Origin of the sequence: Streptomyces sp. col6 (genome assembly GCF_008042035.1) — a bacterium.
Classification (GTDB): domain Bacteria; phylum Actinomycetota; class Actinomycetes; order Streptomycetales; family Streptomycetaceae; genus Streptomyces.
In genome coordinates, this window is record NZ_RDBL01000014.1 from 114,300 (window position 1) to 164,931 (window position 50,632).

Annotated in this window: 48 protein-coding genes and 1 pseudogene; 25 read left to right on the plus strand and 24 right to left on the minus strand. The window is 72.4% G+C overall.

Annotation, left to right across the window (positions count from 1 at the left end):
* Positions 1-200: 200 nt before the first annotated feature.
* The 4 genes from EAO73_RS24310 to EAO73_RS36075 form a co-directional block, all read right to left on the minus strand.
* Positions 201-635, minus strand: a complete 435-nt coding sequence (locus EAO73_RS24310; protein WP_147973705.1) for a hypothetical protein — start codon at positions 633-635, stop codon at positions 201-203.
* Positions 636-637: 2 nt separating this feature from the next.
* Positions 638-1,108 carry a MarR family winged helix-turn-helix transcriptional regulator gene (locus tag EAO73_RS24315; protein WP_147973706.1) on the minus strand — a complete coding sequence of 157 codons (471 nt, stop codon included), beginning with the start codon at positions 1,106-1,108 and terminating at the stop codon, positions 638-640.
* A gap of 77 nt (positions 1,109-1,185) precedes the next feature.
* The gene (locus EAO73_RS24320) at positions 1,186-2,562 is read right to left on the minus strand and encodes a diaminopimelate decarboxylase (protein ID WP_147973707.1); all 1,377 of its coding nucleotides are present in this window, start codon (positions 2,560-2,562) and stop codon (positions 1,186-1,188) included.
* Between the two features lie 123 nt (positions 2,563-2,685).
* Positions 2,686-3,882, minus strand: a complete 1,197-nt coding sequence (locus tag EAO73_RS36075) for a helix-turn-helix domain-containing protein (RefSeq protein WP_191134205.1) — start codon at positions 3,880-3,882, stop codon at positions 2,686-2,688.
* Between the two features lie 62 nt (positions 3,883-3,944).
* Between EAO73_RS36075 and EAO73_RS24335 the strand changes: the two genes are divergently transcribed.
* Both EAO73_RS24335 and EAO73_RS24340 read left to right on the plus strand, forming a co-directional pair.
* Positions 3,945-5,228 carry an epoxide hydrolase family protein gene (locus EAO73_RS24335; protein WP_147973708.1) on the plus strand — a complete coding sequence of 428 codons (1,284 nt, stop codon included), beginning with the start codon at positions 3,945-3,947 and terminating at the stop codon, positions 5,226-5,228.
* Positions 5,229-5,498: 270 nt separating this feature from the next.
* Positions 5,499-6,884: an MFS transporter gene (locus EAO73_RS24340; RefSeq protein ID WP_147973709.1), complete on the plus strand. Its 1,386-nt coding sequence runs from the start codon at positions 5,499-5,501 to the stop codon at positions 6,882-6,884.
* A gap of 56 nt (positions 6,885-6,940) precedes the next feature.
* On the opposite strand, the gene EAO73_RS24345 is transcribed toward EAO73_RS24340, so the two are convergent.
* Positions 6,941-7,423 carry an NUDIX hydrolase gene (locus EAO73_RS24345; protein ID WP_147973710.1) on the minus strand — a complete coding sequence of 161 codons (483 nt, stop codon included), beginning with the start codon at positions 7,421-7,423 and terminating at the stop codon, positions 6,941-6,943.
* A 29-nt stretch (positions 7,424-7,452) separates the two neighbouring features.
* Positions 7,453-9,048, minus strand: a complete 1,596-nt coding sequence (gene lnt, locus EAO73_RS24350) for an apolipoprotein N-acyltransferase (RefSeq protein WP_147973711.1) — start codon at positions 9,046-9,048, stop codon at positions 7,453-7,455.
* A 194-nt stretch (positions 9,049-9,242) separates the two neighbouring features.
* Between lnt and EAO73_RS24355 the strand changes: the two genes are divergently transcribed.
* Positions 9,243-10,379 (plus strand): O-antigen ligase family protein, encoded by a 1,137-nt coding sequence (locus tag EAO73_RS24355; RefSeq protein WP_147973712.1) that lies wholly within the window; start codon positions 9,243-9,245, stop codon positions 10,377-10,379.
* On the opposite strand, the gene EAO73_RS24360 is transcribed toward EAO73_RS24355, so the two are convergent.
* Both EAO73_RS24360 and EAO73_RS24365 read right to left on the minus strand, forming a co-directional pair.
* The gene (locus EAO73_RS24360) at positions 10,327-10,890 is read right to left on the minus strand and encodes a hypothetical protein (RefSeq protein WP_147973713.1); all 564 of its coding nucleotides are present in this window, start codon (positions 10,888-10,890) and stop codon (positions 10,327-10,329) included. The two genes, EAO73_RS24355 and EAO73_RS24360, sit on opposite strands and share 53 nt — an antisense overlap.
* A 68-nt stretch (positions 10,891-10,958) precedes the next feature.
* Positions 10,959-11,741: a glutamate racemase gene (locus EAO73_RS24365; RefSeq protein ID WP_147973714.1), complete on the minus strand. Its 783-nt coding sequence runs from the start codon at positions 11,739-11,741 to the stop codon at positions 10,959-10,961.
* Between the two features lie 58 nt (positions 11,742-11,799).
* Here EAO73_RS24365 and EAO73_RS24370 point away from each other — a divergent pair, with 58 nt between their 5' ends.
* Entirely contained in the window at positions 11,800-12,972 is a 1,173-nt protein-coding gene (locus EAO73_RS24370; RefSeq protein ID WP_147973715.1) for a glycosyltransferase, read from the plus strand.
* 21 nt (positions 12,973-12,993) lie between these two features.
* Here the strand turns inward: EAO73_RS24370 and EAO73_RS24375 are convergent, their stop codons facing one another.
* Together EAO73_RS24375 and EAO73_RS24380 are read right to left on the minus strand one after the other, a co-directional pair.
* Complete coding sequence (locus EAO73_RS24375) at positions 12,994-14,319, minus strand: TerD family protein (RefSeq protein WP_147973716.1); 1,326 nt, start codon at positions 14,317-14,319, stop codon at positions 12,994-12,996.
* A gap of 49 nt (positions 14,320-14,368) precedes the next feature.
* Positions 14,369-15,115, minus strand: coding sequence for a hypothetical protein (locus tag EAO73_RS24380; protein WP_224756430.1), 747 nt, complete (start codon positions 15,113-15,115; stop codon positions 14,369-14,371).
* Positions 15,116-15,250: 135 nt separating this feature from the next.
* Here EAO73_RS24380 and EAO73_RS24385 point away from each other — a divergent pair, with 135 nt between their 5' ends.
* The 3 genes from EAO73_RS24385 to EAO73_RS24395 all read left to right on the plus strand — a co-directional run bounded on the left by EAO73_RS24385 (position 15,251) and on the right by EAO73_RS24395 (position 19,338).
* Positions 15,251-15,727 (plus strand): DUF6643 family protein, encoded by a 477-nt coding sequence (locus EAO73_RS24385; RefSeq protein ID WP_147973717.1) that lies wholly within the window; start codon positions 15,251-15,253, stop codon positions 15,725-15,727.
* A 391-nt stretch (positions 15,728-16,118) separates the two neighbouring features.
* Entirely contained in the window at positions 16,119-16,715 is a 597-nt protein-coding gene (locus EAO73_RS24390; protein WP_147973718.1) for a hypothetical protein, read from the plus strand.
* Between the two features lie 193 nt (positions 16,716-16,908).
* Entirely contained in the window at positions 16,909-19,338 is a 2,430-nt protein-coding gene (locus EAO73_RS24395) for a right-handed parallel beta-helix repeat-containing protein (RefSeq protein WP_147973719.1), read from the plus strand.
* On the opposite strand, the pseudogene EAO73_RS24400 reads toward EAO73_RS24395, so the two are convergent.
* Positions 19,311-21,595 (minus strand): annotated as a pseudogene (locus EAO73_RS24400) (hypothetical protein); the annotation flags it as partial. The gene EAO73_RS24395 and the pseudogene EAO73_RS24400 overlap by 28 nt on opposite strands.
* A gap of 269 nt (positions 21,596-21,864) precedes the next feature.
* Between EAO73_RS24400 and EAO73_RS24405 the strand changes: the two are divergent.
* Positions 21,865-22,701 (plus strand): DeoR/GlpR family DNA-binding transcription regulator, encoded by an 837-nt coding sequence (locus EAO73_RS24405; protein WP_147973721.1) that lies wholly within the window; start codon positions 21,865-21,867, stop codon positions 22,699-22,701.
* Positions 22,702-22,749: 48 nt separating this feature from the next.
* Complete coding sequence (locus EAO73_RS24410) at positions 22,750-23,211, plus strand: SRPBCC family protein (RefSeq protein ID WP_147973722.1); 462 nt, start codon at positions 22,750-22,752, stop codon at positions 23,209-23,211.
* 32 nt (positions 23,212-23,243) lie between these two features.
* Here the strand turns inward: EAO73_RS24410 and EAO73_RS24415 are convergent, their stop codons facing one another.
* Positions 23,244-24,380 carry a PLP-dependent cysteine synthase family protein gene (locus EAO73_RS24415; RefSeq protein WP_147973723.1) on the minus strand — a complete coding sequence of 379 codons (1,137 nt, stop codon included), beginning with the start codon at positions 24,378-24,380 and terminating at the stop codon, positions 23,244-23,246.
* A gap of 228 nt (positions 24,381-24,608) precedes the next feature.
* On the opposite strand from EAO73_RS24415, the gene EAO73_RS24420 reads away from it, so the two are divergent.
* The 6 genes from EAO73_RS24420 (at position 24,609) to EAO73_RS24445 (ending at position 28,226) form a co-directional block, all read left to right on the plus strand.
* Positions 24,609-24,950 (plus strand): hypothetical protein, encoded by a 342-nt coding sequence (locus EAO73_RS24420; protein WP_147973724.1) that lies wholly within the window; start codon positions 24,609-24,611, stop codon positions 24,948-24,950.
* Positions 24,951-25,136: 186 nt separating this feature from the next.
* Positions 25,137-25,655 carry an ATP-binding protein gene (locus tag EAO73_RS24425; RefSeq protein WP_191134206.1) on the plus strand — a complete coding sequence of 173 codons (519 nt, stop codon included), beginning with the start codon at positions 25,137-25,139 and terminating at the stop codon, positions 25,653-25,655.
* Positions 25,656-25,747: 92 nt separating this feature from the next.
* Positions 25,748-26,308 carry a TetR/AcrR family transcriptional regulator gene (locus tag EAO73_RS24430; RefSeq protein WP_224756431.1) on the plus strand — a complete coding sequence of 187 codons (561 nt, stop codon included), beginning with the start codon at positions 25,748-25,750 and terminating at the stop codon, positions 26,306-26,308.
* Positions 26,309-26,338: 30 nt separating this feature from the next.
* Entirely contained in the window at positions 26,339-26,737 is a 399-nt protein-coding gene (locus tag EAO73_RS24435; RefSeq protein WP_147973726.1) for a cupin domain-containing protein, read from the plus strand.
* An 11-nt stretch (positions 26,738-26,748) separates the two neighbouring features.
* The gene (locus EAO73_RS24440; RefSeq protein ID WP_147973727.1) at positions 26,749-27,330 is read left to right on the plus strand and encodes a DUF4865 family protein; all 582 of its coding nucleotides are present in this window, start codon (positions 26,749-26,751) and stop codon (positions 27,328-27,330) included.
* On the plus strand, positions 27,324-28,226 hold the full coding sequence (locus tag EAO73_RS24445) for a phosphotriesterase (RefSeq protein WP_147973728.1): 903 nt from the start codon (positions 27,324-27,326) through the stop codon (positions 28,224-28,226). The genes EAO73_RS24440 and EAO73_RS24445 overlap by 7 nt, the downstream gene beginning before the upstream one ends.
* Positions 28,227-28,257: 31 nt before the next feature.
* On the opposite strand, the gene EAO73_RS24450 is transcribed toward EAO73_RS24445, so the two are convergent.
* The gene (locus EAO73_RS24450; RefSeq protein WP_147973729.1) at positions 28,258-29,472 is read right to left on the minus strand and encodes an ROK family protein; all 1,215 of its coding nucleotides are present in this window, start codon (positions 29,470-29,472) and stop codon (positions 28,258-28,260) included.
* A gap of 155 nt (positions 29,473-29,627) precedes the next feature.
* Between EAO73_RS24450 and EAO73_RS24455 the strand changes: the two genes are divergently transcribed.
* From EAO73_RS24455 to EAO73_RS24465, 3 genes are all read left to right on the plus strand, one after another.
* Positions 29,628-30,854 carry an MFS transporter gene (locus EAO73_RS24455; RefSeq protein WP_191134207.1) on the plus strand — a complete coding sequence of 409 codons (1,227 nt, stop codon included), beginning with the start codon at positions 29,628-29,630 and terminating at the stop codon, positions 30,852-30,854.
* A 78-nt stretch (positions 30,855-30,932) separates the two neighbouring features.
* Positions 30,933-31,307 carry an SCO4225 family membrane protein gene (locus EAO73_RS24460; RefSeq protein WP_147973730.1) on the plus strand — a complete coding sequence of 125 codons (375 nt, stop codon included), beginning with the start codon at positions 30,933-30,935 and terminating at the stop codon, positions 31,305-31,307.
* A 20-nt stretch (positions 31,308-31,327) separates the two neighbouring features.
* On the plus strand, positions 31,328-32,083 hold the full coding sequence (locus EAO73_RS24465) for a maleylpyruvate isomerase family mycothiol-dependent enzyme (protein WP_147973731.1): 756 nt from the start codon (positions 31,328-31,330) through the stop codon (positions 32,081-32,083).
* Between the two features lie 62 nt (positions 32,084-32,145).
* Here EAO73_RS24465 and EAO73_RS24470 read toward each other — a convergent pair whose 3' ends face one another.
* Positions 32,146-32,859 carry a TetR/AcrR family transcriptional regulator gene (locus EAO73_RS24470; protein WP_147973732.1) on the minus strand — a complete coding sequence of 238 codons (714 nt, stop codon included), beginning with the start codon at positions 32,857-32,859 and terminating at the stop codon, positions 32,146-32,148.
* 160 nt (positions 32,860-33,019) lie between these two features.
* Here EAO73_RS24470 and EAO73_RS24475 point away from each other — a divergent pair, with 160 nt between their 5' ends.
* Positions 33,020-33,478: a nitroreductase family deazaflavin-dependent oxidoreductase gene (locus tag EAO73_RS24475; protein WP_147973733.1), complete on the plus strand. Its 459-nt coding sequence runs from the start codon at positions 33,020-33,022 to the stop codon at positions 33,476-33,478.
* Positions 33,479-33,516: 38 nt separating this feature from the next.
* On the opposite strand, the gene EAO73_RS24480 is transcribed toward EAO73_RS24475, so the two are convergent.
* Positions 33,517-34,731 carry a geranylgeranyl reductase family protein gene (locus EAO73_RS24480; RefSeq protein WP_147973734.1) on the minus strand — a complete coding sequence of 405 codons (1,215 nt, stop codon included), beginning with the start codon at positions 34,729-34,731 and terminating at the stop codon, positions 33,517-33,519.
* 184 nt (positions 34,732-34,915) lie between these two features.
* Here EAO73_RS24480 and EAO73_RS24485 point away from each other — a divergent pair, with 184 nt between their 5' ends.
* Positions 34,916-36,280 (plus strand): dipeptidase, encoded by a 1,365-nt coding sequence (locus EAO73_RS24485; protein WP_147973735.1) that lies wholly within the window; start codon positions 34,916-34,918, stop codon positions 36,278-36,280.
* Between the two features lie 91 nt (positions 36,281-36,371).
* Entirely contained in the window at positions 36,372-37,082 is a 711-nt protein-coding gene (locus tag EAO73_RS24490; protein ID WP_147973736.1) for an MBL fold metallo-hydrolase, read from the plus strand.
* Here the strand turns inward: EAO73_RS24490 and EAO73_RS24495 are convergent.
* Complete coding sequence (locus tag EAO73_RS24495; protein WP_147973737.1) at positions 37,041-38,078, minus strand: NUDIX hydrolase; 1,038 nt, start codon at positions 38,076-38,078, stop codon at positions 37,041-37,043. The genes EAO73_RS24490 and EAO73_RS24495 overlap by 42 nt on opposite strands.
* 111 nt (positions 38,079-38,189) lie before the next feature.
* Positions 38,190-38,456 (minus strand): hypothetical protein, encoded by a 267-nt coding sequence (locus EAO73_RS24500; protein ID WP_147973738.1) that lies wholly within the window; start codon positions 38,454-38,456, stop codon positions 38,190-38,192.
* A 165-nt stretch (positions 38,457-38,621) separates the two neighbouring features.
* Between EAO73_RS24500 and EAO73_RS24505 the strand changes: the two genes are divergently transcribed.
* Entirely contained in the window at positions 38,622-39,185 is a 564-nt protein-coding gene (locus EAO73_RS24505) for an excalibur calcium-binding domain-containing protein (protein ID WP_147973739.1), read from the plus strand.
* Positions 39,186-39,228: 43 nt separating this feature from the next.
* Here EAO73_RS24505 and EAO73_RS24510 read toward each other — a convergent pair whose 3' ends face one another.
* Genes EAO73_RS24510 through EAO73_RS24520 form a run of 3 tightly spaced genes read right to left on the minus strand, consistent with a single transcriptional unit; the run spans position 39,229 to position 42,363 of the window.
* On the minus strand, positions 39,229-40,146 hold the full coding sequence (locus EAO73_RS24510) for a carbohydrate ABC transporter permease (RefSeq protein WP_147973740.1): 918 nt from the start codon (positions 40,144-40,146) through the stop codon (positions 39,229-39,231).
* Positions 40,143-41,057, minus strand: a complete 915-nt coding sequence (locus EAO73_RS24515; protein WP_147973741.1) for a carbohydrate ABC transporter permease — start codon at positions 41,055-41,057, stop codon at positions 40,143-40,145. Before EAO73_RS24515 ends, EAO73_RS24510 begins: the two co-directional genes overlap by 4 nt.
* A gap of 16 nt (positions 41,058-41,073) precedes the next feature.
* The gene (locus EAO73_RS24520; protein ID WP_147973742.1) at positions 41,074-42,363 is read right to left on the minus strand and encodes an ABC transporter substrate-binding protein; all 1,290 of its coding nucleotides are present in this window, start codon (positions 42,361-42,363) and stop codon (positions 41,074-41,076) included.
* 263 nt (positions 42,364-42,626) lie between these two features.
* On the opposite strand from EAO73_RS24520, the gene EAO73_RS24525 reads away from it, so the two are divergent.
* Entirely contained in the window at positions 42,627-44,651 is a 2,025-nt protein-coding gene (locus tag EAO73_RS24525) for an NPCBM/NEW2 domain-containing protein (protein ID WP_147973743.1), read from the plus strand.
* A 52-nt stretch (positions 44,652-44,703) separates the two neighbouring features.
* Here the strand turns inward: EAO73_RS24525 and EAO73_RS24530 are convergent, their stop codons facing one another.
* Positions 44,704-45,669 (minus strand): ROK family protein, encoded by a 966-nt coding sequence (locus EAO73_RS24530; protein ID WP_147973744.1) that lies wholly within the window; start codon positions 45,667-45,669, stop codon positions 44,704-44,706.
* A 178-nt stretch (positions 45,670-45,847) separates the two neighbouring features.
* Between EAO73_RS24530 and EAO73_RS24535 the strand changes: the two genes are divergently transcribed.
* Positions 45,848-46,876, plus strand: a complete 1,029-nt coding sequence (locus EAO73_RS24535; RefSeq protein WP_147973745.1) for a LacI family DNA-binding transcriptional regulator — start codon at positions 45,848-45,850, stop codon at positions 46,874-46,876.
* A 58-nt stretch (positions 46,877-46,934) separates the two neighbouring features.
* Positions 46,935-47,834, plus strand: a complete 900-nt coding sequence (locus tag EAO73_RS24540) for a hypothetical protein (RefSeq protein ID WP_147973746.1) — start codon at positions 46,935-46,937, stop codon at positions 47,832-47,834.
* A 12-nt stretch (positions 47,835-47,846) separates the two neighbouring features.
* Here EAO73_RS24540 and EAO73_RS24545 read toward each other — a convergent pair whose 3' ends face one another.
* The 3 genes from EAO73_RS24545 to EAO73_RS24555 form a co-directional block, all read right to left on the minus strand.
* The gene (locus EAO73_RS24545) at positions 47,847-49,145 is read right to left on the minus strand and encodes a DUF6986 family protein (RefSeq protein ID WP_147973747.1); all 1,299 of its coding nucleotides are present in this window, start codon (positions 49,143-49,145) and stop codon (positions 47,847-47,849) included.
* 170 nt (positions 49,146-49,315) lie between these two features.
* Complete coding sequence (locus EAO73_RS24550) at positions 49,316-50,278, minus strand: electron transfer flavoprotein subunit alpha/FixB family protein (protein WP_147973748.1); 963 nt, start codon at positions 50,276-50,278, stop codon at positions 49,316-49,318.
* 58 nt (positions 50,279-50,336) lie between these two features.
* Positions 50,337-50,632 (minus strand): electron transfer flavoprotein subunit beta/FixA family protein (locus EAO73_RS24555; RefSeq protein WP_412075159.1); only part of this gene is annotated, 296 nt, incomplete at its 5' end.

Below are 50,632 nucleotides of genomic sequence, written 5' to 3' on the forward strand. Positions count from 1 at the left end.
CCGGGGCCGACCCCGGGTCCGCTGCCGGAGCCGACGCCGCCCGCGCCGACCCCGCCGGCGCCCACGCCCCCGGCGCCGAATCCGCCGGCACCGCCCGGCCCCGCGCCCGATCCGATCCCGCAGCCGCCCTCGCCGAACCCCGACCCGGTGCCGCCGCCCGAGCCGGAGCCGTCACCCGTGGGCTGACCGGGGGCGCGCGGTCAGCCGGCGGCCAGCATCGCGTCGGCCCGCGCCGTCACCTCGGTCAGGATCCGGCCCGCGGCGGCCAGGTCGTCGGCCGGCAGGTCCCCGTACAGGGCTGCCGCGATGTCGGCGACGCCGGCCTTGTACGACTGGACCAGCGCGTCGCCCGCGGGAGTGAGCGCCAGCAGGTCCGCGGGCCGCTCCTCCAGCAGCCCGGCGGACGTCAGCGCCGTGACGGTGGCCTCCGCCGCCGGGAGGCCGAGCTTCACCGCGCCGGTGAGACGCCCGGTCAGCGCGCCGCGTTCGATGGTGCCGCCCGCGGCTTCGGCGGCGTTGAGTGCCAGGGCCTCGTTGAAGGTGGTGCCCCGGGGCAGGAGCCGTTCGGCGAGGGCGCGGGTGGCGTAGTGGGCCATGCCGATGACCTGGCCGTTGACTGCGGGTGCGGTAGCCATGATTACTCCTCGCGGGAAACAGGGGGAACGGGCACATCGAGCAGGGCCGTCAGCGCCTCGGTGAACGCCTCGGTACCGGCGCCGCCGATACCGCCCAGAGGGGCGAGCAGCCCGTCGACGAGTTGCCGGACCACCGTGACCGCGCGGCCGGTCGTCTCGCGGCCCTTCTCGGTCAGGGACAGCAGGACCGCCCGGCTGTCCGCCGGGTCGGTGGTCCGTTCGACGAGCCCGGCGGATTCCAGGGCGCGGGCCAGCTTCGAGACGTAGAGCGCTTCGAGTCCGGTGTGGTCCGCCAGGGCGCGCTGACTCGGCCGCAGCCCCGCGTGTTCCATCCCCGACAGGGAAGCGACCAGCGAATACTGCGCGTGCGTCAGGCCGAGCGGGGCCAGGCCCCGGTCGATGGCCACCCGCCATTTCATGGACAGGCGCCAGACCAGGAAGCCCGGGGTCGCGCCCTCGATCGCGTTGCTCATGACGAATACCATACATGGCTACTATGTCCATGGCTACTAAATTCGGCGAGGTCATGGAGGCCCGAAGGCCCGCTGTCTCAGTCCCGCAGATCCAGCAGGGCGTCGACGTGCGCGAGACCGCTCTCGGCGGAGACGGAGTCCAGCGACTGGGCGTCCCGCACCGGCGCGAACCGCACCGCCGGCTCCTCGCGCCCGCTTGTGGCGGCGACGTCGAACCCGTACACCGCCGGGCGCGGCAGACTGTTGTACGACCACGGCGTGGAGAAGTAGTACGCCCCCGTGTCGTACAGCACCACGTAGTCGCCCGCCCGCAGCTCGGGCAGTTCCCGCGCGTGCGCGACGACGTCCCCGGCGAAGCAGCACGGCCCCGCGACGTCCTGGACCACCAGGGGCCGGTCCAGGGGCCGCCCATCGGCGTCGAAAGTGCCGACCCGCAGCGGCCAGGCGTCGGGCATGAACACCGTACGGGTGGCGGTCTGGGCGCCCGCGTGGGTCAGCGCGATACGGCGGCCGCCCGCGTCCTTCGTGTACTCGACCAGCGCGCCGATGAAGCCGTTCTTCGCGAGCAGGGACCGGCCGAACTCGGTGACCAGTTCGTACCGGCCGTCGAAGAGGCCGGGCACGGCGGCCCGCAGCGCCCCGGCGTAGGCGGCGAAGGTGGGACGCACCTCGTCGTCGTCGAAGTTGACCGGGAGGCCGCCGCCGATGTCGAGCCCGGTGATCTGCCGGCGGCCCAGCGTCTCGTTGATCTCCTCGGCCAGCCGGTACGTCTCGCCGATCCCGGCCGCGATCAGCTCCAATGAGCAGCCCTGCGAACCGACATGGGCGTGCAGCCGGGTCAGCCAGGGGTACGCGGCGAAGGTCTTCACCACCTGTTCGCGCGCGCCGGGGTCGCGCAGCGCCACGCCGAACTTCGACGTGGCCGTGGCCGTGCTCATCGCTCCGATGGAGCCGCCGCCGACCTGCGGGTTGACCCGGAGGCCGATGGCGGACACCGCGTCCGCCGGCCGCAGCGAGGCGATCCGGGCCACCTCGTCGAGGTTGTCGGCGTTGATCGCCACGCCCACGGCCAGGGCACGGCGGATCTCCTCACGCGTCTTGGCGGGGGAGTCCAGGACGATCTTCGACGGCGCGAACCCCGCGTCCAGCGCGAGCCGCAGCTCACCGGGGCTCGCGACCTCGCAGCCCATGCCGCACCTGGCCAGCAGCCGCAGCACGGGCACCAGCGAGGACGCCTTCGCGGCGAACGTGTGCAGCACGGCGGGCACCCCGGGGAACGCCTCGTGCAGGGCGGCGACCGACGCGCGTACGCCGTCCGTGTCGATGAAGCCGACGACCGGGCTCGACTCGCCGAGCAGGCCGGCGGCCACGGCGTGGCGGACGACCGCCGCGACACGCGCGGACGGGGCCGAGGCGGAGGGGATCGGGGCGGCGGAGGGCGAGGAGAGGCTCATGGAGCCAGAGTCGGTGATGGGTGCCCCCGAGGTCTCTGTCGGGACGGCCAAGAACGGTGAGCCTGTTTGTCGGTCCGGCCAAGAGCTGTGGATGGGCGCGCTGCCGTACGGTCAGACCGCAACCTACCCGCTGAGCCGGACGGCGAGCGTGACCAGCAGCCTGGTGTCGGGGTCCTCCAGGTCCACCCCGAACCGTTCCTTGGCGCGCCGCACCCGGTAGCGGAGCGTGTTGGGGTGGACGACCAGCCGGGCCGCCGCCCGCGCGACATCGCCGGATGCCTCCAGGTAGGCCGCCAGCGACCGGACCAGCTCGCCGCCCGCCGCCAGGTCCGTCCGTACGAGCTCGTGCACGGGCCCCTTCCCCGCCTCCCAGACCGGCCGGGCCGCGTCCAGGACCCGGGCGACGTCCAGCGAGGGGCCCACGCCCGCGGCGTCCGCCGACCTTTGCGCGCCGCCCGCCTCCGCCCGCTCGCGCAGCACCCGCACGATGAGCAGGGCCTCGTCGTACGAGCCCCGCACCCCCGCCCCCACGGCTGCGCCGTCGCCGCCGTGCGCGGCCGGGTCGGTCAGCGGGCCGATGACGTCGAGGAAGTCGGCGAAGGTGCCGGGCCAGCCGTGCAGGAGCAGCAGCGGGGTGGCCTCCGCATGCGGGGAACGCACGTGCAAGAAGTGCAGGTTCTGGCCGTCAAGGGTGGTGGTGAACTGCGGGTGGGCGTTCAGCCGCGCCTCCTGGGCGCGCCAGTCATCGCGGTCGGTGTCGTAGGCGATCAGGTACCAGTGCCGGTGGAAGCTGACCAGGTGGTGCGGCTCCGCGTCGCGGCGGCCGGCGCCGGTGTGCGGGCTGGTGTAGTCGAAGCGCAGGCGTTCGCGGCGGCGGCAGGCTTCGGCCAGGGTCATCAGGATGCCGGGGTCGACGGCGGGCCCGGTCGCCGCGACGTGGGCGGTGGCCGACTGGAGGGTGCTGACGCGGTGGCGCAGCCGGGCGGGCAGGATCTGTTCGAGTTTGGCCAGTGCGCGCAGCGCGGTCTCCTCGATGCCGGCGACCGAACTGCCCGCGGTGGTGCGCAGCCCCACCGCGACGGCGATGGCCTCGTCGTCGTCCAGGAGCAGGGGTGGCATCGCGGCGCCGGCGCCGAGGCGGTACCCGGCCGTTCCCTGCAGGGCCTGTACCGGGTAGCCGAGCTCGCGCAGCCGGTCGATGTCGCGGCGGACGGTGCGGGCGCTGACGCCGAGCCGGCCGGCGAGATCGCTGCCCGTACGGTCGTGGCCGGCTTGCAGCAGGGAGAGCAGCTTCAGCAGCCGCGCGGAGGCGTTCACCATGCGGCCCAGCCTCCCCGCTGCTTAGGACCGTAATCGTCCTAAGCGCATCCTACGGTCGACGCATGGACGCCACGAACCAAGACATCAAGCCCTTCCGTATCGACATTCCCCAGGCCGCCCTCGACGACCTGACCGACCGTCTGGCCCGCACCCGCTGGCCCGCCGAACTGCCCGGCGTCGGCTGGAGCCGCGGCGTACCCGCGCCGTACATGAAGGAACTCGCCGCCTACTGGGCGACCACCTTCGACTGGCGCGCCCAGGAGGCGCGGCTGAACGCCCACCCGCAGTTCACCACCACCCTTGACGGCCAGAACCTGCACTTCTTGCACGTGCGTTCCCCGCATGCGGAGGCCACCCCGCTGCTGCTCCTGCACGGCTGGCCCGGCACCTTCGCCGACTTCCTCGACGTCATCGGCCCGCTGACCGACCCGGCCGCGCACGGCGGCGACGGCGCAGCCGTGGGGGCCGACGCGTTCCACCTGGTCATCCCCTCGCTGCCCGGCTTCGGCTTCTCCACTCCGCTGGCCGGCCCCGGCATGGGCCCCGCCCGCATGGCCGGGCTGCTGGTCGAGCTGATGGAGCGACTCGGTTACGACCGCTACGGCGTTCAGGGCTACGACACCGGCTCCTGGGTCGCCCCGGAGATCGGCAAGCGGGCCCCGGACAAGGTGATCGGCATCCACCTCAACGCCATGGTCACCTTCCCGGTCGGCGCCGAGGGCGAAATGGACGGCCTCTCGGAGGGCGACCGGCGCCGCTGGCAGAAGATGCAGAACTTCAACGACGGTTACCTGCAGTGCAACTCCAAGCGCCCGCAGACCGTTGCCTACGCCCTGACCGACTCCCCTGCCGGGCAACTCGCCTGGATGGTGGAGAAGTTCAAGGAACTCACCGACCCCGAAGGCAGCCTGCCGGAGGCTGCCATCGACCGCGACCGCTTCCTCACCAGCATCTCGCTGTACTGGCTGACCGCCACCGCCGGCTCGGCCGCCCAGGTCTACTACGAGACCATCTCCGCCAACGACTGGAGCGATGGCGGCGACTGGGGCGGCGCGGAGAGCGACTCGGGCACCGACGACGCATCGGCCGGGGCAGCCGACTGGAGCGCCGGCGGGCAGGGCGACGGCCAGGAGTGGGGCGAGGGCGACTGGGCGGCCGGCCGGCGCAGCACCGTCCCCACCGGCGTCCTGCTCTCCGCCCACGACGTCACCGTGCGCCCCTGGGCCGAACGCGACCACAACATCGTGCGCTGGATCGAACTCGACACCGGCGGCCACTTCCTGTCCATGGAAGCCCCCGACCAACTCGTCGGCGATGTCCGCGGCTTCTTCCATCCGCTGCGCTGACCGCCCCGACCCCACCCCGGCGGGCTCGCAAACCCTTCGATGGGCCGTACCGGGTCGCCTTTGACGGCTTCCCTGACGGCGTGACCGTCGCGGACAGGGACAAGCGCGTCCTTCGTGGCCTCGTCGAAGACCCCGGCACCGGCTCCATGGTGCCCCCGCGCACACCCCCGCCAAGAACTGTGGTGTCCCGCCACATACGCCCCTGACCTGCTCCTTCCTACGGTGTGGCGACACGTCCCCGTCCCCGCCCACCGTCCGGAAGTGGTACCCATGGCCGACGCAGCATCCGCTCCCTCACCGCCCTCGCACCTGCGGCGCATCGTCGCCGCCAGCCTCATCGGCACGACCATCGAGTGGTACGACTTCTTCCTCTACGGGTCGGCCGCCGCGCTGGTGTTCAACAAGCTGTTCTTCCCGGACTCCGAACCGCTCGTCGGAACGCTGCTGTCCTTCCTCACCTACGCGGTGGGCTTCGCAGCCCGGCCCATCGGGGCGCTGGTCTTCGGGCACTACGGCGACCGGCTCGGGCGCAAGAAGCTGCTGGTGCTCAGCCTGCTGATGATGGGCGGGGCGACCTTCGCGATCGGGCTGCTGCCGACGCACGCGACCGTCGGGGTGGCCGCACCCGTACTGCTCACCCTGCTCCGGCTGGTGCAGGGGTTCGCGCTCGGCGGTGAATGGGGCGGAGCCGTGCTGCTCGTGTCCGAGCACGGGGACGCGGAGCGGCGCGGGTTCTGGGCGTCGTGGCCGCAGACCGGTGCGCCCGCCGGGCAGTTGCTGGCGACCGGGGTGCTCTCGGCGCTCACGGCACTGACCTCGGACGCGGCGTTCGAGTCCTGGGGCTGGCGCATCCCCTTCCTGCTGTCCGGGGTGCTCGTGATCATCGGTCTGTGGATTCGTCTCTCTGTCGACGAATCCCCTCTGTTCAAGGAGGCCCTGGCCCGCGCCGACGAGCGGAAGGCCGCTTCCGACACGGCGGAGAAGATGCCGGTCGTGGCGGTCCTGCGGCACCACTGGCGCGATGTGCTGGTCGCCATGGGGGCCAGGATGGCGGAGAACATCAGCTACTACGTGATCACCGCGTTCATCCTCGTCTACGCGACGACCGCCGCCGACCTCAGCAAGCAGACGGCCCTCAACGCCGTACTCATCGCCTCCGCCTTCCACTTCGCCGTGATCCCGCTGTGGGGCGCGCTCTCCGACCGCGTGGGGCGTAAGCCCGTCTATCTGGTGGGGGCCGTCGGCGTGGGGCTGTGGATGTTCCCGTTCTTCGCCCTGATCGACACCCGGAGTTTCGGGAACCTGCTGCTGGCCGTCACGGTCGGGCTGTTCTTCCACGGGGCGATGTACGCGCCGCAGGCGGCGTTCTTCTCGGAGTTGTTCGCGACCCGGATGCGGTACTCGGGCGCCTCGATCGGCGCGCAGTTCTCGTCCGTCGCGGCCGGTGCGCCCGCACCGCTCATCGCCACGGCCCTGCTCGCCGACTACGACAGCTCGACGCCCATCGCCCTGTACGTGATCGCCGCCGCGCTGCTCACGGTGCTGGCCCTCGTCTGCGCGAAGGAGACCCGGCACCGGGACCTCGCGGACGTCGGGCCCGGGTCCGGATCCGGGACGGTGGAGGAGGCGCCCCGGGACGCCGCGCACAGCGTCTGATCCCCGAGAACGAAGAAGCCGGGCGGGCCGCGTGCGGCCCGCCCGGCTTCTCGCGTCTACTGCGGGCCGGCGGTGGACTCGAACCAGGTGGGTCCGTCGGTCAGCGCGTGCTTGATCCGCAGCAGCGCGAACTCGGCCAGTTCCGGCAGCGCGTCGACGTGGAACCAGCCCACCTCCAGCGACTCGTCGTCGTTGACCCGGGCCGTGCCGCCGGTGGCGCGGCAGCGGAAGGTGATGTCGAGGAACTGGCAGCGGTCGCCGTTGTCGTACTGGATGGCGGGCAGCGCCTGGGTGAGGACGACCCGCTCCGCCACGCAGCGCACGGCGGTCTCCTCGTAGACCTCGCGCTCCGCGGTCGTCGCGGGCTGTTCGCCCGGCTCGGAGATTCCGCCGATCACGGACCACTCGCCGTTGTCGGCACGCCGGCCGAGCAGCACTCTGCCCTCGTCGTCGAAGACGACGGCGGTGACACCGGGCAGCAGGAGCAGCTGCTGCCCGGCGGTGGCACGGATCTCGCGGATGAAGTCAGGAATGGCCATGTGCCGACCCTACGCGGCGTGCCGCCCGTTCAGCCGACACGCCGTGCGCGCACCGCCCGCGCGCCCGCCCAGCCGAGCGCTCCGAGCGCGAGCAGGATCAGGATGCCCTCGGGCAGCGGCCCCATCCGGGTCGCCGGGGTCAGCGAGGAGCGCAGCGGCACCTCGTCCACCAGGGCGTCCGGGGTGAACATCTTCGTCTTCTGCACCACCGTGCCGTCCGGGCGGATCACCGCGCTGACCCCGCTGGTGACGGGGACGACGACGGACCGGCTGTGCTCGACCGCGCGCACCCGGGACATCGCGAGCTGCTGGTAGGTCATCTCGCTGCGGCCGAAGGTGGCGTTGTTGCTGGGGACGGCGATCAACTGGGCGCCGTGCTCGACCGTGTCGCGTACGGCGTCGTCGAACGCGGCCTCGTAGCAGGTCACGAGTCCGGTGTAGGTGCCCGCGAGGTCGAAGACGCCCACCTTCTTGCCGGGGCCGAAGTCGCGCTGCACGCGGTCGACGTCCGAGCTGAAGATGCGGACGAAGGAGCGCATTGGCATGTACTCGCCGAACGGCTGGATGTGACGCTTGTCGTACGTGGCGACCGGGCCCTTGTCCGGGTCCCACTGGATGAGGGTGTTGCGCAGGGGGCCCGTGTCGGGCTCGACGACCGCGCCGATGACGGTCGGGGCCTTGATCGCCTTGACGGCGTCGTCGATGACGATCCGCGCGTCCGGGTTGCGATAGGGGTCGAGGTCGGAGGAGTTCTCCGGCCACAGGACGAAGTCCGGCTGCGGGACCTTGCCGGCCTTCACGTCCCGGGCGAGCTGCTCCGTACGCTTGGCGTGGTTGTCCAGGACCGCCCGGCGCTGGGCGTTGAAGTCGAGCCCAAGGCGGGGCACGTTGCCCTGGATCGCGGCGACGGTGGCGGTGCCGTCCTCGGCGGAGTCGTCCACGAGGGGCAGAGACGCGAAGGCCGCCGCCACCGGTACGAGGACGGTGGCCGCCGCCACGGCGGTGGCCCCGAGACGCAGCTCGCCGGCGGTCCGGTAGTGGAGGAAGCGGCGTACCGCCTCGAAGAGGCCGAAGCCGCAGAGCACCACGGCGAAGGAGAGCAGGGGGGTGCCGCCGAGCGCGGCGAGCGGCAGGAAGACGCTGTCCGCCTGACCGAAGGCGATCTTGCCCCAGGGGAAGCCGCCGAACGGCACCCGGGCGCGGACCGCCTCGTCCAGCGTCCACACCGCGGCCGCCCACAGCGGTCCGCCGGGCAGCCGGGAAACGGCGGAGATGCCGATGCAGCCGACCGCGATGAACAGCGCCTCGGCCGCGGCGAGGGCCAGCCACGGCACCGGGCCGACCTCCTCGCCGGTCCAGTGCAGCAGGGGCAGCATGAAGCCGAGCCCCGCGAGCAGCCCGAGCCCGAAGGCGGCACGTGCCCGGCGCTCCAACAGCACCCAGCCGAGCAGGGCGAACCCGGGCAGAACCAGCCACCACAGGGGCCGGGGCGGGAAGCTGAGATACAGCATCACCCCGGAGAGGACGGCGGCCGCCGGCCGTACGAGGCGCTTCGGCAAGCCGCCCGTCCGGGAAGCGGGGGCGGGGCTCTGCGGTTCGCCGACCTGGGCGATGGTGGTGCTCACCCGGCGGAGTCTACGGTGGCAGGCTGTGGGCCGGGGAGCCCTGTCCCGATGGCGGAATCCCGACCACCGCATCATTTCTCCGCATCTTCTGCCCATATGCCCGGCGTGGCCGTTAGCCTGTGCGCCAGTCCCCCGCCGACGGGCCGGTTCCGGCCCTCGCGTACGGGACGGTCACAGGCCGGGGGACGGACGTGATGGCTGAAACAATGGGGCGGGACCGCGCCGGGACGCCCGAGGGCACAGCCGCTTCCGACGCCGCCGGGGCGCTGATCCTCGCCGCCTGTGCGATCTGGTCGCTGATCAGCGCGGCAGGGCGTGAGACCAGGCCGGAGGGGGTGCTGCTCGCGCTGCTCGCCGTCGCCGCCGGCTTCGCCTGCGGGCGCATCTGCGGCACGCTGCTGCCGGTGGCCACCGCCGCAAGCGCCGCTCTGGTGTCCCTTCTCCTGGCCCTCGTCTGGCGTCACGGCATGCCGGGAGCGACGGCTACCGGGGACCACACGCCCGGCCAGACCGGTGCCGCCGCCGCGCTGCTGGTCCTTGCCGCCGGTGCCGCCTGCTGTGCGGCGGCGGCCGCCGGGAGGGGGCCGCTGCGCATGGCTCTGCGGCTGCTCGCCCTCGGTACGGCCGCCGTCTCCCTGGTGCTGGGTTCGGTGGCCGGGTTCGCGGCGGCGCTCGGCGTGCTGATCTGCTCGCTGGCCGCCGCCAGGACGCGGCGCCGGCTGCCCGGTCTCGTCGGCCTCGCACTGGTGGCGGGGCTGTTCGTCGGTACCTCGTGGGCCGTGGCCGAGGAGGTGCTGCCCGACGGGCTCGCGGTCTCCCTGGAGGGCCCGCTCACCCGGAACCGGGTCGAGCTGTGGCAGGACGCCGCGCGGCTGGCGGAGGGGCATCCCGTGCTCGGTGTCGGTCCCGGCCGCTTCGACGAGCTGAGCCCGACCGCGCAGCAGAGCCTCGGTTCGGACGGGAAGCCGCACTCGGCTCCGTGGCAGCAGGCCGCCGAGCAGGGGGTGGTGGGGGTGGTGCTGCTGGGCGCCGCGTTCGGCTGGCTGCTGTACGCGCTGTGGCGCTCGCCGCGCTCCACGGCGGTGGTCCTGACGGCGGGGGCGGCGCTCACGGCGCTGGCCGCGCTGGCGAGTGTGGGCAACGCGCTGAGCTTCACACCGGTGACGGCGGGAGCGGGGCTGCTGGCCGGGCTGGCGTCGGCCAGGCGCCCGATCGGGGCGGGCCGGCCGTGCGGACCGGACGGGGACGAACCGTACGGCGCGGCGGAGGGGCCGGAGGTCAGGCCCCGGCCGGGAAGCCGGAGGACGGCAGATGCAGGCGGGCGCGGATGAACCGTACGCCCGCCTCGGCGTCGTCCACCGTGATGGTGAAGGTGCGGCCGTCGCCGAGCCGGAGCACCAGCCCCTCGCCCCGGCGCACGACCACGGCCGTGCCCTTCTCGGGACGCCAGCGGTAGCCCCAGCCGCCCCATTGCCGGGGGGTCACCTGGGGCGCGAAGTCGGCCGCCACCACATGGGTGAGCAGGATGCGGCGTCGCGGCAGGCCCATGTGCCCGCAGCGCACCTCCAGGGCGTCGCCATCCACACGGACGGCCACGTTCACGAAGGCGAGGGTACCGAAGAGCATGAGCAGTCCGGCGGCCATGCAGCCGATCACCGACATCAGCAGCGGGGCGATGCCGGAGGTCCAGGTGGAGCTGACCGCGAGCTGGATGCCCAGGGCCAGGCAGGCGGCGCCCAGCGCCGCGAGGACCCACTGGGTGCGGTTGGTGGCCCGGCCGACCCAGACCTGCGAGTGGGTTCCGGTTCCGGTGCGCTTCGGTTCTCCGGGGTGCTCCCTCATGCCCAGCAGCGTACTGAAGAACGGGCGCGCGGGAAGGTCACGGGCGCTGCGGCGGGGTCGCCGGAGCGTCAGCGGACGGAGCCGAGGGCGGCCAGCCCACGCCCTTCCGCATAGGCCAGGGCGGCCTGTGGCAGCTCTGCGGCGCGTCCGCTGAGGATGACCTCGATGGAGGAGGAGGGTTCGGCCGACGGGGCGGGTTCGGCACCGATCCGGCGCAGTACCTGGGCGGCGACGGCGCCGGCGGAACCGTGCAGGGCGACCGGGGGCCGGCCGGGCCTGCCGACGGCGGCGCGGATGCGCTCGGCCACAAGCTCGTAGTGGGTGCAGCCGAGGACGACGGCCCGCACGTCGGGCGGGGTGAGCGCGGCGGCGGCGGCCACCGCCCGCTCGATGCCGGCCTCGTCCGCGTACTGCACCGCGTCGGCGAGGCCGGGGCAGGGCACCTCGGTGACGGAGGCGGACCCGGCGAAGTCACGGATCAGCCCGCGCTGGTAGGGGCTGCCGGTGGTGGCCGGGGTGGCCCAGATCGCCACGGAGCCGCCGGCCGCGGCGGCGGGCTTGATCGCCGGGACGGTGCCGATGACGGGCAGGTCCGGTTCCAGCTCGGCGCGCAGGGTCTCCAGGGCGTGCACGGACGCGGTGTTGCAGGCGACGATCAGCGCGTCCGGCCGGTGCGCGGCGGCGGCCCGCGCCACTGCGAGGGCGTGGGTCTTCACGCCCTCGGGAGCCCGGCCCCAGGGCATGTTGGCGGGGTCGGAGGAGAGCACCAGATCGGCGTCCGGCCTCAGCCGGCGTACTGCGGCGGCGGCGGCGAGCAGCCCGATTCCGGAGTCCATGAGCGCGATCTTCACCCGGTCACCATAGTCGACCGCCCTTGCGGTCCCCGCTCAGTGGTGCAGACTTCCGCCAATGAGCGCCGTTGCCTGGATCGCCGTGGGTTCGCTTGTCGCATGGGTGTGGCTGCTGCTGGGCCAGGGGTTCTTCTGGCGCACCGACCAGCGCCTTCCGAGCCGCGCCGACCCGGAGCGCTGGCCCTCGGTCGCCGTCGTGGTGCCCGCGCGCGACGAGGCGGAGATGCTGCCGGTGAGCCTGCCGTCGCTGCTGGCGCAGGACTATCCGGGGGCCGCCGAGATCTTCCTGGTCGACGACTGCAGCAGGGACGGTACGGGGGACGTCGCCCGCACGCTGTCCGTGCGGTGCGGGGGTCTGCCGGTGACCGTGGTCTCGCCCGGGGAGCCCGAGCCCGGCTGGACGGGCAAGCTCTGGGCCGTACGTCACGGGATGGCGCTGGCGCGTACCCGGGAGCCGGATTACCTGCTGCTCACGGACGCCGACATCGCGCACGAGCCGGACAGTCTGCGGGAGCTGGTGGCTGCGGCGGAGTCGGGCGGCTTCGATCTGGTCTCGCAGATGGCGCGGCTGCGGGTGGCGAGCGTCTGGGAGCGGCTGGTCGTTCCGGCCTTCGTCTACTTCTTCGCGCAGCTCTATCCGTTCCGGTGGATCAACCGGAAGGGCGGCCGGACGGCCGCCGCGGCGGGGGGCTGTGTGCTGCTGCGGTCGGAGGCGGCGGTGCGGGCGGGGGTGCCCGGCTCGATCCGGCAGGCGGTGATCGACGATGTGTCGCTGGCGCGGGCGGTACGGCGCTCGGGGGGCCGGATCTGGCTGGGGCTCGCGGACCGGGTGGACAGTGTGCGCCCGTACCCGTGCCTGGCCGATCTGTGGCGGATGGTCTCGCGCAGCGCGTACGCCCAGCTGCGGCACAATCCGCTGGTGCTGCTCGGTACGGTGCTCGGGCTCGCGCTGGTCTACCTCGCCCCGCCGGTGACGCTGGTGGCCGGGCTGCTGGGCGGGGACGCGGTGGCGGCGTGGGCCGGGGGGCTCGCGTGGGCCGTCATGGCGGGGACGTACATGCCGATGCTCGGCTACTACCGGCAGTCGCTGTGGCTCGCCCCGCTGCTGCCGTTCACCGCACTGCTGTATCTGCTGATGACCGTCGATTCGGCGGTGCAGCACCACCGGGGACGCGGTGCGGCCTGGAAGGGGCGTACGTACGCCCGTCCCGAGGCCGCACCGGATCAGTGACTCAGTGACATCCGGGCGCGGTCACTTGCGGCCCGGGGTCCAGTTCATGCCCCAGCCGTAGGCGTGGTCGATGGTGCGCTGCGGGCTGACGCCGCGCTGCGGCACCAGATAGCGGGCCTCGCGCTGCACGGTGAGGTCGCTGCCGGTGTTGGTGATGAGCGCGAGCGCGCAGACGGTGGACGGGACCGTGCACTCGTCCAGCGAGAAGTCGATCGGCGCGCCGTGCTGGGGCTGGAGGGTGACCGTGGCGTGCAGATCGGCGAAGCTGCGGGCCCCCTCGTAGATGGTGACGAAGATCAGGACCCGGCGGAGTTGCGCCTTGTGGTCGAGGTTGATCGTCAGGTTCTCACCGGTGTCGACGGCACCGGTGCGGTCGTCGCCGTCGAGGTGGATGAACGGCGGCTGGTGGAGTGCGCCGAAGGCGTTTCCGAGTGCCTGGACGACTCCCTTGCGGCCGTCGGTCAGTTCGTACAGGGCGCAGAGGTCCAGGTCGAGGTCCGAGTGGTTCGCCACGGCCCGGCCGAGCTTGCTGCCCCATCCCTTGAACTGCTTGCGCACCTCCCAGTTGAGGTTGACGCGCATGGCGCCCGACGTGCCGCCCTGCTTGGTGAGGGAGACGGACGGCGCCTCCTTCGTGAGCGTCACCTTGGTCAGCCGGACGGGCTGGGTGACGGGCGGCGCGGGAGGGGCCGGCGGAACCGGGGGCGCCATCGGCGCGGCGAGCGTCGGCTGCGGGTACTGGGGAGGCGGCGGGGCGGCCGCGACCCGGGTGGCCGGCCGGGGCTGCGGCGCCGCCTGTGGCTGCTGCGGTTCGTCCACGGAGATCCCGAAGTCCGTGGCGAGTCCCGCGAGTCCGGAGCCGTAGCCCTGGCCGACCGCGCGGAACTTCCAGGCGCCCTGGCGCCGGTAGAGCTCACCGAGGATGAAGGCCGTCTCCACGGTCGCGTCGGAGCTGTCGAAGCGAGCCAGTTCGGCACCGTTCATCGCGTCCAGGACCCGTACGTACAGTCCGCTGACCCGGCCGAACGTGCCGCCGTCCGCCGAAGCGGCCAGCACCACGCGGTCGATGGCCGGCTCCACGCGCGCCAGGTCGGCAAAGAGGGTGTCGGTCGCCGCGCCGCCGGCGGTGCGCTTGCCCTCGTGGCGCACCGAGCCGGAGGTGTGGGACGGCTGGTTGTAGAAGACGAAGTCCCCGTCGTTGCGCACCTTTCCCGAGCCGAGGAGAAGAAGCGCGGAGGCGTCCACGTCGGGTGTCCCCGGAGCGGTGCGCCATCCGATTTCGACACGCACGGCCTGGGCCGCCACTGGGACATTGGTTCCCTTTTGCATGGTCATGCTCGCCCCCATCACGAGTCCGCTGCCGAGACCTTTCCGGGTCAACCTAATGCCCGCCCTGTCACAGGACCCACACAGGTACGGGTACGGACAACCGGTCCGCCTCTTCCCGGGGTCGGTCAGCGGCCGCCCAGTCGCTGCCCCGGGTGGGCGCGCGCACCTCAATAGCGCTTCGGAAATCGGTGAGTTCGAGCGAGAGACGAATGTCGGGACCGGACGCGAAGTGCATGTTCTCGCGTATGCGCACGACACGGCCCTGCCCGTCGACCCATGCCTCGGCGTCGACCGTTGTCGCGGGGCGGAGATTGCGCCCGGCGGTCCGGTCGGCGGATTCGACGTCCTTCGGCGTGACGCGGGCCGAGACGTGCACGGGATCGCTTTCCCGGTCCACGGTGGCCTCGTGGTCGAGCAGGAACCGTACGAACTGCGGGAGGCGGTCGACGGGTACACCGCCCTTGGCCGTCGCCGCGGGGAATTCCTGCCACGCGCCACGCGTCCCGACCGCCCGCCGGTACACCTTCTCCCGGGTGATCACGACGTCCTCGGTGTACTGGGCGGTGGTGTCCGTCGTCCGCCCCGTCAAGGGCGCGTTGAGATTGAGCCGGCCCTCCATGAGCTGCAGCCGGTCCGACCCGGATTGCGTGACGGCGCGGAGTGCGGCCGAGCAGGGGGCGTCATCGGCCGAGGCGAGCAGTTCGCGGACCTTCTCGGGGCCGGATTCCGTTCGCGCGGCCGAGTCCGGTGCGCATGCCGTGACCATCAGTGCGGAGAGCGCCGCAATCCAGGGCGCGGTTCGGCGGTGATTCAAGGGTGGATTCCTCTGTGTACGGGCCTGCGAAGACAACGATGTTTCAGCAGGTCAGACAGACAGAGTGAGGGTAAATCCGATGACCACAAAATTGGGACTCCCCAATCTGCACATCGTGGGCTTAACTTAGGTGTCATGACCTCCCCCCGCTCCACCTACGGTGGCGGCTACTACGCCGCGCCGTCGTTCCCCGATACTCCGATCTACGACTCCCTGGTCGCGGAGCGGGGCACCCCTCAGATCGCACCGATCCGAGTGCCTGCCGCGTACGACACCGGCAACAGCTACCTGCCGGCGCTCCCCGCGGCCCTGCCGGCTCTTCCCGCGGCGCCCTCCCAGCCCCAGCAGTCCTACGGCTACCCCCAGCCGATGGCACAGCAGGGCTACGCACCGATGCAGCCCGCGCAGTTGCAGCACGCGCCGGCGCCGTACATCCCGCAGCAGCCGGCCGGCGGTCGCGGAATGTACCAGGCGCCCCCGCCGCAGCAGCAGCGGCCGGCGCCGAGCACGGGCTACGAGTCGATGCGCCCCGCGGCGCCGCGGCCCGCCCCCCAGCAGGCCCCGTACGAGGACCCGTACGGGCGGCCCTACCAGGGCGGCCGGGGCTACTAGCCGGAATACGGCGGCAGACGGGCGCGGCCGGAGGCGCCGCGCGCGGCGGAACGGGCGCTGCAGCGGTCCGGGCGGAGTGCCGTCCGCCGCGTCCCGACGCCCTGAACGCGCTCGTCGCGCGCGGCGGCGGCCCCGGGGAGGGGCCGCCGCCGAAGGGCGTTTCCAGGCCCGCCGCGGTGGTGGGCGGCACGGCCGCTCGGGCGGAGGAGGACGGGAGCCGGACCCCGAGGGTCACCCCGTCCGCGTACTCGACCGAATGTGCCCGTGGGCGCCGGGAACTCACGGCGGCGGACCACGCGTTGAGCACAGTGGGCCGCTCCCGCTGCGCGGCCCCGGGGCCCGTCCCGCGGATCGGGCCGGACACGGAAGGGGGTGCGGGACTGTGCGGGCCATGGCGGGTGTCTGGCGTTGGCGGCACAACCCGCTGCGCCGGGCGACGGACCGGTTCGAGGCGTGGCTGGCGCTGGTCGCGTTCCTTCTGCTGATGCTGGCTGCTCCGGCGCTGGGCTGGCTCTGCGGGGCCCGGACCGACGCGGCGCTGACGGCCTCGGTGCGCGCCCAGCGGGCGGACCGTCACCTGAGCACCGCCGTCGTGGTGCGCCGGCTGGCCGCCTCCCGTCTCGTCCCCGACCCCGAGATATCCACCGGCCGCATGGCGCGGACCGAGGTCGTGGCGCGATGGCACGCTCCGGACGGCAGCGCGCGCACCGCGGCGGTGACGACCGCCTCGCGCAACGCGAAGCCCGGCACGAAGGTGTGGGTCTGGACCGACCGGGAGGGCGATCCGGCGCCGCGTCCGATGGACCTGCCGACGGCGCACACCCATGCGGCGCTGGCCGGGTTCGGGGCCGCGATGCTGGCGGCCCTGCTGATCGAGTGCGGCCGGCGCCTGACCGTCCGCCGCATGACACGGCGGCGGTACGAACGGCTCGACCGGGCCTGGGCCGCGGCAGGCCCGGACTGGGGCAGGACGGGTACCGGCAGCTAGATCGTTTCCTCGAACGCCCCGATCCGCCGGGCAGGTGCCGGGACGTGCGCATCGGGTCAACTCGTGGCCTCCGCGCGCGCTACGGTGGACCGGCCCGCCCGTCGCTCTCCGGCAGGCGGACCCCGGCTGGTCGCTGCCGCGAGGCCGGTGACCCGGGCACCACACACGCACGAGGCGGGGGCACGACAGCGCCATGGCACAGGGCACGGTCCAGGTGACGCACACCGGCACATCGCGGTGGCGGCGCCGCACGGGCGAATACGCCTCCCTCTCCGCGGCGCTCGAAGCCGCGGCGGACGGTGACGTGCTCACCGTCGCGCCCGGCACCTACCGGGAGAACCTGGTCATCGCCCGCGCGGTGACGCTGCGCGGGCCCGAGGGCTCCCTCGGCTCTGTGCGCATCGCGCCCGCCGACGGGGTGCCGCTGACCCTGCGCGCCTCCGCGATCGTCCAGGACCTCCATGTGGAGGGTCAGGACTCGGCGGCCCCGGCCGTGCTCATCGAGGAGGGCGCACCGGAGATAACGGACGTGCGGGTCGTGACCCGCTCGGCCGCGGGCGTCGAGGTGCGCGGTGCCGCCCGGCCCACCGTGCGCCGGTGCACCGTCGACAATCCGGCCGGCGTCGGCATCGCCGTACTCGACGGCGCGGGCGGGGTGTTCGAGGACTGCGAGATCGTCTCGGCCGGTCAGTCCGGGGTCGCCGTCCGCGACGGCGGGCACCCCCGGCTGGAGCGCTGCCGGGTCCACCACGCCTCGGGCGCGGGCCTGTCCGTCACCGGTGAGGGCAGCGGCCTGGAGGCGCTGGGCTGCGAGATCTACGAGATCAAGGGCAGCGGGATACAGGTGACGGCCCGCGGCGCCGCCCATCTCACCGACTGCACGGTGCACCGCACCTCGGCGGACGGGGTCACGCTGGACACCGACGCGGTGCTCACGCTGGCCGACTGCGACATCCACGACATCCCGGAGAACGCGGTGGACCTGCGTTCTCGGGCGGTGCTGACGCTGACCCGCTCGACGGTGCGCCGCTTCGGCCGCAACGGCCTGTCCGTGTGGGACCCGGGCACCCGGGTGGACGCCAACCAGTGCGAGATCCATGACAGTACGGGCGACTACCCGGCGGTCTGGGTCAGTGACGGCGCGACGGTGATACTGGATTCCTGCCGGGTCCACGACGTCCCGGACGCCCTTTTCGTCCTCGACCGGGGCTCGCGCGCCGACGTCGTGGACAGCGACCTCTCCCAGGTCCGCAACACCGCGGTGTCGGTCAGCGACGGCGCGACCGCGCAGCTCGACGACTGCCGCATCCGCGAGGTGTCGACCGGCGCCTGGTTCCGGGACCACGGGAGCGGCGGCACGCTGAACAACTGCACCGTGGACGCGGCGCAGACGGGCGTGATCGTCACCAAGGGCGCGGATCCGGTGATCGAGCGGTGCACCGTGACCTCGCCCGCAGAGGCCGGTTTCTATGTGTCGGCCGAGGGCCGGGGGAAGTTCAACGGCTGCCGGGTGACGGGCAGCGAGGGGTACGGCTTCCATGTGATGGAGGGCTGCCGGACGACGCTGACCCGGTGCCGCACCGAGCGGTGCGCCCGCGGCGGCTACGAGTTCCCCGAGGGCACGGGCCACGGGGACGGTACGGGAAGCGGGCTGGTCGTGGAGGACTGCACGAGCGACGAGAGCGGGCTGCGCACCGCCACTCCCCCGCCGGCCAGTGTCCTGACGGCCACGCAGTCCTCGCCCGGACTGCTCGGTTCGGTCCCCGCGCCGCGCCCCGTGGAGGACGCGCCGGCTCCGCCGGCCGAGCCGGCCCGCACCTCCGGCGAGGTCCTGGGCGAACTGGACGCGCTGGTCGGCCTGGACAGCGTCAAGCGCGAGGTGCGGGCCCTCACGGACATGATCGAGGTGGGGCGCAGGCGCCGGGAGGCGGGTCTCAAGGCGGCATCGGTCCGCCGCCATCTCGTCTTCACCGGCTCCCCGGGCACCGGCAAGACCACGGTGGCCCGGCTGTACGGCGAGATCCTGGCCGCGCTCGGGGTGCTGGAGCGGGGCCATCTGGTCGAGGTGTCCCGGGTCGACCTGGTGGGCGAGCACATCGGCTCGACCGCCATCCGTACGCAGGAGGCGTTCGACCGGGCGCGCGGCGGGGTGCTGTTCGTCGACGAGGCGTACGCCCTCTCCCCGGAGGACTCCGGCCGGGACTTCGGCCGCGAGGCGATCGACACGCTGGTGAAGCTGATGGAGGACCACCGGGACGCGGTGGTCGTGATCGTCGCCGGGTACACGCACGAGATGGAGCGGTTCCTGACCGTCAACCCCGGGGTGGCGTCGCGTTTCTCACGGACCATCACGTTCAGCGACTACGACCCGGCCGAGCTGCTGCGGATCGTCGAGCAGCAGTCCCAGGAGCATGAGTACAGCCTGGCACCGGGCACCGGTGAGGCGCTGCTGAAGTACTTCACCGAGCTGCCGAAGGGGGCGGCCTTCGGCAACGGGCGCACCGCTCGCCAGACGTTCGAGTCGATGGTCGAGCGGCACGCCGGCCGGGTCGCCCAGCTCGCCGATCCGAGCACGGACGATCTCACTCTGCTGTACCCGGAGGACCTCCCGGAACTGCCCTGACGTCGTCGCGGGCCGGGTCCGCCTGCTGGGGCAGGACCGGGTCGAGCCGTTCCAGGAGCGCGGCGCGTTCCTCGGCGAAGACGGGGTCGGCCTGGTAGTCGGAGTGGCCGAGGACCGGTTCGGGCAGCGGGTGTTCGGGGGTCCGTCCGTAGACCAGCGGGTCCTTCAGCGGGCCCCGGTCGACCTCGGGCCCTGATTCCAGGCCGAGCCGGATCTCGCCGCCGATGGGGTCGGTGGCCCGCCACAGATTGCGCCAGCAGTGCACGGAGCGGTGCAGCCCGTGGAGCTGCCCGGGTCCGAAGTAGGCGGGGAACCACCGGCCGTAGAGGCGTTCGATGGGTGAGCCGTAGGTGAGCAGGGCGACCCGGGAGCGGGTGCGGGCGGGCAGCTGCCAGACGGCGGAGGCGGCCAGGACACTGCCCTGGGAGTGGCCGGAGATGACGAGCCGGCCCCGGGTGCGGCCGGTCCAGCCGGACATGCGGGAGGCCAGATCGGGCACGGCGCGTTCCGCGTAGCAGGGCGGGGCGAAGGGGTGGGCGGCGCGCGGCCAGAACGTGCCGACGTCCCACAGGATGCCGATCGTGCGCCGGGCGGAGGCGTCGCGGTAGGCCCGCCTGCCGCAGGCGACGAAGACGAGGAAGCCGAAGCCGATCAGCCAGGAGCCGGTGGACTGCGCCGCCTCGGCCACCGATTCGAGGAACGGACCGCTGCCGTCCAGCGCGCGTCCGGGTACCTCTCCGGTGACCCAGGCACCGCCCACCGCACCCGCGCCGAGGAGCAGCGTCGCGCCGGAGACAAGGCCGAGCATGCCGGGCGCCGAGTCGGTGAGCGCGGCAGTGGCCCGGATGCGGGCGATGTGCTTGGTCCGTGACGGGTCGGGGAACGGCTCGCCGTACTCCGCGTCGACCACCGGTTCCAGCCGTCGCGCGGTCAGCCAGGTCCGTACGCCGAGCCAGGCGCCCGGTACCAGGAGCAGCACCAGGAGGACGGGGATGACGGACGCCTGCCAGCTGAGCAGCACCGGCGGCCCCTCTATGAAGGCGCTGCGTCCCATGCCGGGGCTGCCGGGGCCGTCGAGCCAGTCGGCGACGCGCTGGGCGACACCACCGGTCATCACGCCGCCCAGGGCGCAGGCGAGCATCGCGACAGCCGGTCCGCCGAGGCCGCGCAGGACGGTGCGCGGCTCGGGGCAGCGCCGGTACAGGTCGAGCGAGATCGCCGCGAGGAGGACCACCAGGATGCCCTCGGCCACGCTGACCGCCCGGAACAGCGTGACGTCACCGGGCAGCCTCCCGGAGGACGTCCAGTCGGGGCGGGACCAGGCGGCGTGGACGGCGGCGAGGACGAGGAGGGTCAGCGCGGCGCCGGGCAGCCAGGTGATGACGGCCCGGTCGAGCCGGTTGTCCAGGCGCCGTTCGCTGCGGCCCCGGCGGCAGACCACCCAGAGCACGACGATCAGCCCGAGGACGAGCGCGCCCTCGATGAGCCGGCCGAGGAGCGGGGCGACCGGTCCGGCGACGGCGCGGTCGTGGCGGGCGGCGGCCTCGGTGACGGCCGCGGCGACGGTGAGGAACCCGGCGGCGGTGTGGGCGGCGCGCAGCCGTGCGACGAGGCGGCGTCCGTACCAGAACCCGGGCCGTCCGAGCGCGGGGCGCACGGGGTCGGGCGCGGGTGCCTCGCCCGGCTCGTCCTCGTCGTCCGCGTCCGCCGCCCCGGTCAGCGGCCGCTGGGACTCGTAGGCGCTCCAGGTCCGGTTGGAGAGGAACCAGAGCAGACCGACCAGCGCGGCCGGCACCACGGCGGCCAGGGCGAGGCGGCGGCCCGGCTGGGACCACCAGCCGCCCTGCTCGGCGGAGAGGAATCCCAGCCAGGAGCGCTGCCCGGAGCAGTCCGGCACGCCCGCGCACTGCCAGGCGGTGAGGTCCAGGGCGACTTCGCAGGCGGCGGCGGTCAGCAGCACGGTGAGACTGAGCGCGATGAGCCGCACGAGGACGCCGTACAGCCGGATCGCGCGGGGGCGCCGCCGGGCGGTGGGACGCATCCAGTGGGCGAGGTTGATCACCATGAAGGGGAGCAGCAGCAGCCACAGCGCGCGGGAGCCGTTGCCGGAGGTGAGGTTGGACCAGCAGTACGCCTCGGCGATGGGCTTCTCGCGGTACCGCTCGGGGTGCTGTTCGGCGTCGACGTCCGAGGAGCGCCGGTAGATGGCCGCCGTGGTGTCGCCCGTGACGCGGACCGTGCGCGGGTCGACCAGCATCTCCTGGGGGGTGGTCCCGCCCACCCCGTGGACCAGTAATTCCAGCGCGGGACCGGTACTGCGCGGGGCAGGGGTGGGAGAAGGCACGTGCGTCTCGCTCTCGCAGGGGGAAGGCGGCTGATGCCCGGTCACCGCGATCGGGGGCGGGCGCCGGTGGCCGTGTCGTTCCTATCGAATCTCCCCCGGGCGACGGCCCGCGACACCGCGTGGCAGGATGACTCCGTCTGTACGGACTCGTGTACGGCCAGAGGGAAGGGCAAGGCCCGGCGTTGAGCGAGAATCAGAATCTGCTCGCGGAGCAGCGGCGTGCGCTGATCCTCGACGAGGTGCGCCGGCGCGGCGGGGTGCGGGTCAACGAGCTGACCCGGAAGCTGAACGTCTCGGACATGACCGTCCGCCGGGATCTGGACGCGCTGGCCCGGCAGGGTGTGATCGAGAAGGTGCACGGCGGTGCCGTGCCCGTGGTCGAGGCGAGCACGCACGAGCCGGGTTTCGAGGCGAAGTCGACGCTGGAGCTGACCGCCAAGGAGGACATCGCCCGCGCCGCCGCCGCGATGGCCGTGCCCGGCAGCGCGATCGCCCTGTCCGGCGGCACCACGACGTACGCGCTGGCCCAGCATCTGCTGGACGTGCCGGACCTGACCGTGGTGACGAACTCGGTACGGGTCGCGGACGTGTTCCACGCGGCGCAGCGGCCCGGTGCGCCGGGCGGCCGTCCGGGGGCGGCGACAGTCGTCCTCACGGGCGGGGTGCGTACGCCGTCCGACTCGCTGGTCGGCCCGGTCGCCGACCGGGCGATCGCCGCGCTCCACTTCGATGTGCTCTTCCTCGGGGTCCACGGAATCTCGGTCGAGGCGGGGCTGTCCACGCCGAACCTCGCGGAGGCGGAGACGAACCGCCGGTTCGTGCAGTCGGCGCGGCGGGTGGTGGTGGTCGCCGACCACACCAAGTGGGGCACGGTCGGTCTCAGCTCGTTCGCCGCGCTGGACGAGGTGAGCACGCTCGTCACGGACGCCGGCCTGCCGACGGGCGCGCGGGCGGAGATCGAGGAGCACCTGCCCGGTCTGCTGGTCGCCGGCGGGGACGACGGGCCCGCCGAGGGCTGAGGATTCCGCTCCGCTCGCGACGGGGCGGTCACGCCCTAGGATCGTGGTGTGGCCGTCTTCCGGATCGAGCGTTTCACCTCGTTGCCCGCAGCCGAGTCCTGGCGCCGGGTGACGGACTGGGAGCGGCATGCCGCGCAGGTGCCGCTGACCGTGATCACGGTGCCGACCGGTCTGCCGACCCGGGTCGGGACGGTCTTCGTGGCACGGACCGGGGTGGGTCCGCTGGCGTTCGACGATCCGATGGAAGTGGTCCGGTGGTCGCCGCCCGCCGGAAGCCGGGCCGGGATGTGCCGGCTGGAGAAGCGCGGCCGTGTGGTGCGGGGCCGGGCGTCGATCGATGTGTATCCGAACCGGGCCGGCTCCCATGTGGTGTGGGTGGAGGAGCTGTCCGTACGCCTGCTGCCCCGCTGGGCCGACCCGGTGATCGCCGGTGCGGGCAGACGGGTTTTCGGCCGGGTCCTGGACTCCATGCTGGACCGCCCGGCGCCGCGGTTCGGCCGAGACGCCTGACGATCCGTCAACTCGGTTGCCTTCAGGCTGCTTTATCCCTCCGGCCAGCTACCGGTCGCCAGGAAGTGGTCGATGGTCCGGGCGTACGGGGCGATGTCCAGGCCCTGCGCGGCCAGCCAGGAGTCGGAGTAGTACTTGTCCAGGTAGCGGTCGCCGGGGTCGCAGATCAGGGTGACGACACTGCCTCGGGTGCCCTGGGCGACCATTTCGGCGACCAGTTTGAACGCGCTCCACAGCCCAGTCCCGGTGGACCCGCCCGCCTTGCGCCCGATGGCCCGTTCCAGTGCGCGTACGGCCGCGACGCTCGCCGCGTCCGGGACCTTCATCATCCGGTCGATCGCCCCGGGCACGAAGCTCGGTTCCATGCGCGGCCGGCCGATGCCTTCGATACGGGAGCCGCAGTCGCTGGTGGCGTGCGGGTCGTGACGGGTCCAGCCGTCGAAGAAACAGGAGTTCTCCGGGTCGGGCACGCAGATCCTGGTGTCGTGCTGCATGTAGTGCACATAGCGCGCGATGGTCGCCGAGGTGCCGCCGGTGCCGGCGGTGGCGACGATCCAGGTGGGCTCCGGATACCGTTCGAGCCTCAGCTGCTGGTAGACCGACTCCGCGATGTTGTTGTTGCCGCGCCAGTCGGTGGCCCGCTCGGCGTAGGTGAACTGGTCCATGTAGTGACCGCCGGTCTCCGCGGCGAGCCGCGACGACTCCTCGTACATCCGGCGCGAGTCGTCGACGAAGTGGCAGCGCCCGCCGTGGAATTCGATGAGCCGGCACTTCTCCGGGCTTGTGGTGCGGGGCATCACGGCGATGAACGGCACCCCGATCAGTTTGGCGAAGTACGCCTCCGAGACGGCGGTCGAACCGCTCGACGCCTCGATGACCGGTTTGCCCGGCCGGATCCAGCCGTTGCAGAGCCCGTAGAGGAAGAGCGAACGCGCCAGCCGGTGCTTGAGGCTGCCGGTGGGGTGCGTCGACTCGTCCTTGAGGTAGAGGTCGATGCCCCAGCTCTCGGGCAGCGGGAAGAGCAGCAGATGCGTGTCGGCCGAGCGGTTGGCGTCGGCCTGGACCTTGCGGACGGCCTCCTTGAGCCAGGCGCGGTAGGCCGGGTCGGAACGGTCGATGTCGACGGTCGCCGCGGCTGCGCCGCCGCGCCCGTGCTCACTGGTGTCCATCTGTGCGCTTCTCCTCGTACGACCGGTCTCGGCGGGGCCCACGATAAGCCCCCTACCTGCACAAACGTTGACTTTGATGGCCCATAGCACTTCCTTGGTGTCGCGGCCGGAGGCCGGTGCCGCCCGCTCGGCCCGAATGCGCCGTTCACGTACCGTCCCGCTCTGGTGCACAGGGCCCGGGATGGGCACACTTCGTCTCAGAGGTATCGCGAAGGGGGCGAAGGGGCCATGTCCGAAACGGAGTTCAGCACCACGGGCGTGACGGAGTTCAGCGCGACGGGGGTACGCATCGACCGATGGGCGCGCTCGGTCACCAGGGCCGGGCAGGTGACCGTCAGGGACGGCCGGGTGGCCCTTCTGACGAGTTACGGGAGGGAGATCGACAGCGCGCCGGTGGGCACGGTGAGCGCGGGGAGACCCTGGTTCGCGGGGGCGGACGCCGCGGTGGCGCGGGTCAACGGGACGCGGTACCGGCTGACGATGCGGCGGCCGGACGGCAAACCGGGCGACGCGACACCCTCGCGCCGGTTCCTGGAGGCGCTGTACAGCGCGGGGGGCCGCAGGACCTGAGGGCGGCGCGGCGGGGGCCACCGCGAGTTGCGAAGCCGTATGCCCTGAGCGACATTGGAGTCACGTCACTCATGGTGTACCGGCGGTGACACTGTGATCCAGGCCGCCGGCCCGGACTCAGCAGCGAGCCATGTGCTGGATCCGTTCCTTCGTCTTCTTCCGGACCTATTTCGGGGAGTCGCAGCCGTGATCAGCGAGCCAAGCAGGCACTGCACGGTGGAGCTCCAGGCCCTGCCGTCGCGGATCGGTCAGGTCCGCAGAATCATCTCGGCGCAACTGCGCTACTGGCATCTCGATTCTCTGATCGACCAGACAGCGCTGGGCGTCACCGAGCTCCTCACCAACGTCCACCGGCACGCACAGCCGGACAAGTCATGCACCGTCGAGATCGAGTTGCTGCTCGAACGGCTCACGGTGTCCGTCCACGACCACGATCCACGGCTGCCGACCGTGCGCGAGGCCGACGACTCCAGCACATCGGGGCGCGGGCTCGCACTGATCGCCGCGGTCAGCGAGAGCTGGGGAGTGCGCCCCCGGGGCGGGGAGGGGAAGGTCGTGTGGTTCACGCTGCCCACACCGGCCCCGCTCGCGCGGCCGTCGCACGTGCTGTACGGGGCGACGACCGACGGCCCTTTCGACCTGAGCGGCCTGAAGCATCTGGAGGGTCCACCGCCCTCCACGACCCGGTCGGCCGCGGTGGGCTGACATGACGGAAGCGGGGCATCCCCACGGGGGGTGCCCCGCTTCCGTGTGCCCGGCAGCGCCTTTCTGTACCTACTAGTATGTACACTGTCCGCATGAGCACTCCGGACCGTCTGATCGAAGCCACTCGGGAGCTCCTGTGGGAGCGCGGCTACGTGGGCACGAGCCCCAAGGCCATCCAGCAGCACGCCCATGCGGGCCAGGGCAGCATGTACCACCACTTCACCGGCAAGCCCGACCTGGCGCTGACCGCCATTCGTCGTACGGCCGACGAGCTGCGGGAGACCGCCGGCCGGGTGCTCGACACGCCCGGGTCCGCGTACGAGCGAATCTCGGCCTACCTGCTCCGCGAGCGCGACGTCCTGCGTGGCTGCCCGGTGGGGCGGCTGACGATGGACCCGGAGATCATCGCGAGCGATGAGCTGCGGGAGCCGGTCGACGAGACGATCGCCTGGCTGCGCGGCAGGCTCGCCGCCCTCGTCCGCGAGGGCGTCGAAGCGGGCGAGTTCACCCCCGGCGTCGTGCCCGAGGACATCGCCGCGACGATCGTCGCGACCGTGCAGGGCGGCTATGTGCTGGCCCGCGCCGCGGGATCGACGGACGCCTTCGACGCGGGCGTCCGCGGACTGCTCACCCTGCTCGCCCCGCACGCCTGACCCGCCGACCGTTCTCAGGAGCAGCCGCACATGCGTATCACCAGGAACCGCCCGGACACCCAGCAGGGCCCGGCCGCGCACTTCAACGGCACCGTCTGGCTCGACGAGATCGCCGCACCCGAACCGCCCTCCCGGCTGCGGATGTTCAGCGTGCACTTCGCGCCGGGCGGCCACACCTCGTGGCACACCCACCCGCACGGCCAGGTTCTGCATGTCACCGAGGGCGAGGGTCTGGTGCAGCGCAGGGGCGGACCCGTCGAGACGATCCGGGCGGGCGACACCGTGTGGATCGAGCCGGACGAGTGGCATTGGCACGGAGCCTCACCGCGCGCCTTCATGACCCATCTGGCCGTCGTCGAAGCGGCCGAGGACGGCAGCACCATCCACTGGCACACCGACGCCGGCGTCGCCGACTACCCGGCATCCTGAGGAGCTCTTCGATGCATGCCATGCAGTACGAGATCACCTTGCCCGCCGACTACGACATGGGCGTCATCCGCCACCGGGTGGCGACCCGGGGCCACCTCCTGGACGACTTCCCCGGGCTCGGCCTCAAGGCGTATCTGATACGGGAGCGGGGCGAGGACTCCCCGGTCAACCAGTACGCACCGTTCTACCTGTGGACGCGGCCCGAAGGCATGAACGCCTTCCTCTGGGGCTCCGGATTCCAGGGCATAGTCCAGGACTTCGGCCGCCCGGTGGTCCAGCACTGGACCGGGCTCGCGTACGAGGAGGGCCCCGCGTCGGGCGCACTCCCCCGCACGGCCACCCGCCACCGCTCGTCCGTGCCGCAGTCGGCCGCCCCGGCCGACGCGGTGGAGGCGGCGCTGGAGGAGAGCCGCCGGCTCGCGAAGACCCCCGGCGCGGTCGCCACGGCCCTGGCCGCCGATCCGCGCCACTGGGAACTCCTCCACTTCACGCTCTGGGACGACCCCGCCCCCAAGGCACCGGGCGAGCGCTACCAGGTGCTCCACCTCAGCAGCCCTGAGCAGGACCGGATCAGGGAGGGACGCCAGTGGTAGCGCTGGTCCGCACCGTTCTCGGTGACATCGCACCCGGTGAGCTGGGGGTCTGCGACGCACACGACCACCTCTTCCTGCGCAGCCCCGTGCTGCCGGGGCAGGAGCTGGACGACCCCGGAACGGCGGCCGAACGGCTGCGCGCCTTCCACGCGCTGGGCGGCCGGACGATCGTGCAGTGGACACCCCACGGCATGGGCCGCCGGGCCGGCGCGCTGGCGGAGCTGTCCCGTACGACGGGCACGCATGTGGTGGCCGCGACCGGGCTGCACCAGGCGGTGCACTACCCGCCGGAGCTGCTGGACCGGATCAGGGACGACCTCGCCGGCCTGTTCGTCGCGGAGCTGACCGAGGGCATCGGCACCAGCGGGGTGCGGGCCGGTCTGATCAAGGTGGCCGGCGCCTTCCACACGCTCGACGCACACGCCCGGCTCACCATGACCGCGGCGGCCGGGGCCCACCACCGCACGGGCGCGCCGATCGCCGTCCACCTGGAGCTGGGCACGGCCGCGCTCGACGTCCTGGACCTGCTGTGCGGGGAGTTGGGCGTCCCTCCGCACCGGGTGATCCTCGGCCACCTGGGCCGCTCCCCGGACGGGGCGGTGCAGCGGGAGGCGGCGCGTGCGGGAGCCTTCCTGGCGTTCGACGGGCCCTCGCGGGCCAACCACGCGACGGACTGGCGGCTGCCGGACGAGCTGGCGGAGCTGGCCGGGGCGGGGTTCACCGGGCAGTTGCTGCTGGGCGGTGACACGACCGTGCCGGAGACTCCCGGCATGCCGTACCTGCTGCGCCGGCTGCGTCCCCGTCTGGAGGAGGTGCTGGGCGCCGAGGTGATGGAGGCGGTGCTGGTGACGAATCCGGCGCGGGCGTTCGCGTTCGAGGCGCCGGCGGGCGCCTGAGAACACGGGTTCCCCGGTGTGAGCCGGCCCCTCAGGCCAGCGCCCCCAGCGGGTCGTCCAGGACCGGCTGCCAGGCCAGTTCCGCCGCCCCGACCAGGCTGTTGTGGTCGAGGGTGCAGGGCAGGATCGGCACGCTCCCACTGCGCCCCCACAGGCTGCGGTCGGCCACCACCGCCCGCAGCCGCTCGGGGTCGGCGTCGAGCAGGGCGCGGTGCAGACCGCCGAGGATGATCCGGTCCGGGTTGAGGATGTTGACGAGGCCGGCGAGGCCGAGGCCGAGCCGGTCGATCAGCTCCTCGGCGGCGGTGCGCACCGCCGGGTCCTCGTACTCGTTGCGCAGCAGGTCGCCGGACTGCTTGAGCAGGGACTCCTCGGGGCCGGGGGTGCGTCCGGCGGCGGTGAGGAAGGCGAGCGGGTCGGTCTCGACGTCCAGGCAGCCGCGGCCCCCGCAGTGGCAGGGGCGGCCCTCCGGGTTGACGGTGAGGTGGCCGACCTCCAGGGCGAGACCCGAACTCCCGGTGTGCAGGCGGCCGTCGAGGACGAGCGCGCCGCCCACGCCACGGTGTCCGGTAGCGACGCACAGCAGGTGCTGGGCCTCGCGCCCGGCACCGTGCCGGTGTTCGGCGAGCGCGGCGAGGTTGACGTCGTTCCCGGTGAACGCCGGTCCCTCGATGCCCGCTTCGCGTACGCAGGTGGCGAAGATCTCGCGGACCGGGGCGCCGGCGGGCCAGGCGATGTGGAGCGGGTTGAGGGCGGTGCCCTCCGGCTCGGCGACCGCCGACGGCACCGCGAGGCCGGCCCCGACGCACCGCAGTCCGCTGTCCCGCAGCAGCCGTGCGCAGTCGTCGACGACTTCTCCGATGACCTGGGCGGGGTCGGCGGTGATGGTGACGCAGCCGGGAGCCGTGGCGACGAGCCGGCCGCCGAGGCCGACGAGCGCGGCGCGGAAGCCGTCCGCGTGCACCTGGGCGGCGACGGCCACCGGACCGGACTCCCGTACGGCCAGCCGGTGCGAGGGCCGGCCCTGCGAGCCCGCCGCCGAACCGGGGCTGGAGTCGACGCGGATGAGGCCGAGCGCCTCCAGTTCGGCAGCGACCGCGCCCGCCGTGGCCCGGGTGACCCCCAGCTCGGAGGTGAGGACGGCGCGCGTGGGCGCGCGTCCGGTGTGGACGAGTTCCAGGGCGGGTCCGAGCGCGCTGCGGCCCCTCTCCAACTTCGTCCGGGTGGTGGTCGCCTTGCCGTTCATGGGGGCGAGTCTCCCATGATCCGGAGGTGGCTTTGACGCCGTGGTGGCCGACTTGCCCCGGGTGCGACGCCTCGCCGTGGCCCCGGACCGCGCGCTGCGGGCCGGGCGGGACATCCGTCTTGCGTCCGCTGTCCGGCCGCCCCTATGCTGAGTTTGTGCCGCAACTAAACAAACTGCGGACGGCACTCCCGGGGGGACCTGGCGGCAACACCGCCCCGCTCCCGTCGGCCCGTCTCCGTACCGCGCTGACCGTGTTCTTCGCCCTCGACGGTTTCCTCTTCGCCGGCTGGGTGGTCCGCATCCCGGCCATCAAGCACCAGACCGGCGCCTCGGCCTCCACCCTCGGCCTCGCTCTCCTCGGCGTATCCGCCGGTGCCGTGATCACCATGATGCTGACCGGCCGGCTCTGCCACCGGTTCGGCAGCCACGCGGTGACCGTGGTCTGCGGCGTCCTGCTGTCCCTCAGCATCGCGTTGCCCGCCCAGACGCACTCGGCCCTCTCCCTGGGTCTCGTACTCCTGGTCTTCGGTGCGGCGTACGGCGGGATGAACGTGGCGATGAACAGCGCGGCGGTGGACCTGGTCTCCGCCCTGCGCCGCCCCGTGATGCCCAGCTTCCACGCCGCGTTCAGCCTCGGCGGGATGATCGGCGCCGGGCTCGGCGGGCTTGTCGCCGGCGGTCTCTCGCCCGCCCTGCACCTCTTCTTCCTGACCGGAATCGGCCTGGTCGTCACCGCTGTCGCGGGCCCGGTCCTGCTGCGGCACCCCGCCCCGAAGGCTCCGGAGGCGGTGGTCGCCGCCGCACCCTCCGGCCGGCCCGCCCAGCGCCTGTCCGGGCGGGCGCGCAAGGTGGTGCTGCTGTTCGGCGTGATCGCGCTCTGCACCGCGTACGGCGAAGGCGCCCTGGCCGACTGGGGCGCCCTGCACCTGGAGCAGGACCTGCACGCCCGCCCCGGGATCGCCGCCGCCGGCTACTCGCTGTTCGCACTGGCCATGACGGCGGGCCGGCTCAGCGGCACGATCCTCCTCGAACGGCTCGGGCAGACCCGCACACTGGTGGCGGGCGGCCTCACGGCGGCCGCCGGGATGCTCCTGGGGTCGCTCGCCCCGACGGCCTGGCTCGCGCTGCTCGGGTTCGCCGTCACCGGGCTCGGCCTCGCCAACATCTTCCCGGTGGCGGTCGGCCGGGCCGGCGAGCTTGCGGGCCCCGGCGGGGTCGCCGCAGCCTCGACGCTGGGCTACGGCGGCATGCTGCTCGGGCCGCCCGCGATCGGCTTCCTGGCCGACTGGTTCTCGCTGCCGGTGGCCCTGACCACCGTGGCGGTGCTGGCCGGTGCGGCGGCGGCCCTCGGGTACGGCGCCCGCAAGGCTGCGCACAGCTGAGCGAATGAGTAGCGGTACTCAGGCAGGAACGATTCCCCCCGCGCACGATGGAGACACAGCCATCGACGGGGAGACACCATGAACCCGCCGGCCATGAACCAGCAGACGATCCGCACGCTCGCACGGCTCACCTTCGGCAACGCCGCGTCGCTGCTCTACCTGGGCGCCGTCGCCGTGGCCGCCGTGTTCGTCACCGTGGACACCCTGTTCGTCACCCATGACGACGCCTCGTTCGCCGGTGTCTGGCTGTTCCTGATGGCGGCGCCGACCGTGTTCCTGTTCCTGCTCGGCGGCTCGCTGGCGGGGGCGGAGTCCTTCGGCCCCGCCTGGTTCATGTACCTGGCGCTGACGGTGTCCGTGCTGGTGCAGTCGCTGGCGCTCGGCTGGTTCGTCCGGCTCGTCGTACGCGGCGGCGCCCGCCGGACCGGCTCGGCCCACCCCCAGGGCGCCTGACCGCCTGGCACAATCCGGCCATGAAGATCACGGAACACATAGAGACCCTGGCCGCCGAGGGCCGCCTCCTCGCGGACGCGGCCGACGGGGCCGGGGCCGGAGCACCGGTGCCGACCTGCCCCGACTGGCGGGTACGCGATCTGCTCAGACACACCGCGATGGTGCATGCCTGGGCCGCCGCCCTCGTGCGCGAGGGGCATACCTCGTACGTCCCCGACACCGGGGAATCGCAGCTGGATGGCCCGGAACTGGTGGCGCTCTTCCGCGAGGGGCACCGGCACCTGGTGGAGGTACTGGAGAACGCGCCGCACGACGTGGAGTGCTGGTCGTTCCTCCCCGCGTCCTCGCCGCTCGCCTTCTGGGCCCGCCGCCAGGCGCACGAGACGACGATCCACCGGGTGGACGCCGAATCCGCGCGGGGCGGCGCCCTCTCCCCCGTCGCACCCGCCCACGCGCTGGACGGCATCGACGAACTGCTGCTCGGGATGCACGCCCGCCCGAAGAGCAGGGTGCGCACCGGAACCCCGCGCACGCTGCGGGTCCGGGCGACGGACACAGGCACCGTGTGGACCGTACGGCTGTCGGCCGAGCCGCCGTCGGCGGTACGCGAGGAGGGGCCGGTCACGGAGGCCACCGCGGACTGCGAGTTGAGCGCTCCGGCCGAGACGCTCTATCTCACCCTGTGGAACCGGCTCCCGCTCACGGCCCTGACGGTGACCGGCGACGAGGATCTGGCCAGGCTGTGGCGCGACAACTCCTCGATCACCTGGTCGTGACGCCCTGAACCCGGCCCACGACGGCGGGGCGCGGCCTGCGCCCCGCCGTACGTCCGCCGTCCTCAGCCGCGCCTTCCCAGCAGGCCCACCGTGCGGGCCAGTTCCGTGACGGCCTGACGGAAGAAGACCTCGCGGGCCTCCACCACCCGGTGGAACTGGCCGAACACCTCGAAGGACACCAGCCCGAACAGCTGCGCCCAGGCCGCGACCAGCGGCGCGGCCACCGCCGGGGCCAGGCCGGGGGCGATGTCGGCGGCGAGCCGTTCGGCCTCCGGGCGCAGCTCGCCGGGGAGCGGCGGCAGCGCCAGGCCCTCGTCCCGGTGGGCCTCCTCGACGATGGCGATGAGCACCATGCCGACGCGTGCGGCGGGGCCGACGGTGTCCTGGGGTGCCGTGTAGCCGGGCACGGGTGAGCCGTAGATGAGCGCGTACTCGTGGGGGTGGGCCAGCGCCCAGTCGCGTACGGCGCAGGCGACGGCCACCCAGCGGGCGAGACCGGTGACGGGCGCGCCGGCCGCCCCGGCGGCGGCCCGGTGGGCCCGCTCGGCCGCCGCGCCGACCGCGTCGTACGCGTCGACGATCAGGGCCGTCAGCAGGTCGTCCCGGCTGGGGAAGTAGCGGTAGAGCGCCGAGGAGACCATGCCCAGCTCGCGCGCGACGGCGCGCAGCGACAGTTTCGCCGCGCCCTCGGCCGCGAGCTGCTTTTTCGCCTCGTCCTTGATGGCGGCGGTGACCTCGATACGGGCCCGTTCCCTGGCTCCCCGGACAGTGCTCATGGGGTTCAGTCTGCCACGCAAGCAGAGCAGTGCCCAATAACGAGAGTGCCGACCCGAAGAGAGAGCACTGCTCTTGCTTTTGAGCACCGCTTTCGTGCACACTGATCTCAAGCGAGAGCACTGCTCTCGGAAACGTTCTCTCCACCGTGGGGGTCACACCATGTCGCAGACGGAGCCGTACTACCTGCAGGGCAGCCCGCTCAACGTCCGCTTCAACAGCCTCGTCGGCTGGCTCGCACGGCACGGGATCAGTCTGCTCGGCTCGCAGGAGCTGTCGGTGCGGGGCCGCAAGAGCGGCAAGATGCAGCGCGTCCCGGTCAACCCGCACACCTACGAGGGCGCGCGCTACCTGGTCTCCGCGCGCGGCCACTCGCAGTGGGTGCGCAACATGCGGGCGGCCGGCGGCGGGGAGCTGCGGACCGGCCGCAGGACGCGGACCTTCACGGCCGTGGAGATCGCGGACGACGCGCACAAGGCGGCCGTCGTCCGCGCCTATCTGGAGCGCTGGGGCTGGGAGGTCAACCAGTACTTCCAGGGCATCACGGCGAAGTCCACGGACGCCGAGATCCTGGCGGCCTGCCCGGACCACCCGGTCTTCCTGATCAGCGAGAAGGGCTGACGCACCGGACGGTGCGTCAGCCCCCGGAAGCCCGCGTTCTAACGGTCCATCGCCGAGAGCGCCCGCTGGGCCAGCGGGTGCGAACGGACCAGCTCGGCCAGCGAAGTCGTCCCGCGGGTGATGCCCGCGAACGCGTTCCACGCGGGGCGGAAGCCGGTCAGCACGGCGTGCAGCAGACCCGGGCGGCGCTCGAACAGCTTCAGCATGCGCCGGCCCACGCTCATCTCGACGCCGAGCCCGGCCTTGATGGCGAAGGCGTAGTTGAGCGCCTGGCGGCGGGCGTCCACCGCGTCGTGCGCCTCCGCGACGCGCACCGCCCACTCCCCGGCGAGCCGTCCCGAGCGCAGCGCGAACGAGATCCCCTCGCGGGTCCACGGCTCCAGCAGGCCCGCGGCGTCCCCGCACACCAGCACCCGGCCGCGCGAGAGCGGCGAGTCCTCGCTGCGGCAGCGCGTCAGATGGCCGGAGGAGATCGTCGGCTCGAACCCGGCGAGGCCGAGCCGCGCGACGAAGTCCTCCAGATACCGCTTGGTGCCGGCGCCGTCGCCGCGCGCGGAGATCACGCCGACCGTCAGGGTGTCGCCCTTCGGGAAGACCCAGCCGTAACTGCCGGGCATGGGGCCCCAGTCGATGAGGACGCGGCCCGCCCAGTCCTCCGCCACGGTGGGCGGGACCGGGATCTCCGACTCCAGGCCGAGGTCGACCTGGTCGAGCTTCACCCCGACATGCGCTCCTATCCGCCCGGCGCTGCCGTCGGCGCCCACCACCGCGCGGGCGAGGACGGTCTCGCCGCCGGACAGCACCACGGCGACCGTGCGCCGGTCGGGCACCGCGGCGCCGTGCTGCTCCACCCGGGTGACGGTGGCTCCGGTGCGCAGTTCGGCACCGGCCTTCTGCGCCTGCTCGACGAGCCCCGCGTCGAACTCCGGGCGGTTGATGAGCCCGAAGAGCATCCGCTTGGAGCGGCGGGTGCGGGCCAGTCTGCCGTTGAGCGAGAAGGTGACCGCGTGGATCCGGTCCTTCAGGGGCAGTTCGAACCCGGGCGGCAACGCGTCGCGCGAGAATCCGATGATGCCGCCGCCGCACGTCTTGTACCGGGGCAGCTCCGCCTTCTCCAGGAGCAGTACCTTACGGCCGGCCACGGCCGCCGCGTATGCCGCGGAGGCTCCCGCCGGTCCGGCGCCGACTACGACGACGTCCCAGACGGACGACTCTTCGTGCTCATGTCCGGCGTCTGCGTTCTCGCTGCTCACGATGTGCTTCTGCTCCCGATCCGACCAGTGGCCCAAGCTGCTCACGGCATCCTACGGCTCGTTGTCGCCGAGCCCCGCTGTGGGAGGATCGGCCGAGTCCCCGACGTACCCGCGACGCCGCACTCCAGGCGGGCGAGTACCCGGAAACGTATACATAACGTCGCACCTACCAGGAGCGTGCCCCATGACCGCCCATCCGATCTCCGAGACCGTCGCCTCGCTGATGCCCCGCGCCAAGGCGGAGCTGACCGAGCTGGTGGCCTTCCAGTCGGTGGCGGACCCCGCGGTCTTCCCGAGGAGCGAGTGCGAGGCCGCCGCCGAGTGGGTCGCCGCGGCGCTGCGTACCGACGGCTTCCAGGACGTCGCCCTGCTCGACACCCCGGACGGCTCCCAGTCCGTCTACGGCTTCCTGCCGGGTCCGGCGGACGCCCCGACCGTGCTGCTCTACGCGCACTACGACGTGCAGCCGCCGCTCGACGAGCCGGCCTGGCTCTCCCCGCCGTTCGAGCTGACGGAGCGTGACGGCCGCTGGTTCGGCCGGGGCGCCGCCGACTGCAAGGGCGGCTTCATCATGCATCTGCTCGCGCTGCGCGCTCTCCGGGCCGACGGCGGGGTGCCCGTCTCGGTCAAGGTGATCGTGGAGGGCTCGGAGGAGCAGGGCACCGGGGGTCTGGAGCGGTACGCCGAGGCGCACCCCGGGCTGCTCGCGGCCGACACCATCGTGATCGGTGACACCGGAAACTTCCGGGTGGGGCTGCCGACCGTGACCTCGACGCTGCGCGGCATGACGATGCTGCGGGTGCAGCTGGACACCCTTGAGGGCAATCTCCACTCCGGGCAGTTCGGGGGTGCCGCGCCGGACGCGCTCGCCGCGATGATCCAGCTGCTCGCCTCGTTGCGCGCCGAGGACGGTTCGACGACCGTCGACGGTCTGACCGCGGACACGGAGTGGGACGGTCTGCAGTACCCGGAGGAGGAGTTCCGCAAGGACGCCAAGGTCCTCGACGGGGTCGGGCTCATCGGCACGGGCACGGTCGCCGACCGGATCTGGGCGCGTCCCGCTGTCACCGTGATCGGCATCGACTGCCCGGCCGTGGTCGGCGCGACGCCGTCGGTGCAGGCGAGCGCCCGCGCGCAGATCAGCCTCCGGGTGCCGCCGGGGCAGAACGCGGACGAGGCGACGAAGCTGCTGACCGCGCACCTGCTCGCGCACGCCCCGTGGGGCGCGCGGGTCTCGGTCGAGCAGGTCGGCCAGGGCCAGCCGTTCCGCGCGGACATCGCGAGCCCGGCGTACACCGCGATGGCCGACGCCATGCGGGTCGCGTACCCGGGCCAGGAGATGCAGTCCTCGGGCATGGGTGGCTCGATCCCGCTCTGCAACACGCTCGCCGAGCTGTACCCGGACGCGGAGATCCTGCTGATCGGGCTGAGCGAGCCGGAGGCCCAGATCCACGCGGTGAACGAGAGCGTGTCGCCCGAGGAGCTGGAGCGCCTGTCGGTGGCCGAGGCGCTGTTCCTGCGCAACTACGCGGCGTCCAAGGCGGTCTGAGCCCGCGCCGGGACCGCGCTACGCGTTGAGCGAAGCTCGCCGAGAGCGTAGATCCATGCGGTGACCGGACGGTTCGCCGTACGTTCGCCGCATGGATCTCGTCGAGGTGCTTCCGCAGTTGCACATGTTCCGCTTCCCGATCGGCCAGGCGTACCTCTGGCGCGACGGGACGGAGCTGACCCTGATCGACGCGGGCGACGTGAACGCGGCGTCCGCCATCGAGGAGGCGGTGCGCGGCCTCGGCCACGACCCCGCCGGCATCGCCCGGATCGTCATCACCCACGGCCACCGGGACCACTACGGCGCCGCCCAGGAGCTGGCAGACCGCCATGGTGCCGAGATCCTCGCGCACCGGCTGGACGCGCCGGTGATCCGGGGCGAGGAGGAGGTCGGGGAGCCGGTCCTGCTGGACTGGGAACGCCCACTGTACGAACACGCGCTGACCGTTCCCCCGGCTCCGCCGACCCGGGTCGACACAGAACTGGCCGACGGCGTGACGCTGCCCTTCGCGGGCGGGGCGCGCGTGGTCCACTCCCCCGGCCACACCCCGGGCTCCATCGGCCTGCATCTGCCCCGGCACGGCGTCCTGTTCACGGGCGACTGCGTGGCCGGGGTGGGGCAGGTGATGCTGGGCGTCTTCAACATCGACCGCGAGCAGGCCGTGGCCTCGTTCCGGCGGCTGGCCGCGCTGGAACCGGCCACGGTCTGCTTCGGTCACGGCGATCCCCTCACCGAGGACGCCGCCGCGGTCCTGCGGGCCTCAGCCGACCGGGACTCCGGCCTCCAGGTTGAGCACGGCTGAGCGTTCGCGGGCCCGCAGCGCCCAGCGGAGCCGTTCGTAGCGGGTGGGCGGCAGCAGGGTGGCCGCCTCCGCCTCGGTGACGAACCGCCAGCCGCGCAGTTCGGAGCCGGGGAGGAGCAGCCGTTCGGCGTCCGCCCCGGTCAGCAGGCCGCCGTCGAACAGGAGCCGCAGTCCTCCGTATCCGGGGGGTTCGGGCGCCTCCCAGTCGATGACGAGGAGCTTCGGCACACGTGCGAGCTGGATGCCTATCTCCTCGGCGACCTCCCTGATCCCGGCCTGGGCGGGGGCCTCGCCGGCCTCCACCACGCCGCCGGGGAACTCCCAGCCGGGCTTGTAGGTGGGGTCGACGAGCAGGAACCGGTCGTGCTCGTCGAAGAGCAGCACCCCGGCGGCGACGGTCTCCGCGGTCGGCTCGGGTGTCTGGACGATCTCGCAGGCCGGGGCGGCCCCGGTGTGCACGGCCTCCGCGATGCGCTCGGCCGTCTCGCGCGGGGTGAGCGCGCTGTTGTCGACGGTGTGGGCGTCCCCGGTGATCCAGCCGAGCGCCGAGCGGTAGGGTTCGATCCGGTCGTACGCCCAGCTGCCGGCCGGGTCCACGCCCTCCGCGTCGGCGGGAGACTCCGCCCGGTGCGCGATGCGCGCACGCAGGATCGTTTCCTCAGGTGAGAGCAGCACATGGCGCACCGAGATGCGCCGGGCGGCGAGGCCGCCGAATATCTCGTCGCGGTACTCCTGTCGCAGCAGCGTCATCGGCACCACCAGCACCCCGCCCAGCTCGGCGAGCAGCGCGGCGGCGGTGTCCACCACGAGGCGCCGCCAGATCGGCAGGTCCTGGAAGTCCGTCACCTCGGCGAGCTTCTTCCGGGGCAGCAGGTTGTGCAGCCCCGTCCCGGTGATCTCCGGGTCGTACAAGGTGCTGTTCGGGATCAGATCGATCAGTTCACGCGCGGCGCTGGTCTTGCCGGCGCCGAACGCACCGTTGATCCAGACGATCACGGTTCCCCCTCTTCCGTAGCAGCCCCCTGTGGCTTGCCCGCAACACCCTGTCGCGGAAACACGCCCGGGGCGACACGTTGCTCGTACGGGACGGAGGCGGCCGAAACAGAACTACGGGGTATCGCCCCGCCAGTCCCACTTGTCCGGCTCCTCCGCGCGCGGCCCGTACTCCGCCCGGCCGCCCGGTCCGTAGGCCCCGATCTCGGTGACCAGGGCGGAGCCGTCCGCGAGGGCCACCGGCGTCCACCCCGTCACGTCGAGCAGCAGGCCGTCGAGCGGTCCGCCCACCAGCTCGCGGTAGACGCGCCCCGGCCGGGGGCCCGGGTCGGGGTCGTCGTGGTCGGCGCCGTACACCCGCCGTCGCATGATCTCGTCCATGCGAGCAGGATCGCACCCGCCACTGACATCGGCGGGGCTGCGCGGGGCTCGGCGGGTCACCGGCTCCACACTTCGGTCACAACTCCATCACTAGCGGAGGATTGCCCTCCCATGTGTTGCGCGCGCTGGCTACGGTCGTCCCTCCACGCACCTTCTGGGGGTCCCATGACACACAACCCGTCGCCGCAGCCGCCGCCTTGGGGGCCGCCGCCGCAGCCGTCCCCGTTCGGGCCGCAGGGGCCGGGCGGCCCCGGGGGCCCCGGGGGCGGCGCACCCCGCTGGGCGAGGAAACGCATCGTCATCCCCGCGGCGGCCGTTCTCTTCTTCGTGGGCGTGGGGATGGGCGCCGCCGGGGGCGATCCCGCGACGGACAAGACCGAGGCCGCGGCGAAGGCCGAGCCCGCGCCGACCGTCACGGCCACGGTCTCGGTCACGCCCGCGCCCGAGCCGGCCGTGACCGAGACCGTCACCGCGAGCCCCGAGGCGGTGCCGACCGTCACGAAGACGAAGACCGTCAAGGTCACGGTGACGCCGAAGGCCCCCGCCGGCTCCTCGGACGACTCGGGCTCGGGCTCCGGCTCCGGCGGCGGCGATTCGGGCGGCGGCAGCTCGGCGTACTACGCGAACTGCACCGCCGTACGCGCGGCCGGCGCGGCCCCGATCCATCGGGGCGACCCCGGATACGGCCGTCACCTCGACCGCGACGGGGACGGCGTCGCCTGCGAGTAGGCGCCGTCGGCCTGTCCGGTGGTGTTCCGCCGGACAGGCCCCGTCACCCCTTGCCGGCCCCCAGCGTGAGCCCGGCGATGAAGTGCCGTTGCAGCAGCAGGAACACGATGAGCGTCGGGAGCGCGACGATCACCGAACCGGCGGCGAGCAGGTTGTAGTCCGTGAAGAACTGACCGCGCAGGTTGTTCAGCGCGGAGGTGACCGGGAGTTTGTCGCCGTCGGAGATGAAGACGAGCGCCCACAGGAAGTCGTTGTACATCCAGGTGAACTGGAGCGTGCCCAGCGCGGCCAGCGCGGGGCGGCACAGTGGCAGGGTGATCCGCCAGAACTGCGTCCAGACGCCCGCCCCGTCCACGATCGCCGCCTCCAGGATCTCCTTGGGCAGGGTGCGCATGAAGTTGGCGAGGACGAACACGCAGAAGCCCAGCTGGAATCCGATCTGCACCAGGACGACGGCCCAGTACGAGTCGAACATCGTCATCGAGTCGGACATCCAGTAGGGCAGCGGGATCCGGTTGAAGACGACGTACAGCGGGGTGACGATCACCTGCTGCGGAAGCAGGTTGCCGGCCGTGAAGAGCATCAGCAGGACCAGTCCGCCGCGCATCCTCAGCCGGGCGAGCGCGAAGGCCACGAACGAGGCGAGGAAGAGGGTGACCAGCACCCCCGGGATCGCGATGATCATGGTGTTGACGAAGTACTTCGTCATGCCGGAGTCGGTGAACGCCTGCCGGTAGTAGTCCAGGGAGAGATGGCGCGGCAGCGAGAAGTAGCCGTACTCCGAGGTTTCGTCGTACGGCCGCAGCGAGGCGTAGACGGCGAGCAGCAGCGGGGCGAGGAAGGCCAGCGAGACCGCCATCAGGAAGGCGTGCACGCCGAGCCGGCCGGGGCGGATCCGCCGGCGTGCCGCGGCGGGGGCGGACGGCGCCGGGCGTACGCGCGCGGCCTGCGTCGTGGTCATCGGTCTTTCTCCCCTCGGAGCTCCTGGACCAGGTACGTCACCACGAATCCGAGGGAGACGGTCAGCAGGACGACGGCGATGGCGGAGCCGAAGCCGATCCGGCTGGCCTCGCCGATGATGTTGTCGGTGACGAGTACGGAGAGCAGTTCCAGGCCGTTGCGGCCGTGGTTGACCGCGTAGACGATGTCGAAGGCGCGCAGCGACTCGATGACGGTGATGACGCCGACGATGACGTTGACCGGCCGCAGGGTCGGGAAGACGACGCGGAAGAAGGTCTGCGCCTCGCTCGCCCCGTCGATCGCAGCCGCCTCCTTGAGGGAGGGGTCCACGGCCTTGAGCCCGGCGAGGTAGAGGATCATCACATAGCCGGTGTGGCGCCAGGCGGCGGCCAGCAGGACCATCCAGATGTTGAGGTCGGGGTCGCCCAGCCAGTCGGTCGGGGAATCCGTGTCGCCGAGTACGGCGTTGAGCGCGCCCTGGTCGCGGGAGAAGACGAGCTGCGCGATGAAGCCGACCACGGCGAGCGAGAGCACGACGGGCATGTACAGAGTGGACTGGTAGAAGCGGCTGAACCGCACGCCCCGGTCGATCAGTACCGCCAGGAGCAGCCCGAACGGGGTGGCGACGAGGCCGAGGAAGGCCAGCCAGAGCAGGTTGTGCCGGGCGGCGGGCCAGAACTGCGGGTAGTTCGTGAAGAGGTCCGTGTAGTTGCGCGTACCGACCCACTCGATGTCGCCGATCCCGTCCCAGCTGGTGAAGGAGAGGACGACGGAAGCCAGGGTCGGCCCCCAGACCACGGCGAGGTCGAGCAGGACGGGCAGGCCGAGCAGGACACCGAGCACGACGAGGTCGCGGTGGGTGAACCGCCGCGAGCCCCGTCGTCCGGTGCGCCGCCCCGAGATGAACGACACGTTGCGTACTCCCGGTTCAGTCCGAGGCGAAGATGGTCTTCTTCTGCCGTTCGATGCCGTTGACCAGGCCGTCCACGTCGTTCGGACTGCTGATGAACTTCTGGATCGCCGGGATCATCACCGTGGAGGCGAAATCGGGGCGGGTGTCACGGTCCAGGAACTGGGAGATCTGCTTGGCGCCCGAGACGAGTTCGACGGCCTTCTTCTGGATCGCCGAATACCCGGAGGTGTCCGCCTCCTCGCTGACCGCGATGTTGTTCGGGTCGCTCTTGAGGTAGATGTCCTCGGCCTTGCCGGTGGCGAGCCACTTCAGCAGGTCCTTGGCGCTCTCCAGGGTCTTCTTGTTCTTGAGGTTCTTGGACTTCTTGGCGAGCAGGAACCCGTCGATGGGCGCCTCGACGGCGTCCTGGCCGTGCTCGGGGTTGATCGCGGGGAACGGGAAGAAGTCGAGGTCGGCCTGCTCTCCCTTGGGGAACTGCGCCCCGGGGTGCGGGAGGCCGAGGACGGTCATGCCCGCCTCGCGCTTCTGGAGGCTGGTGGCGGCCTCCTGCCAGGTGCGGCCGTTGGCGCCGGGCTGGCAGTACGGAAGGAGACGCCGCCAGGTGTCGAAGACCTCCCTCACGCGCTTGTCCGTCCATGCCTCCTCTCCGGCCATGAGGCTCTTGTGGAATTCATATCCGTTGGTGCGCATGTTGATGTAGTCGAAGGTGCCCATGGCGGGCCAGCCGTCCTTGTCGCAGAACGCGATGGGGTCCAGCTTGTCCTTCTTCATCTGCCGGGCGAGTGCCACGTACTCGTCCAGCGTGGTGGGCACCTCGTAGCCCCGCTCGGTGAACAGGCTCTTCCGGTGGAAGACGGCCCACGGATAGTAGTAGTACGGGGTGAGATACTGCTTGCCGTCCTCGCCGCTGGACTGGTCCTTCAGGGCGTCGGAGAATCCCGTGTAGTGCTGCCAGTTGTCACTGATGTCGTGCAACAGGCCCTTCTTGGCGAAGAACTGCATACGGTTCCCGGCGAACCACATGAAGACGTCGTCGGGCTTGCCCTGGAGATAGCGGTTGATGTTCTCCTGGAAGGTGTTGTGGTCGACGGTGTTGACCTTCACCTTGCGCCCGTCGGACTGATCCGCGTACGCCGTGAACGCGTCGGCGAACGCCTTCTTGGGAACGGGGTCGGACGCATTCGATCCCAGGGTGATGGTCTTGCCGTCCCCGCCGGGACCGCCGCCGCACGCGGTGAGCAGGGCGGGAAGTGTGACCGCTCCGGCACCGACGGCCGCGCCGCGCAGCAGGCTCCGCCGGGACATCCGATGTCCCGCGACACTGCCGGGCGGATTCGTTCTTTCGTACGAGTGTGCCATGACCCCGTCCTCCGGAAGGCAACCGAACACAACCGAACGTGCGCTTGGATCTCACCCCCAACATGGGGCGCAGTCAAGGGTTTTGACGAGATGTAGCCCATCGGGCACCGACCCTCTTCCAACAGACTTCAACACGCTCTAACGTAATCGCTCGCCCTGGCGTGCACATGTCGCCACATGATCCGGCACGAGTACGGAGGAACGTAACGATGCGTCATCTTCCAAGCCGTCCCACCCGGGCGAGCCGCCACAGAGTCGTCGGAGCCCTGACCGCGGGCCTGTTGTGTACCGCGGGGGCTGTCGTTCCCGCCGCCGCGCACACCCCCGCACCCGCGCCGGCCGCCGCCGAAGCGGCCAACGGACTCGCCCTCACCCCGCCCATGGGGTTCAACAACTGGAACTCCACGCATTGCCGAGCCGAGTTCAACGAGGCGATGGTCAAGGGAATCGCCGATATCTTCGTCGAGAAGGGACTGAAGGACGCCGGGTACCAGTACGTCAATCTGGACGACTGCTGGGCCCTTCCGCAGCGCGACGCGGAAGGGAAGCTCGAAGCCGATCCGGTGCGCTTTCCGCACGGCATCAAAGCGGTCGCGGACTACGTCCACTCCAAGGGACTCAAACTCGGGATATACACCAGTGCCGGGACCAAGACCTGCGACAGCGTGGGACTTCCCGGCGCGCTCGGCCACGAGTTCAGCGACGCGCGGCAGTTCGCCGACTGGGGCGTCGACTATCTCAAGTACGACAACTGCAACAACCAGGGCGTGGACGCCAGGGAGCGTTATACGACGATGCGCGACGCGCTCGCCGCGACCGGCAGGCCCATCGTCTACAGCATCTGCGAATGGGGCGAGAACAAGCCCTGGGAATGGGCCGCAGAACTGGGCAATCTCTGGCGCACCACGGGCGACATCAACGACAGCTGGAGCAGCATGCTGTCGATCATGAAGCAGAACCTGCCGCTCGCGGCCGCGGCCGGTCCCGGGCACTGGAACGACCCCGACATGCTGGAGGTCGGCAACGGCGGGATGACGGACACGGAGTACCGCACCCACTTCTCGATGTGGTCGGTGATGGCGGCACCGCTGCTCATCGGGTCCGATCTGCGCACGGCCTCGCAGGAGACGTTCGACATCCTCTCCAACGAGGAGGTCATCGCCGTCGACCAGGACCCCCTGGGCAAGCAGGGTGAGGTGCTTTCCTCGGAGGGCGGGCGCTGGGTCGTCGCGAAGGAGATGGCGGACGGCAGCCGGGCGGTGGCGCTGTTCAACGAGAGCGGCAGCGCGCAGCGGATCTCCACCACGGCGGCCGCGGCGGGCCTGCCACAGGCGTCCGGGTACACCGTGCGGGACCTGTGGGACCACAGCACCCGCAACACGGCGGGCGCCCTCTCGGCGACCGTCCCCGCCCACGGCACCGTGCTGCTGCGCGTCGCGGCCGATTCCCGCTGGGCCGCGCACCCGCCCGCCGTGGAACTCGCCCTGGAGGGCAGCCCGCTCGTCGAGGCGGGCCGTACGGCGGCGTTGACGACCGGGGTGACCGACTTGGGCCGGACGCCCGCGCTCGCGGTGTCCGCCGCGCTCACCGGCCCGGCCGGCTGGAAGGTGAAGGCCGCTTCGGCGACGGGGACGGCGGCACTGCCCACGGGCCGGGCGCTGACCACGCGCTGGCGGGTGACAGCACCCGCCGGAGCGGCCCCGGGCACCTACGACCTGACGCTCACCGCCCAGTACCGCTCCCCCACCGGCAAGCGGGTGCGGTCGTCCGTCCCGTTCCAGGCCCATGTGGTCGTGCCGCCACCGGCCGGCGGCGTCTATCCGAGCGACCTGCCGCAGCTGAGCGCGTCGAACGGCTACGGGCCCGTCGAGAAGGACACCAGCAACGGCGAGAGCGCCGCGGGCGACGGCCATCCGCTGACCATCGGAGGTGAGGTGTACGCCAAGGGCCTCGGGGTCCACGCGGCGAGCAGCGTCGAGTACTACGCGGGCGGCGCGTGCACCACCGTGACGGCGCAGGTGGGCGTCGACGACGAGAAGGGCGCCAAGGGCACCGTGGCCTTCGAGATCTGGGCGGACGGCGTGAAGGCCGCGTCGACCGGGGTGCTGACCAACGCGATGGCACCGCAGCCGCTCTCGGCGGACGTGGCCGGGGCACAGGTCGTCCGGCTGGTGGTCACCGCCGGCGGCGACGGAGTCGACTCGGACCACGCGGACTGGGGGACCTGCGGATGACGTGCTGAGCCCGTCGGCCGGGGCGGCGGCCTCCGCCGCCCCGCGCCGGGCGTCAGTGCGCCCGTGCCGGCACGCCCTCGTCCGCGCCCGTCCGTGCGGCGAGGGCGGCCGCCGCCGCGCCCACCAGGCCCGCGTCGTTGCCCATGACGGCGGGCACCACCGTCAGCTGCTGGACGAAGGACAGCGTGGCGTACCGACGCAGCGCGGTGCGCAGCGGTGCGAAGAGCAGGTCGCCCGCGCCGGCCACCCCGCCGCCGATGACGGCGATGTCGATCTCGACCAGGGTCGCCGTCGCGGCGATTCCCGCGGCGAGGGCCTGGGCGGCGCGCTCGAAGGAAGCCAGGGCGACCGGGTCGCCCGCCCGCGCCGCCGCCGCGACGCCCGCCGCGGACGCGTCCCCGTCCGGTCCGGGCCGCCAGCCGCCGTCCAGCGCGCGGCGCGCGATGTTGGGGCCGCTCGCGATGCGCTCGACGCAGCCGCGTGCCCCGCACGGGCAGGGGTCGCCGTCCAGGTCCACGCTGATGTGCCCGATGTGGCCGGCGTTGCCGCTGGGCCCGGGGTGCAGGGCGCCGCCGAGGACGAGTCCGCCGCCGACGCCCGTCGAGACGACCATGCACAGCGCGTTGTCATGGCCGCGTGCCGCGCCGAGCCAGTGCTCCGCCGCGGTGATCGCGACGCCGTCGCCGACCAGGGTGACCGGAAGGCCGCCGGTGGCCTCGGCCACCCGCTCGACCAGCGGGAATCGCCGCCAGCCGGGCACGTTGACCGGGCTGACCGTCCCCCCGGCGGCGTCCACCGGGCCCGCGCTGCCGATCCCGACGGCCGTCGCGTCGCTCCAGCGCGGCGACGCGGCCAGGTCGGCCAGGACGCCGCCGACCGCCTCCATGACGCGTTCCCCGCTCTCCCGCGCGGGCGTCGGGCGCTGTGCGCGTGCGACGAGGGTGCCGTCCCGGTCCACCAACGCGCCGGCGATCTTGGTGCCCCCGATGTCCAGGGCGGCGACGAGGTGGGTCTGCATCGGTGTGGCTCCGGGTGGTGAGGGGCGGGACCTGCGGTTCAGGTGAACAGTCTGCCTAGTCTCCATTCCCTTGACAACGTTGTCCAGGGCCTATGCTCGACGCCACACCCTCCGGGAGCCGCGCGGCAGCCGCCGCAGCCCGCCGGGACCGCCCGCACCGACGACAGGACAGCGCATCGTGGCCGAGACCGCCCGTCATCCCGAGCCCCGTTACGGCAACCGGCCGACCATGAAGGACGTGGCCGCCCGTGCCGGGGTGGGCCTGAAGACGGTCTCGCGCGTGGTCAACAGCGAACCGGGCGTCACCCCGGACACCGAGCGCCGCGTCCAGGAGGCCATCGAGGCCCTGGGCTTCCGCCGCAACGACAGCGCGCGCGTGCTGCGCAAGGGCAGGACCGCCTCCATCGGACTGGTCCTGGAGGACCTCGCGGACCCCTTCTACGGGCCGCTGAGCCGCGCGGTGGAGGAGGTGGCCCGCGCGCACGGCGCCCTGCTCATCAACGGTTCCAGCGCCGAGGACCCGGAGCGCGAGCAGGAACTGGTCCTCGCCCTGTGCGCGCGCCGGGTGGACGGGCTGATCGTGATCCCGGCCGCCGACGACCACCGCTATCTGGAGCCGGAGATCAAGGCCGGGGTGGCGACCGTGTTCGTGGACCGCCCGGCCGGGCGCATCGAGGCGGACATGGTGCTCTCGGACAGCTTCGGCGGGGCCCGTGAGGGCGTCGCCCATCTGATCGCGCACGGCCACCGCCGGATCGGCTTCATCGGCGACCAGCCGCGTATCCACACCGCGACCGAGCGTCTGCGCGGCTACCACGCGGCGATGGCGGAGGCGGGCATAACCGTCGAGGACTCCTGGGTCTCGCTCGGCCCCACGGACGCCGACCGGGTCCGTACCGCCGCCGAGACGATGCTCGGCGGCCCGGAACCCGTGACGGCGCTCTTCTCCGGCAACAACCGGGTGACGGTGACCGCGGTGCGCGTCCTGGCGGACCGGGAGCGCCCGGTCGCCCTGGTGGGCTTCGACGACATCGAGCTGGCGGACCTGCTCGGCATCACCGTCATCTCCCAGGACGCGGCGGCGGTGGGCCGCACCGCCGCCGAGCACCTCTTCCGCCGCCTCGACGGGTCCGACCACACCCCGGCACGGGTGGAGCTGCCGACCCGGCTGATCGCCCGCGGCTCCGGCGAAATCCCTCCGTCCTGAACGGAGTTGGGTACCCTGACGCGCCATGCAGCCGATCGGGGAAGGGTCCGGACATCAGATGAGGGATCGCACACTGGAGGCTCTCGGTCTCGACGCGGCTCCGCGCGAGCATCCGCTGACCTACCCGGGGGCCTGGCCCGCCGAGTCGGGTCTGCTGCTCGGGGACACCTATCTGCGGCTGTCGCCGGAACCGGACACGGGCCTCGAACGGTGGCCGGTGGAGTGCGACGGGCCGGGAAGCGGGGTGCAGCTCGACGAGATGCTCGCCGGCATGGGCGCGCCGCCGGTCGACGAGCGGACCCCGGTGCTGGCGATCGGCTCCAATGCCTGCCCGGGACAGCTCCGGTACAAGATGGCGGAACGGGGCCTCTCCTCGGTGATCCCCATGGTCATGGCGCGCGTGACGGGCATCGAGGCCGGCGTCTCCGCCCATGTGAGCCCGCTCGGCTACGTCTCGGCGTCGCCGTTCCACGCGCCGGGGCGGACGCGTGACCTGTTCGTCACGTGGCTGGACGCGGTCCAGCTGGAGCACGTCGATCACAGCGAGGGCGTCTTCCTCCCGGAGGGCGCGTACGACCGGGTCTTCCTGCCGGCCGACCGCTTCCCGGTGGAGATGCCGTCCGGTGAGCTCCTGAACGGCGTCCACGCGTACGTCCACCGCCTGGGCGTGCTCGCCGACGGCACGGGCGCGCCCTGGGCCCATCCCGGGGAACGGCAGGTGCTCACGGAACTGATCGCCCGGTCGCGGCTGCTGCGCGAGTGGTTCGGCGGCACTCCGGAGGAATTCAGCGCCCGCGCGCTCGGCGACGCCCGGCTCTGCGAGAGGGGCACGCGGCTGCTCCGGGACGAGGGACGCACCATGCGCTCCGGCCTGGAGTCCCTCGTCCCGGAGCGGGGCCCGTCGGCGCCCGCCCCCGAGCCGCCGGTGAGCACCGCCGGCGAGGGAGTCCCCGCCTGACGCCCCGTCCGGCTACGGCGCCGTGACCGTCAGGGTGCCGCGCCGGGGCGAAGCGAAGGCGTCGAGGTCCGCACGAGTCAGGCCGGTCAGCCTCGCCACCTCGTCGGTGTCCAGGGCGCCGCAGTCGATGCCGCGCAACAGGTAGCCGCTGAGGGCCTTGGCGGTGGCCGGTTCGTCCATCACGTCGCCGCCCGCCTTGGCGACGTACGCGGCGAGCCGGGCGGCGGCCTGCTCCAGGCCCTCGCGGTAGAACGTGTAGACGGCCGCGTACCGGGTCGGCAGGTGGCCGGGGTGCATGTCCCAGCCCTGGTAGTAGGCGCGGGCCAGGGCGCGCCGCGTGAGGCCGTAGTGCAGCCGCCAGGCCTCGTGGACCTGCGGGGTGGGGCCGACGGGCAGGACGTTGGTCGAGCCGTCCGAGACGCGTACGCCGGTGCCCGCGGCGGCGACCTGCATGACGGCCTTGGCGTGGTCGGCGGCCGGGTGGTCGCTCGCCTGGTACGCGGCGCTGACGCCGACGCAGGCGCTGTAGTCGAAGGTGCCGTAGTGCAGACCGGTGGCGCGCCCCCGCGCCGCGTCGATCATGCGGGCCACGGCGGCGGTGCCGTCGGCGGCCAGGATGGACTGGCTGGTCTCGATCTGGATCTCGAAGCCGAGCCGTCCGGCCGGCAGCCCGTGCGCCTGCTCGAAGGCTTCGAGGAGCTGGACGAAGGCGGTGACCTGCTCCGGGTACGTCACTTTCGGCAGGGTGAGGACCAGGCCTTCGGGGAGCCCGCCCGCCTGCATCAGACCGGTGAGGAAGACGTCCGTGGTGCGGATGCCCCGGTCGCGGACGGCGGCCTCCATGCACTTCATCCGGATGCCCATGTACGGCGCCGCCGTGCCGTTGGCGTACGCCTCCGAGACGAGCCGGGCCGCGCGGGCCGCCGCCTCGTCCTCCTCGGCGTCGGAGCGGGGTCCGTAGCCGTCCTCGAAGTCGATGCGCAGGTCCTCGACGGGCTCGCGCTCCAGCTTGGCGCGCACGCGGTCGTACACGGGGCCGGCCAGCTCGTCCGGGATGCCGAGGACCCCGGCGAGGGCCGATGCGTCGGGGGCGTGCTCGTCGAGCGCCTTCAGCGCCTCGTCGCCCCAGGTGCGCAGGGTGCCGGCCGTGAAGGTGTCACCCGGTACGTAGACCGTGTGCACGGGCTGGCGGGTGCCGGGGTCGCCCGGGTAGCGGCGGGCGAGTTCGGCGTCCACCGCCGCGAGGGACGCGCTGATCCCGTCGCTGACCGCACCGGCGAGGCTCGTCGCCACCTTCTCCTGCTGACCCATCGTCCGCACCCTCCACACTCCGACTGTTTCCGCTTCCCGGAAACAACAATCCGTATAGTGAAGTTATAAGGCCACCGCATCCGAGTCAACGGTGTCCGGGAACGCCGCGGGGCCGCACGGTGTGTCCACCGTGCGGCCCCGGGCCGTTGCTCGTACGCAACCGTCGGCGATCAGCCCTTGCGGGTGTTGATCTCCTCGGTGAGCTGGGGGACGACGTCGAAGAGGTCGCCGACGACGCCGTAGTCGACGAGGTCGAAGATCGGGGCCTCGGCGTCCTTGTTGACCGCGACGATGGTCTTCGAGGTCTGCATGCCGGCACGGTGCTGGATCGCGCCGGAGATGCCGTTGGCGATGTAGAGCTGCGGCGAGACGGACTTGCCGGTCTGGCCGACCTGGTTGGTGTGCGGGTACCAGCCCGCGTCCACGGCGGCGCGCGAGGCGCCCACCGCGGCACCGAGCGAGTCCGCGAGGGCCTCGATGACCGCGAAGTTCTCCGCGCCGTTGACGCCACGGCCACCGGAGACCACGATCGCGGCCTCCGTCAGCTCCGGACGGCCCGTCGACTCACGCGGCGTACGCGAGAGCACCTTCGTACCGGTGGCCTGCGCCGAGAAGGTGACCGCGAGGGTCTCGACGGCACCGGCGGCCGAGGCCGGCTCGACCGGGGCGGAGTTCGGCTTGACCGTGATGACCGGAACGCCCTTGGAGACACGGGACTTGGTCGTGTACGAGGCGGCGAACGCGGACTGCGTGGCGACCGGGCCCGCGTCGCCGGCTTCCAGGTCGACGGCGTCGGTGATGATGCCGGAACCGATACGGACCGCGAGACGCGCCGCGATCTCCTTGCCCTCCGCGGAGGAGGACAGCAGTACGGCGGCCGGGGACACGGCGTCGAAGGCGGCCTGGAGGGCGTCCACCTTCGGCACCACGAGGTAGTCGGCGAACTCGGGGGCGTCGGCGGTCAGCACCTTGACCGCGCCGTGCTCGGCAAGCACGTCGACGGTGTCCGCGGCGCCGTTGCCCAGGGCGACGGCGACGGGCTCACCGATGCGGCGGGCGAGCGTGAGCAGCTCCAGAGTGGGCTTGCGGACGGCACCGTCCACGTGGTCGACATAGACGAGAACTTCAGCCATGGGACTTCAATCTCCTGCGTGTACGAAGTAGGCGGGGGTGGTGAGGGAACAGCCGGGGCTAGATGAACTTCTGGCCGGCCAGGAACTCGGCCAGCTGCTTGCCGCCCTCGCCCTCGTCCTTCACGATCGTGCCCGCGGTACGGGCCGGACGCTCGGTCGCGGAATCGACCGCGGTCCACGCACCCGCCAGACCCACCTCGTCCGCGTCGATCCCCAGGTCGTCCAGATCCAGGGACTTCACCGGCTTCTTCTTCGCCGCCATGATCCCCTTGAACGACGGGTAACGGGCCTCACCCGACTGGTCGGTCACCGACACCACCGCCGGCAGCGACGCCTCCAGCTCCTCCGACGCAC

Excerpts from the sequence above, each read along its gene's own strand:
- EAO73_RS24310 (WP_147973705.1), bottom strand. The coding sequence starts at position 635 with ATGGCTACCGCACCCGCAGTCAACGGCCAGGTCATCGGCATGGCCCAC.
- EAO73_RS24315 (WP_147973706.1), bottom strand. The coding sequence starts at position 1,108 with ATGAGCAACGCGATCGAGGGCGCGACCCCGGGCTTCCTGGTCTGGCGC.
- EAO73_RS24320 (WP_147973707.1), bottom strand. The coding sequence starts at position 2,562 with ATGAGCCTCTCCTCGCCCTCCGCCGCCCCGATCCCCTCCGCCTCGGCC.
- EAO73_RS36075 (WP_191134205.1), bottom strand. The coding sequence starts at position 3,882 with ATGGTGAACGCCTCCGCGCGGCTGCTGAAGCTGCTCTCCCTGCTGCAA.
- EAO73_RS24335 (WP_147973708.1), top strand. The coding sequence starts at position 3,945 with ATGGACGCCACGAACCAAGACATCAAGCCCTTCCGTATCGACATTCCC.
- EAO73_RS24340 (WP_147973709.1), top strand. The coding sequence starts at position 5,499 with ATGGCCGACGCAGCATCCGCTCCCTCACCGCCCTCGCACCTGCGGCGC.
- EAO73_RS24345 (WP_147973710.1), bottom strand. The coding sequence starts at position 7,423 with ATGGCCATTCCTGACTTCATCCGCGAGATCCGTGCCACCGCCGGGCAG.
- EAO73_RS24355 (WP_147973712.1), top strand. The coding sequence starts at position 9,243 with ATGGCTGAAACAATGGGGCGGGACCGCGCCGGGACGCCCGAGGGCACA.
- EAO73_RS24360 (WP_147973713.1), bottom strand. The coding sequence starts at position 10,890 with ATGAGGGAGCACCCCGGAGAACCGAAGCGCACCGGAACCGGAACCCAC.
- EAO73_RS24370 (WP_147973715.1), top strand. The coding sequence starts at position 11,800 with ATGAGCGCCGTTGCCTGGATCGCCGTGGGTTCGCTTGTCGCATGGGTG.
- EAO73_RS24375 (WP_147973716.1), bottom strand. The coding sequence starts at position 14,319 with ATGGGGGCGAGCATGACCATGCAAAAGGGAACCAATGTCCCAGTGGCG.
- EAO73_RS24385 (WP_147973717.1), top strand. The coding sequence starts at position 15,251 with ATGACCTCCCCCCGCTCCACCTACGGTGGCGGCTACTACGCCGCGCCG.
- EAO73_RS24390 (WP_147973718.1), top strand. The coding sequence starts at position 16,119 with ATGGCGGGTGTCTGGCGTTGGCGGCACAACCCGCTGCGCCGGGCGACG.
- EAO73_RS24395 (WP_147973719.1), top strand. The coding sequence starts at position 16,909 with ATGGCACAGGGCACGGTCCAGGTGACGCACACCGGCACATCGCGGTGG.
- EAO73_RS24415 (WP_147973723.1), bottom strand. The coding sequence starts at position 24,380 with ATGGACACCAGTGAGCACGGGCGCGGCGGCGCAGCCGCGGCGACCGTC.
- EAO73_RS24420 (WP_147973724.1), top strand. The coding sequence starts at position 24,609 with ATGTCCGAAACGGAGTTCAGCACCACGGGCGTGACGGAGTTCAGCGCG.
- EAO73_RS24430 (WP_224756431.1), top strand. The coding sequence starts at position 25,748 with ATGAGCACTCCGGACCGTCTGATCGAAGCCACTCGGGAGCTCCTGTGG.
- EAO73_RS24435 (WP_147973726.1), top strand. The coding sequence starts at position 26,339 with ATGCGTATCACCAGGAACCGCCCGGACACCCAGCAGGGCCCGGCCGCG.
- EAO73_RS24440 (WP_147973727.1), top strand. The coding sequence starts at position 26,749 with ATGCATGCCATGCAGTACGAGATCACCTTGCCCGCCGACTACGACATG.
- EAO73_RS24450 (WP_147973729.1), bottom strand. The coding sequence starts at position 29,472 with ATGAACGGCAAGGCGACCACCACCCGGACGAAGTTGGAGAGGGGCCGC.
- EAO73_RS24460 (WP_147973730.1), top strand. The coding sequence starts at position 30,933 with ATGAACCCGCCGGCCATGAACCAGCAGACGATCCGCACGCTCGCACGG.
- EAO73_RS24465 (WP_147973731.1), top strand. The coding sequence starts at position 31,328 with ATGAAGATCACGGAACACATAGAGACCCTGGCCGCCGAGGGCCGCCTC.
- EAO73_RS24470 (WP_147973732.1), bottom strand. The coding sequence starts at position 32,859 with ATGAGCACTGTCCGGGGAGCCAGGGAACGGGCCCGTATCGAGGTCACC.
- EAO73_RS24475 (WP_147973733.1), top strand. The coding sequence starts at position 33,020 with ATGTCGCAGACGGAGCCGTACTACCTGCAGGGCAGCCCGCTCAACGTC.
- EAO73_RS24485 (WP_147973735.1), top strand. The coding sequence starts at position 34,916 with ATGACCGCCCATCCGATCTCCGAGACCGTCGCCTCGCTGATGCCCCGC.
- EAO73_RS24490 (WP_147973736.1), top strand. The coding sequence starts at position 36,372 with ATGGATCTCGTCGAGGTGCTTCCGCAGTTGCACATGTTCCGCTTCCCG.
- EAO73_RS24500 (WP_147973738.1), bottom strand. The coding sequence starts at position 38,456 with ATGGACGAGATCATGCGACGGCGGGTGTACGGCGCCGACCACGACGAC.
- EAO73_RS24505 (WP_147973739.1), top strand. The coding sequence starts at position 38,622 with ATGACACACAACCCGTCGCCGCAGCCGCCGCCTTGGGGGCCGCCGCCG.
- EAO73_RS24510 (WP_147973740.1), bottom strand. The coding sequence starts at position 40,146 with ATGACCACGACGCAGGCCGCGCGCGTACGCCCGGCGCCGTCCGCCCCC.
- EAO73_RS24520 (WP_147973742.1), bottom strand. The coding sequence starts at position 42,363 with ATGTCCCGGCGGAGCCTGCTGCGCGGCGCGGCCGTCGGTGCCGGAGCG.
- EAO73_RS24525 (WP_147973743.1), top strand. The coding sequence starts at position 42,627 with ATGCGTCATCTTCCAAGCCGTCCCACCCGGGCGAGCCGCCACAGAGTC.
- EAO73_RS24530 (WP_147973744.1), bottom strand. The coding sequence starts at position 45,669 with ATGCAGACCCACCTCGTCGCCGCCCTGGACATCGGGGGCACCAAGATC.
- EAO73_RS24540 (WP_147973746.1), top strand. The coding sequence starts at position 46,935 with ATGAGGGATCGCACACTGGAGGCTCTCGGTCTCGACGCGGCTCCGCGC.
- EAO73_RS24545 (WP_147973747.1), bottom strand. The coding sequence starts at position 49,145 with ATGGGTCAGCAGGAGAAGGTGGCGACGAGCCTCGCCGGTGCGGTCAGC.
- EAO73_RS24550 (WP_147973748.1), bottom strand. The coding sequence starts at position 50,278 with ATGGCTGAAGTTCTCGTCTATGTCGACCACGTGGACGGTGCCGTCCGC.